This window comes from Nocardia sp. CWNU-33 (assembly GCF_046764895.1).
Classification (GTDB): domain Bacteria; phylum Actinomycetota; class Actinomycetes; order Mycobacteriales; family Mycobacteriaceae; genus Nocardia.
Genome location: NZ_JBKOQN010000012.1, coordinates 1 through 47942, shown reverse-complemented (window position 1 = coordinate 47942; position 47942 = coordinate 1). Strand labels below are relative to the sequence as shown.

Sequence of the window (47942 nt, the reverse complement as noted above, 5' to 3'; positions counted from 1 at the left end):
GATCGCGCGCAGGTGGATTCGGATCTCCCCGCTGTGGCGTGTGGTCGGTGTCACGGCCACGCGCGGCGGCGGGCGGGCTGTCGGATGGGTCATCGTGCGACTTGGGACCTGTGCGCGAAGCAGCACTCGACTCCTTGGGGGCAGGTTCGGTCTTCGTCCACGGCGTCTTGGTCTTACCGCTCGGCTCTTGGTCGGGTGAGTGCACTGGCGGAGACGCGTCGGATGGGTCCTTTCGGATGGGGGCTTCGGCACGCTCGGCGGGCTTGCGTGGCGGGATCGACTCGTCGCCACGTGGCCGCGGCCGCAGGACCGAGTCACCAGGCGGGACAATCGTGCCGTCCGCGTCTGCGTTGGCATCGGGAAGGCGCACCTCATCCTGACGCTGCTCGGGATTGGCAACGGGCTCATGCGGAGCAACAGCGGCAGCATCATCGCCGAACTCGCCGTGATCGCGCCGCGGGCCAGGCAATGATGGCCGTTCAGATTCCGCTCTTGTGCCGGAGCTGCTGTGATTTCCTCCCGGATCAGCTGGACTGCGGTCGGGCGGCCCCACATGTGGCCGTTGGTCGGTCGATGCCGCATGGCTGATGCGATCTGGCCGGGAGGCGGGCAGGAGGGAGCCACTGTCGTGGTTCATTTTTGGCGCGTCTGGCGGAGTGTGGCTGGGGATCGATGTCGGCAGTGGCGGGTGCACAGCTGGTCCGACCACCGCGGGTATGACGGCAGGTTCGCGCGAATGGCTCGGTGATTCCGGTCGGACAGGTCCGAGCGGTGTGACGTCAGCGGCCGCAAGTGGGCGCTGGGGCGGCGACCCTGAGGGGGAGTCGGCCAGTTGAGCGCGATGAGGGGCGTTGTAGGCGGGTGGTTCGGTGGGGTCGTCGGCGACAGTTTTGAGTCCGGGTTGGACATGGGCGTCGTTGGGGTCGCGATGGGACACACGCGGGGCGGGTTCGGGTGTCGTGGTGTCGGGTCGTCGGGCGCCAGGCGGGTGTGGTTCGTCCGGCGTCGAGGTACGGAGGTCGGGTTCGTGGTTCCGTGCACCAGCTCCGTCAGCTTCGCGGCTGTCGATCCGAGGCGGCGGAGGGTGCGGCGGCGAGGGATTTTCCGGGTCGGCGGTGATTCGAGCAGGCCCGTGCGGGTCAGGTGGCGGGCCGCCCCCCTGTCGCGGGGTGGCAAGGGGAGGCGGCGGCGGTGTGTGCGGGTTCCCGGCGTGCAGCGCATACGCGCTACCACCGACGACGCCACCGACGAAGCCGGTGACCAGCCCGGCGAGGAATTCGTCACGTGTCGGGAGGGCGAAGTGGCCGGTGTATGCGGCCTCGACACCCGCGGCGGCCATTGTTCCTGCGACGGCGCCACCGATGCCGCCCGCTCCACCGAGCAGGAATGTGGTCACGATGGTGCCCGGGATCGCTGCGTGGATGCGATTGGCGACGAAGCGGGAGACAGCCGGTCCGACGGCGATGGCCAAACCCGCGCCCCCGGCGCCTCCTGCGGCACCGGCGACGCCGTAGGTGACGATCGGTTGCACATCGAGGTCCTTGCGGTTCCCGTCGTGTATCTGTTTCAGTTCCGCCACCAGCGGGACTGCGGCGCCGAAGACACCGCCGATGACCGTGGCGGTGATCAGCATGCGGGAACGGGTGACAGTGAAGGTCAGTCCGGTCGCGGTGATCTTGTCGAGGAGTCTGACAAGGAAGGCCCGCCAGCCGGCACTTGCGGCGGCCCGGTCCGCGACAGCTTTGGCCGCGCCGACATGCAGCAGCATGGCGTCGGCGGCCAACTGCGCGACCAGAACCACGCCCATGCCCACCCACGTCAGCTGCCCCAACTCGATGGAGTTGGCGCCCTCGTAGGACTGTCGGGCCAGGCTGTCGCAGTAGTCGCCGTGTTCTCGCAGGGTGGCCGCGCACTGCCGGTAGCGCTCGGCGAGGCCGTCGCCGGCTTCTCCGCTGATCGTGGACGGCGTCGAATCAGCTTTCGCCGCATAGGTCTCGGCCAAAGTCCGGCATTGTTCGGAGGTGGCGGACCAGCTGTCACCGACGCGTCGAATCGCCGACGGGTCGCCGTCCGGGCACGGGCCGAGGACGGCCTCGACCAGCGGTTCAGGGAATCCGGACGGCAGCACAGCGATTCCAACCGTCCACCGGGGTCCGACTCATCGAGCACCGGCCGATCCTTGTGCCACCTCCGCAAGCAACCGATGCAGCACCTGCGCAGGCCCCTGCGCCTTCTCTGCACCCAGCTCGACCGTGGCGAAAGCGTCCGCCAGCGCCACAGCAGGGTCGAAGCTGCCTTGGGAAAGCCTTCGTCCGCTCAGCTGCCGACGCCATTGCTTGTAGTCGGCAACCACGCGCCCCAGGTGGTCACCTCGCCGCGTCCCGCTCACTGTCAGGTACTCGGCGATCAACGCGCGCTGCGCGGCCCGGAGAGTGCGAAGACCTGCCGCGATAACGAGCACTCGACCGAATTCGTGAACCACGGTCGAGTACATCGGACGATCCTCCGAACCGGGGCTGCGGTTTCCCGACCTGGTCTCGGCACGGACAGCCGTAGCAAGCAGTGCAGGATTCGCGGCAGCGGCGCGTTCGATGACGATCCACACAGACGATGACGGCCACCTCACCTCGTCCGAGCCTCGATCGCGCGATACGACACCGGACAGCGTGCCGTCGTGACGATCCGCCAGCTCGATACCGGCGAAGGGAACCGGGTACGTCGCCAGCATGTCGTCGAGCGCGGCGGCGATCTCCCTGACCGCGTGTTCACCGATACCCGCAGTTTCGAAACCGGCCAGCTGCAGGCTGTGCCGGTCGGCCATCTCCCCGGCGATACGCATGGTTTCGGCATCGGTCAAGGTATCGCTCGGTATCCGAAGCTCCGCTGATGCCGTACGCCGTTGGGGAGTCTTCGGGCGCGGCGACGATGCCGGCCGTGCGGCACCTGGTTGGGGACCTGGTGCCTGGGGTGCGGAGACTCTGGGACGCACGCTGCTCACCGGTGCGGGCGGCGTGTCTGTCGGCCTCGGCACCGGTGCTCTCGATGTACCTCGCGACCACGGGGAGCCCACCCGGCTGTTCTCGGCGCGATCAGTCGACGTCGGCCCCTGCCCCGCAGGAAGGCTTGCGGGGTTCGATCCGACCGGTGTCGCGCCAGAGATCGGCGGCGCTACCGGGGTGCCCGATGTCCGGATCGGGTCTGGCGGGCGTCCCAGGACGGGGTCGACATCTTGCGATCGGCCCGCGGAGTCGCTCTGGGGGCCCGGCTGTCGGGTCGCAGACTGTTCGGACCCCGTTTCCGGAAGGCTCGTGGCCTGCGCCGTGTCGACATATCGGCCGACGGCCGGATCGGCTGCTCGGGCCGCGTCGTCATGGTGCTGGACGGATGCTGCGGGCCGGCCTCCCAGGGCGTTCCCGGGGAAGGGCTCCGCCGGTTCGGCTAGCGCGGGTCCGGCGACAGCTGGTGCGGGGCCATCGATGGTCGGTGTGGGTACATCGAGGTTCGATCCATCGCCGCTGATCGGGCCCGAACGCCGGATTCGTGCGGCGCCGTCCAGATCTGCGCCTTCGAATGCGTCGGCCGCCTCAGCGACGCCGACGCCCACGGCACGGAGGTTCGCGACCAGTAGCTCCAGGCTGCGCACCGCGCGCTCGGAGTCGGGAAGATAGGTCTCCTCGAAACTCTTCCCGACACTGTCCTGGCCCCAGGGCGCACCCTCGTGCGCGATCGTCGCCTTCAACTCCGTGACGAAGCGAGATGCCTCGTCGGCGAGTTGGTCCAGGTCCGATGCCGACGCACGCAGTGCCCCGAGATCGACGTTCAGTGACTGAGCCACACCGAACTCCCTCATCATCGTCGTCGTGGCTTCAGGCCAGCAAATGTACGCCGCACAACCTAATCGCTCTTCCCTAAATTGGGAATAACGATGCGGAGTGCGCGGTGTAAGGATTGCGTTTCCGCACGCGGGAGCGATCCGACGACCTACAGGCACGACCGCTCGTCGACCGGACGGCAAGCAGGTAACCGGCCCCGCGTCAGCACGGCGTGTTGACGGTACTACCGCAGGCTTTGACGGCATTCTCTCAGCTATCCCAGGCCGGGGTGTAAACGAACCGCAAAGGCGGATGGCGGCGGCGCTAAGGAGTCGTAAGGAACCTCGGCTCGGGGCCTAACGAACGCTTGACTCGGCCTGGCGCGCTCCACGGATGGAGTGCGGATGGAGGTTGTAAAGACATGTCTGTCGTGGTGTTCACGGTGCTCACCGTGGCGATCTTCGCGCTGCTGGGCCTGATCCAGCGGGGGGTGGAAAAACTGTGATCGCGAATCTGATCGGTCTGATCCTGGCCGTCCTCGTCGCGGTCTATATGGTTGCGGCTCTTCTTTTCCCCGAGAGGTTCTAGGTGAACACGACCACAGCGGGGATAGCCTTTCTGGCGGCCCTGATCATCGCGCTCGCGTTAGTGCATGTACCGCTCGGCGACTACATGTTCCGGGCCTACAACAACAACAAGCACACCCGCGCCGAACGCGTCGTCTACAAGGCCATCGGCGTCCAGCCGGAGGTCGAACAAACCTGGGGTGTGTACGCGCGCAGTGTGCTGGCGTTCTCCGCAGTCAGTGTGCTGTTCCTGTTCTTCTTCCAGCTGATCCAGGGCAAGCTGCCGCTACACCTGAACGATCCCGGCACGGAGATGACGCCGGCGCTGGCCTGGAACACTGCCATCAGCTTCGTGACGAACACGAACTGGCAGAACTACTCCGGCGAGTCGACCCAGGGACACCTGGTGCAGATGGCCGGTCTCGCAGTCCAGAACTTCGTCTCGGCCGCCGTCGGTATGGCCGTGGCGGTCGCGCTGGTCCGTGGGTTCGCGCGCAGGCACACCGGCGATCTCGGCAACTTCTGGGTGGACTTGGTGAGGGGTACCATCCGCATCCTGCTGCCGATCGCCTTCGTCTTCGCGATCGTGCTGGTCGCGGGTGGCGTAATCCAGAACTTCCACCTGCACGATCAGGTCGCGCACACACTCAACGGCACCGAGCAGACCATCACCGGCGGCCCGGTGGCCAGCCAAGAGGTCATCAAGGAGCTCGGCACCAACGGTGGCGGCTTCTACAACGCCAACTCTTCGCACCCGTTCGAGAACCCGACCACCTGGACGAACTGGGTGGAGATCTTCCTGATCCTGATCATCAGCTTCTCGCTGCCGCGCACCTTCGGCCGGATGGTGGGCAGCAAGAAGCAGGGCTACGCCATCGTGGCAGTGATGGGCACCATCGCGCTGATCAGCACGGTGCTGCAGAACGTCTTTCAGCTGGCACACCACGGCACCGTGCCGACCGCGGTCGGCGCAGCGCTGGAGGGCGTCGAAACCCGTTTCGGCGTGGCCGATTCCGCGACCTTCGCGTCCGCGACGACGCTGACCTCCACCGGAGCCGTCGACTCGTTCCACGACTCCTACACCAGCTTCGGCGGCATGATGACCATGTTCAACATGCAGCTGGGTGAGGTCGCGCCCGGTGGTACCGGCTCCGGTCTCTACGGCATGCTCATCCTCGCGGTCATCACCGTCTTCGTCGCGGGCCTGATGGTCGGTCGCACACCGGAGTACCTCGGCAAGAAGATCACGCCGCGCGAAATCAAGCTCGCCGCTTCGTATTTCCTGATCAGCCCGCTGATCGTGCTGGTAGGGACCGCGGTGGCGATGGCAATGCCCGGTCAGCGAGCCAGTATGGCCAACACCGGGCCACACGGGCTTTCAGAGGTGCTGTACGCATTCACCTCGGCGGCCAACAACAACGGTTCGGCGTTCGCCGGTCTGAGCGGCAACACCGAGTGGTACAACACCGCACTCGGCCTCGCGATGGTGTTCGGCCGGTTCCTGCCGATCATCTTCGTCCTCGCGCTCGCCGGTTCGCTGGCCAGGCAGGGCACCACCCCCGAGTCGATCGGCACACTCCCGACACACCGGCCGCAGTTCGTCGGCATGGTCGTCGGCGTGACCGTGATCCTGGTCGCGCTGACCTTCCTGCCCGCACTCGCACTCGGGCCGCTCGCTGAAGGAATCCACTGAAATGACCAGTCCCACTACTGAATCGACCGGCTCCACGGCCGTATCCGAGCACCCGAAGAAGCAGGTCGAGTCCAAGGGCGGTCGCGTCGCGCGTGGCGCGCTCGACCCGAAGATGCTGCTGACGTCCCTGCCGGACGCGGCACGCAAGCTCGACCCACGCACGATGTGGAAAAACCCGGTGATGTTCATCGTCGAGATCGGCGCCGTCTGGTCGACCGTTCTCGCGATCGCCGACCCTACTTTCTTCGCCTGGGCGATCGTGGTGTGGCTGTGGCTCACCGTAATCTTCGCCAACCTCGCCGAGGCCGTCGCTGAGGGGCGTGGCAAGGCGCAGGCCGACACGCTGCGCAAAGCGAAGACCGACACCATTGCTCGACGCCTTGTCGACTGGTCGCCCAGCGGCCGCGTGGTCGAGGAGAAAGTCGGCGCACCCGAGCTGCAGCGCGGCGACTACGTAGTCGTCGAGGCGGGCCAGATCATCCCCGGCGACGGTGACGTCGTGGAAGGCATTGCGTCGGTGGACGAGTCGGCCATCACCGGTGAATCCGCCCCGGTCATCCGGGAATCCGGCGGCGACCGCTCGGCGGTGACCGGTGGCACCACGGTGCTGTCGGACCGGATCGTCGTGAAGATCACCCAGGAGCCCGGCGCGAGCTTCATCGACAAGATGATCGCCCTCGTCGAGGGTGCCAGCCGGCAGAAGACACCGAACGAAATCGCGCTGAACATCCTGCTTGCCTCGCTCACGATCATCTTCGTGTTCGCGGTGGTCACCCTGCAGCCGCTGGCGATCTTCGCCAAGGCGAACAACCCGGGCGTGCCGGATACCTCGGCACTGGACGTGCACGGCATCACCGGAATCGTCATGGTCTCGCTGCTGGTCTGCCTCATCCCGACCACCATCGGCGCACTGCTGTCGGCCATCGGCATCGCGGGCATGGACCGGCTGGTCCAGCGCAATGTGCTGGCCATGTCGGGCCGCGCGGTAGAGGCCGCGGGCGACGTCAACACGCTGCTGCTGGACAAGACCGGCACCATCACCCTCGGCAACCGGCAGGCCTCGGAGTTCGTTCCGGTGCCCGGCATTCCGGACGACGAATTGGCCGATGCCGCCCAGCTTTCCAGCCTCGCCGACGAGACCCCTGAGGGTCGTTCCATCGTCGTGTACGCCAAGCAGGCGTTCAACAAACGCGAGCGCACCCCCGGTGAGCTGACCGGCGCGACCTGGGTGGAGTTCACCGCGCAGACCCGCATGTCGGGCGTGAACCTGTCCGATGGGCACCAGCTACGCAAGGGCGCGGCCAGCGCCGTCGTCGAATGGGTTCGCGCACAAGGCGGGGAGGTACCCCACGAGATCGGCGTGATCGTCGACGGCGTCTCCGCCTCCGGTGGCACGCCGCTGGTTGTCGGTGCGGCCACGGACGGCAAGGCCCGCCTGCTGGGCGTCATCCATCTCAAGGACGTCGTCAAGCAGGGCATGCGCGAGCGGTTCGACGAGATGCGCAGGATGGGCATTCGGACCGTCATGATCACCGGTGACAACCCGTTGACCGCCAAGGCGATTGCCGACGAAGCGGGTGTGGACGACTTCCTCGCGGAGGCCACGCCGGAGGACAAGCTGGCGCTGATCAAGAAGGAACAGGACGGCGGCAGGCTGGTCGCGATGACCGGTGACGGCACCAACGATGCGCCGGCACTGGCGCAGGCCGACGTGGGCGTCGCCATGAACACCGGCACATCGGCGGCCAAAGAGGCCGGAAATATGGTCGATCTGGATTCGGATCCGACCAAGCTCATCGAGATCGTGGAGATCGGCAAGCAGCTGCTCATCACCCGTGGTGCGCTGACCACGTTTTCGATCGCCAACGACATCGCCAAGTACTTCGCGATCCTGCCCGCGCTGTTCGTCGTGCTGTTCCCCGGCCTCGACGCCCTGAACATCATGCGGCTGGCCAGCCCGCAGTCGGCGATCCTGTCGGCGGTCATCTTCAACGCGCTTGTCATCATCGCGTTGATCCCGTTGGCGCTGCGCGGCGTGAACTACACGCCGACCAACGCGTCGAAACTGCTGAGCCGCAACCTGACCATCTACGGCCTCGGCGGCATCGTCGCACCGTTCGCCGGCATCAAGCTCATCGACCTCGTCGTCCAACTCCTCCCCGGGATGTCCTGATATGCGTATGTCAACTTGGATCCGGCAGCACGTGGCCGCGTTGCGTGCGCTGCTCGTGCTCACCGCGATCACCGGAATCGTTTATCCGCTGGCGGTTTTCGCGGTAGCTCAGCTGCCCGGCCTGCACGACAAGGCCGAGGGCTCGCTGATCACCATCGAAGGAAAGACGGTGGGCTCCAGCCTGATCGGGCAGTCGTTCACCGATAAGGACGGCAACGCGCTGGTGCAGTACTTCCAGAGCCGTCCCTCGGCGGCAGGCGAGGGCTACGACCCGACCTCCACGGCGGCCTCCAACCTCGGCCCCGAGAGCATCGTTGACACCCTGGACGCCGACCCGGCGAACGTGAAGCTGAGCTTGCTGTCCACGGTGTGCTCGCGCAGCAAGGAAGTCGGCGGCCGTGAGGGGGTCGACGGCAGCCGTCCGTTCTGCACCAAAGACGGTGTCGGAGCGGTGCTCTCGGTGATCGGTCCGCGCGACGCCGATGGTGAGGTCTCGCACCCGGTGCAGGTCGTGAGCGTCAACGAGGCCTGCCCGACCACCCCGTTCCTGTCCACCTACAAGGGTGTCGCAGTCGAATGCGCCAAGCCGGGCGAGGACTACTCGGTCGGCCGGACCGTACCGATCTTCGGTTATGCCGCCACCGACACTCCGGTCCCCACCGACGCGATCACGGCCAGTGGCAGTGGGCTTGACCCGCACATCTCCCCGCACTACGCGGCCATCCAGGTTGCACGAATCGCCGCTGCCCGCAATATCTCCGCAGATCAGGTGCGGGAGGTCGTCGAAGCGAACACCGACGGCCGCACCCTCGGCTTCCTCGGCGAACCGCGCGTCAACGTGGTCGAACTGAACCTCGCCCTCGACAGCCGCTACCCCTTCCGCGGCTGACGACGCATACCGAAGGCCACCTCCCGTGCTGGACGGCAGGTGGCCTTCGGCACGAGCGCTTACTGCTCGCGACCGTGCAGGAGTGCGCGCAGCACCCGCTCGGCGCCGTCGGGGTCCGGCGGCGCACCGGCGATCGTCGGCAGATAATGGAACGACTCGGCGATTCGTACACTCGCATAGGCGAGTTCGTCGAGCGTGAGCGTTGTCGTAATGCGCTGCTCCTCTAGGTCGCGGGCGAGATAGTCCGCGACAGCACGCACGAGCCGCGGCTGAAACCCGTTGCTCGCCAAAGTGAGCAGCTTCATCGCGCGCTCGTTCTCTTCCAGCGCAAACTTGCGGGCTCCCGGCTGCGCCAGGATCGACCTGAGGTAGGCGGCAAGCAGCGCGGGCACCCGTGACCCGGGCAGATCCCGCAGGCGCTCCCATTCGTCGCGCAGCGTGGCGTCGGTCAGCGACCAGATGATCTCCACCAGCAGTTCGTCGCGGCTGCCGACCCAGCGATAGAGCGTGACCCGGTTGACCGCGAGCTCGGTCGCGAGCTGGCCGACATCGAGCCGCTCCCCGCGCAAGAACTTTCGTTTCGCCAGCCGGAAAGCGTCCAGTGGCTCCGGCCGCCGCCGCACCGTGTCCGACAGTGCCCGTTGCAGTGGCGTGGAATTCGTCATGTTCGAAGATTACGCCAAATGCAACAAGCGCGCATCATGTTGCATCAACAATTTCTGGAGGGGCTATGCTGCACAAGTGCGACAAAATCGCCCCAGAGCCGCTCTTGACGTCGATATTTCCATGCGGCTTGATTGCAACATGTACTGAATTCTGATCAAGGATGAAACAGATGACAGATATGTTACACACCGTCGACACCCGGTACGGCCCGGTGCTCGGACAGGCGCGCGGCCGGGTGCATGCGTTCCTCGGAATCCCCTACGCCACCGCCCCGGTGGGAAAACATCGTTTCCTGCCACCGAGCCCACCGCCGTCGTGGCGCGAACCACGGGATGCGACCCGACCGGGACCGACTGCCGCGCGAGCGCCGTACGTGCCCGCCTACGACGGTCTGGTTCCCGAACTGCTGATCCCCGGCGATGAGTTGCTCAACCTCAGTATCTGGACACCGGCGACCGACGGTGCGCTTCCTGTTCTCGTCTGGATCCACGGCGGTGCGTTCACCAACGGGTCCAACGCCCTACCGACCTATGACGGCACGGCATTCGCCGCGGGCGGCGTGGTCGTCGTCGCCGTCAACTATCGTCTCGGCGCCGAGGGGTGGCTCCATTTCGGCGGCGAGACAGTCAACCTCGGCATTCTCGATGTGGTGACGGCCCTCGAGTGGGTGCGCGACAATATCGCGGCCTTCGGCGGCGACCCGGCCAGGGTGACCATCGCCGGCCAATCCGCGGGCGCGATGCTAGCTACGACCCTGCCTGCCGTGCCGCGCGCCCGCGGCCTGTTCCACGGCTTGATCGCGCACTCCGGCGCCGGGGCTAACACGATCAGCCCCGGCGAGGCACGCCTGCTGATCGACAACGTCGCCACACACATCGGCATCGAGCCGACGCTCGATGCCTTCGAGCAGCTCTCGATCGATGAGCTGTCGGTGCACGTCCGTGAGGTGTTGCACGAGGTGCAGACCGCGGCGGACCCGGCGAAATGGGGCAGGCTGGCCCTGACGATCCTGCCATTCGCCCCGGTGGTCGACGGCTCGATTGTCACCGCGGAGCCGCTTGCCGCGATCGCGGAAGGCGCCGCGTCGGATATCGCGATCCTGTCCGGCAGCAACGCCGAGGATGCGCGCTTGATCCTGGTCTCTTCGGGCGCGATCGACCAGATCGACGAGGCCACCCTCGCCGCAGCCGGCACCGCCTATGGGCTGGATATCGGCGCTGCCCTGCCCGAATATCGCAGATCCCGCCCGGACGCGTCCCCGGGAGACCTGCTGTGTGCGGTCGTCACGGACTGGTTCTTCCGCATCCCGGCAATCCGGCTCGCCGAAGCGCAGGCGGCAGCAGGCGGACCGGCATGGGCATTCCGATTCGACTGGCGCTCACCACGTCTCGGCGGCAGGCTCGGCGCGGCACACGCGGTGGATCTGCCCTTCGTCTTCAAAACACACGCCATCACCGAGAGCCACACCCTGGTCGGCGCCCACGCCCCCGATCGAGTCGCCGACAACCTGCACGGCGCCTATCGCGCGTTCGCCATCGAGGCAGACCCCGGCTGGGCGCCCTACGACCCGCTGCGCCGAACCACCGGCCTGATCGCGGACACCGTGACGATCGCCGAAGACCCGGATGCCGAGGAACGACTGCTGTGGGACGGTGTGCGATGACCGCCCTCGTGCACTACGACGACAGCACCGACAAGATCGCCAGGATCGTCCTCGACCGTCCCGACGCGCGCAACGCGCAGAACACCGAACTCTTGTACGCCCTCAACGACGCCTTCGACCGCGCGGCGCGCGACGACGACATCCACGTGATCGTGCTCGCGGCCAACGGTCCGCACTTCTCGTCCGGTCACGATCTGCGCGAACACGATTGGCGCGACAACATGCGCCGCCGCGAGCCGGTCGGCACCTGGGCCGGCTTCGACAGCCCCGGCGCCGAAGGGCTCATGGGTCGTGAGGAGGAGATCTACACGGGCTTCAGCGAGCGCTGGCGCAACATTCCGAAGCCGACCATCGCGGAGGTGCACGGAAAGGTGATAGCGGGCGGTCTCATGCTGGTGTGGCCGTGTGATCTGATCGTCGCCGCCGAGGATGCCGAGTTCGTCGACAATGTCGTCGCGATGGGCGCCAACGCGGTGGAGTTCTTCAACCACCCATGGGAGTTCGGGATACGCAAGGCCAAGGAATTGTTGTTCACCGCAGGGACATTGAGCGCGGTCGATGCCGAACGGATCGGGATGGTCAATCGGGTGGTTCCGCGGGCGGAGCTCACCGAGCACACCATGGCGCTGGCCGCGACGATCGCCGCCATGCCGCTGTTCGCGCTGAAGCTCGCCAAGCGGTCGGTCAATGCCGCACAGGACGCCCAGGGACGACTGACCGCCCAGCAGACGGCATTCGCCCTGCACCAGCTCGCGCACAGTCACAACGTCCAGGTCCACGGCGAGATCGTGGACCCGGACTTTCTCTCGAGGTTCGTTCGTCGTGGCTGAACTCGTGGGCCCGAGACCGCTCGGGCAGATTCTCACCGAGCTGGCCGCCGCCGATCCGGATGCCCCCGCGATCACCATGGGCGGCGAAACCTGGACAAGACAAGACCTCGAGTCCACCGCGAATCGCCGGGCCAGGTACTACGCCGAGCTCGGCGTCGGCCACGGCGACTATGTCACCGTCGCGCTCACCAACGGCCCCTACTTCTACGCGACCGTCTTCGGTATCTGGAAGCTCGGCGCCACACCGCAACTCATCTCGCCACAGCTGCCCGCACCCGAACGTGCCGCCGTCATCGCGCTCGCGCGGCCACGGTTGGTCGTCGGCGCGCCGGAGCCGGGCCTGTCCACGCTGTCGGGCGAGCACGACGGCGGCGTCGCGATCTCCGACGCGCCGTTCGACAGCTACCCGATCGCACCGGCGTGGAAGGCGCCGACCTCCGGCGGCAGCACCGGCCGCCCCAAGTTGATCGTGTCCGGCCAGAACGGGTTGCTCGATATCGCGCCGCTGAACGCGATCCTGCGCCAGCGTCCGGACGATGTCCAACTGGTCACTGGGCCGCTATATCACAACGCCCCCTTCAACACGTCGTTCTTCGGGCTCATGGCAGGCCAACACCTCGTCGTGCTCCCGAAATTCGAGACCCGTGCCGCACTCGATGCCATTGCTGCTCATCGCGTCAGCTGGCTCACGGTGGTGCCGACCATGATGTCGCGCATGCTCACCGAGCTGCGCACCCACCCGACGGCTTACGACCTCGGTTCCCTCCGCGCGCTCTGGCACATGGCAGCGCTCTGCCCATCCTGGCTCAAACAGGCGTGGATCGATCTGATCGGTCCCGATCGGATCTTCGAAATGTACGGCGGGACGGAGAATCAGATGATGACGCTGATCGACGGCCACGAGTGGCTCGCCCATCCCGGTTCCGTCGGGCGGGCGGCCTTCGGTGAGTTCCGCGTCCTGAATTCCGAGGGCCGTCCGTGCGCCCCCGGCGAGGTCGGCGAAATCTTCATGCGGCCGCCCGAAGGCAACGGTCCGAGCTACCACTACATCGGCGCCGAACCACGGACCCATCCGGACTGGCCGGGGTGGGATTCACTCGGCGACCTCGGGCACGTGGACGAGGCGGGGTACCTCTACCTCAGCGACCGCCGCACCGATCTGATCATCAGCGGCGGCGCCAATGTATTCCCTGCCGAGGTGGAAGCCGTCGTCACCGAGTACCCCGGCGTCCGGGGATGCGCGGTCCTCGGTTTGCCCGACAACGACCTCGGCGCGCGCGTACACGCCGTGGTCGAAACCGATGAGCCACTGATCGAGGCCGATATCCGGGCCTATGTCGAGGCGCGGCTCACCCGCTACAAGTGCCCGCGCAGCTACCGCTTCAGTAACGCACCGTTGCGTGACGACGCCGGAAAGCTGCGCCGAAATGAGCTCCGCGACATCGAAATACAGCTGACAACGAGTAGCGCCAACCCCCAAGGAATGAGCTGAACCTGGGTTTGGACGGAAAGTGCCCGGCGGCTGACCCACTCCAAGATCGACCGCGGGCCGCCTTCGTCCGCACTGGCGGACGAAGGCGGCCTTCCACTTTCCGGCCCGAACCAGGCGTCAGCGGGCCGGGGCTAGTTCGCCGGGACCGGCTCGGACGGCGCCACGTCGGCGGGTAGGACCGAGAGCACCGCATCGACGTAGCGGTAGAACGCCGCGGTGCGGTTGCTCGAGTTCTCGATCCAGTCGAGATCGAGCTTGCCATCACGGAAGAACTGACGCCGTTGGCCGGTGGACAGTTCCAGCTGCACGCCCTTACCCCGGCGATTGCGATTGGCGATGTTCTGCGGGGAGTCACCGTTGATGTTGTCCGGTGTCTCATCGGCCACCGTGAATCCAGCACGCTCCAGTGCTGAACGCACCTTCTTCATCAGCGCAGTGTCGCGGCCACCGATATGGGTGATGGGAGAAGAGTCGTGCATACCGTGCCAGGACACTGTGTAGGAGCTCTGCTCGACCACGCGCACACCGATGGGTTCGTCGAATCGCGTGGCGGTGATGTGCAGGTCGTCGCTGTTGTCCTTCGGCTGGATCCCTTCGAAGGTGTAGCTGGTGCATTCGCCCTTCTCTGCGGCGTATCGAGCCAGCTCCGAGGTGCCCGCCTCGATCAAACCGCCGTGGATGGCGATGTGTGCTACCGGTGGGCCGCCACCGGCCGGACCGATCGCGGTCCTGAGGTAGTCGATGCCTTCTCGCTTGTGTGCCGCGAGCTCCGCGTAGTTGTGGTACCTATCGTCCGCAGACGCCGGTCCCGCACCTGCCAACAGGGCGACGGCGGCGACGAGAACGATCATGACTCTGTTCACAAGAGCAGGCTAGCCACCTTCGGTGACCCGTCAAATATGAATTCCAGGCACTGGAAGACGAAGGATCATCGACGATGAGGTGCAGGCGCGGGTCAGGCGTCGATGACGACCTTCCCCGTCACCTCCGGAACCACGAAGGTGAGCAGGTGTTCGGCTTCGGCGCGGACAGCCTGCTCGTCTGCGGGCGAGAGCAGGTGCCACGGGGTGATGCGCACCGTGGCATCCTCGAGCGCCCAGCGGCCATGGACGAAACCGTCGACGAGGTACATCGGGACACCCCCGGATGCCTCCTTGACGATCCGGCCGCGGTCTTCGTCGCTGATTATGCGGCGGCGGTCCTTGTGCCCGAGCAGTGAGTTGTCGAAGGCGGGCAGAAAGCGCACCGGGACAGGCAGATGCGGGTCGGCCAGCGGCGCTTCGGGCAGGTCGAACAGCTCTCTGCCCTGTTCGTCACGGAAGACGCGCAGGTTCGCGCGCATGCCGTCGACCACTCCGGCCAGCCGGGTGATGCCCGCCCAGACCTGGATATCCGCGACGCTCGCCGGACCGAAGCCCGCAAGGTAGCGCAGGATGAGGGTCTCCCGCTGTGGTTGCGCGGACATCGGCGCGCCCATCCATTCCTCCGCGAGGCCGATGGTGACAGAGCGGTTGCGCCATCTGCCCCATGCGCCGGTGTCCGGGCCGTGCACCAGTGGAACCATGAGCTCGACCGCCTCGGCGAGCCTGCGGGTGTGCCGGCCCGGAAAGCGTTCGGCGAGAAGCAGTCCCAGCTCGCTGCGGGTCAATGTCCGGCCGGTAAGCAGCTCTCGGCCCGCGGCGGCGAGCGCATGGTGGTCGAGGCCGTCGATCTCGTCGCGGAAGTACGCCGCCTGCAACGCCGCGCTGACGACGGGTTGCACCGTCGGCCGCAGCCAACGGAAATCCTCGGCGGCGGCCAGGTGCACGGTGCGCCGAATCATGCCCGAGCGCACCAGCTTCCGCTCTCTCAGCAGTTTCTCGAGCTCATCGTGCCGGAACTCCGCCAGCCGGGCCCACAGCCCGACGTATGGCCAGTTCGGTTCCTGCCCTTGCACGGCGACCAGGTGTTGCACGAGCTCGAGCGGCGCCATCGACACCCGCTGCACCAACAGCTGGCGCATCAACAGGGTTCGATTGAGCTCACGCAGCGACAGTTCGGTCATCCCGCCATCCTGACCGATGCCACCGACACCTCGGCACCCCACAGCTGGACTGCCGATATACGCATACATATACTGAGTACATGTTCGACCCCATCACCCTGACCCTTGGCGCGGCGATCGCCGGAGTCGGCTGGGCGGTAGGTCGATACAGCCGACGCGGCAAACCGGCCGTCGTGCCCGCCCCCTGCGGCTGTGGGCACGACCTCGCCATGCACGACCCGCAAGAGGGCATCTGTCACGCGGAGAGCTCCCGCAAGAGCAGCTCCGGTTTGCGCGAATGGGTTCGCTGCGGCTGCCGCCGGTATACGGGGCCGACGCCCATCGAGGACTACTTCACCCGGACGATCCTGCCGCCTACGGAGTAGACCCGAGGCGTCGTTCCATCGACATCTGCCGAGCCTGGAACACGCGACCGAACAACAAGCATTGCGCCTGCGGATTGCCCGGCGGCGGAAATCAGCGGGTGACCACCTGCCAACCGTCGGGCACCCGCGCCGAGATCACCTGCGTGCCCTCCGCCTCCAGATCGATGGTCACCGAACCCAGGCGCAGATCGGTCAGTGAGATCCGGCCCCACTCCGGCGGCAATTGTGGGCGCAGGGTGACGGTGCGGCCGGGCACATTCGGGTCGAGCCCGAGGAAGGAACGCACCAGCAACAATGGCGCCGCACTCGCCCATGCCTGCGGTGAACACGAGGTCGGGTACGGCACCGGCACCGCGAACTGATCACGCGGAAATCCGCAGAACAGCTCGGGCAGTCGACCACCGAAAGCTGCTGCGGCATCGAGCAATCCGCCCGCGATACGGGTTGCCAACTCCACCGCACCGGGGACCTGCCGGTAGCGCAGCAGCCCGGCGACGGCGATCGCGGTGTCGTGCGGCCACACCGATCCGCAGTGATAGCTCATCGGGTTGTAGGCGCCCATCGACGAAGAAAGCGTGCGCAACCCGAAACCGGTGTCCATATCCGGGCCGGACAACCGCCGCACCAACTCGGCGGCATGCTCGTCGGTGGCGATTCCGGCCCAGAGACAATGTGCCACATTGCTTGTCAGTGCATCGACCTGGCGCTTGCCGCCGTCCAGCGCTACTGCGTACCAGCCTCTGTCGGACAGCCAGAATTGCTCGGCGAACTTGCCGCGCAGTTCGGCGGCCCGCTCGCGCAGCCGAGTCGCGATGCGTGGCTCGCCGAATACATCGGCGAGTTCGGCCCGAGCAAGCAGGGCGGCGTGCGCATAACCCTGCACCTCGCACAGCGCGATCGGGGCCGCGGCAAGATGCCCTGCGGCGTCATTGATTCCGTCGAAGCTATCCTTCCAGCCCTGGTTGATCAGACCTCGATCGCTGGCTCTGCGGTACTCGACGAAACCGTCGCCGTCCTGATCGCCGTACTCGGTCAACCAGCCGATCGCGGCGTCGGCGGCGGGCAACAAGGCCCTTATCGCATCGGGATCCGCGCCCCACCGATGACATTCGGCGAGCAACATCACGAAAAGCGGTGTGGCGTCGGCAGTTCCATAGTAAATGTTGCCGCCGAGTGCCTGTCCGCTCGCCGGGCCACGGCGCATCTCGTGCATGATCCGCCCCGGCTCCTCCTCGGTAAGCGGATCGACCTTCTTGCCCTGCAATTCGGCCAGCTGTTGCAGTGTGCCGAGCGCCAGGTCGACCTCCAGCGGCAGTGCCATCCATGCGGTCAACAGGCTGTCGCGACCGAACAGCGTCATGAACCAGGGAGCGCCTGCGGCGACGAACGGCCTGCCCTCGCCGGTTTCGTCGTGAATCTGCAAGGCGCCGAGATCACTTTCCGAGCGCCGCAACACCTGAGTGAGCAGCAAGTCGGTGGCGGCGATCTTCGTTGCGGTATCGCGCCACGCCTCGATCTTGCGGCTCGGTGCGCTGAGCCCATGGTGCTCACCCGGTGCCAGTGGAGCCTGGACGCGCTGGTTTCCCACGGTCGGCTGGGCGATGATCTCGGTCTGCCAGCTCTCCCCCGGCGGCACCACGATCCGCCAGACCAAGGTGCCGGGCAATACCGTGGGTTCGACGGTCGCCGTGACCGACAGCCCGCGCGCCCGATCGACGTGATCGTGCAACAACAGCTCGCCCTCGGCCACCGCTATGTCGGCTCTCCCGTGCCCGGCCCTGCCCTCTTTGACCGCGAACAGATCGAGGAAATCGGCGTCGACATGCAGTTCCAACGTGACCGCCGTCGGCTCGCGACCCATATTCTCCAGCGTCAGTATCTCGTGCATCCCGTCGGCTATGAGCCGCTCGCGCACCACGAGCAGTGTGCTGTCGGCCAGCCCCGCCTGCGGCGGTCTTCGCAGCACGAACCGTGCCGCGAACGCTTCCGGGCTCAGCACCGAAAGCGGTTCGGCGGGCTTGCCGTCCACTAGCAGCTCCCAGCGCGAAATGACGCGCGCGTCCCGGAAGAACAGACCGTGCGGCCGGCCCGGCTCGACATCGCCGAGCCGGTTCGACAGACAGAACGTCGCGCCCTCGACCAGCGTCACCGAACTGTCGCAGCCGCCGAGGCCGGTGGGCTCGCCGGAGTTCAACGGTCGTGGGCTCTGCGGTTCCGGGCTCGGCTCAGCGCCGATCTCTGCTGTCATGCCAGTTCGCTCGCCGCAACCCGGACCGGAACGGTCTCATCGACCCAGCGGGCAGCTCGGGCCTTGCGTCCTTGCCGCAGTAGCCGGTGATAGACCTGTTCGTAGCCGTGCCCGAGCGTGTCGGCGCCGAAGTTCGCCTCGACATGTGCCCGGCAGGCGGCCGGATCCAGCTCGCTGACCTGAGCGATCGCCGCGGGCAGCTCGGCCGGATCGTCGCAGATCCGTCCGGTCACGCCGTCGACGATCACCTCGTCGACCGCACCGCCGCGCAGCGCGACCACCGGGGTGCCGCAGACCATCGATTCGATCATCACCATGCCGAACGGTTCCTCCCAGCGGATGGGGAACAACAGACAACGCGCACCGGAGAGTAGCTTGCGTTTGGCCGCCGCGTCGGCGAGTCCGAAAACATGATCGTGCTCGGTCAGCAGCGGTCGCACCACCTTCTCGAAGTACGCCTTCTCCGGCGGTTCACTGCACTTGCCGGCGAGCACTAGCGGAATACCGGCCGCGTGTGCGGCCTCCACCGCGAGGTGGGGTGCTTTGCACTCGTTGAACCGACCGAGAAACAATGCATAGTTTCCCTTGTCCGTGCGGAACGGCCATTGGTCCACGTGCAGCGCGTTGTGTACGCGCCCAACCCAATTCAAGTCCGGCGCCAGTGCGCGCTGACGGTCACTGATCGCCACCAGCGCGACCTCGTTGCCGAGTTCGCGGTAGTACCGATAGGAATCGTCCTCGACCGGGCCGTGCACCGTCACCACTGTCGGCAGTCCGAGCTTTTGGTAGGCGGGCACGTTGAGGGGGCCCGCGAAGGTGTGGTCGTGCACCAAGTCGATGCCAGAGGTAGCGGCGATGTGCTCGATGGCCCTTCGCGACTTGAGCGCATGGACTACTTCCGGAAACGGCTCGCCGAGCCGCTCGGGCAGCGCCCGGTCCCACACCGGGACGAACTTCGCCTTGGTGCCCGGTTCACCTGCGCCGATCAGTGTCACATCGTGGCCGCGGGCGACCAGCGCATCGACCAGATCCGCGACGACTGCCTCGACACCGCCGTACGCCTTGGGCGGCACGTCGAAATACGGGGGGACAACCATCGCGATGCGGAATCGTTCGCCGACATGATCGATCGACAACAGATCCGAAGACGCAATCGGCGCCGAACTGGGCGTGGATAACCGTTGACTCATGACCATCCTTCCAAGCAACCGTTGGCACTCGCATCCACCCAGCACTCGGAGCGCTGGGCGCCGAACGTGGTGGCCGCCGCGGCGGAGGTGGAGACAATGCCTGCACCGCCGTCCATCAGGGCTTGGTTGGCCTGTTCGCGCCTGAGGCGCGAACAGGGGGGCCGACAGAGACGTACCTCATGATCAACTATTCAAACCAGGCAGTCGGTCCCAATTTTGGGCCCGACCGAGCAAGCGCTCGGCCGGGTTACCAGCCTCAGGGCAACTCGGGCTGCATCCGCAGCGGCACGCCGATCCGATTCCACAGGTTGATCATCGCGGTGATCGCTACCAGACCGGCGCGCGCGCCCGTCTCGAAGTGCTTCTCGACATCCGCCCAGATCTCATCGCTCACGCCGTGCTCACCGAGCTTGGTGACCGCCTCGGCATAGGCTAGCGCCGCACGCTCCTGCTCGGTGTACAACGCCGATTCGCGCCAGGCGTCGAGCTGGAAGATCCGCTTCTCGGTTTCGCCTGCCAGGCGGGCATCGGTGGTGTGCATATCGATGCAGTACACACAGCCGTTGATCTGCGAGCCGCGGATCTTCACCAGCTCGCGGATCGTCGGATCCAACGGGCCTCGGCGGATCGCCGATTCTGCGGCAAACCAGGCGTGATAGATCTCGGGGGCAACCTCGGCCAAATTCATTCGTGCCACGGTGTTCGTCCTCTCTCAGGTACATACTGCTGCACCTGGGAGACGACACAGCCGCCGCTGCTGTGACATCCGGGGACCTTGCCGTCACACATCCGGCTGGCATCGAGGCGGATCCGGCAGGTCACCGCAGGCCACATTGCCGTGCGCGTTCAGCACATTCCGCCCCGCCTCGTCGGTCAGATAGCGCCGGAAAGCGGCGGCCAGTGAGTCGCCGGGCAATTCCCCATAGCTGTAGACGAATTCGATCCCCCAGAACGGGTACGTGCGGTTTATCGCACTGTCACGGGACGCGGTGATGCCATTGACCGCCACGGTCGGCACTCCCGCTCTCGTCGCCTCGGAGAACTCGCTGTAGCCGATAGCGCCCGGCAGGTCTGCGACGGCTTGCAACATGTCCTTGGTGACCTGGACGTCGCAATGGGCGGCACTCGGCGGCGGGATGTCCTCCAGCGCCTTGCAGCTCACGTGCGATCGGATGACCTGTGGCTGGGTGAGCAGTCGCCGTTCGAAGGTATTCCTGGTCCCGGAACCGGGGATGCGATTGACGAGGACGATCGGCAGATCCGGTCCACCGACGTCGCGCCAGTTGATGATCCGATCCTGGTAGATGTCCTCGATCTGTGCGGCCGTCAGGCTGCGGACACCCACGCCCGGGTGCACGACCATAGTGAACAACGACAGACCGAGTGCCCGCTTGAGCAATGCCGCATACCCCTCGCCCTTCGGCCCGTCGGTGATCGCCAGCAGTTCGTGGTTGTCCTTGCCCTCCTCGATGAGCCGGTCGAGGCCGCGTTCGGTGCCCTCGAAGGCGAAGGTGAATTCGGCTCCGGTGCAACGCTTCCGGTACTGCGCCGCAGCATCCTGGATGACGGGGGCGAACGCGGAAGACCCGACCAGCGTGAGTTTGCCCGCGGCACAGTCCAGCGGTGTCGGATCCGGCTCGACCGCGGCGACGACGAGCTGAACGACAATCACCAGCACCAGAAAAGCGGTGAGCGCCAGCATCACTCGGGACGCACCCGTGCGACTCTGGGTCTCCGTGACCGTCCCGCCTTTGATACCGCCTTGCAGCACCGGAGCGCGGTATTCCCCCGTCCCGTCGGAGCGCTGCAGGATGGCCAGGATCTTGTAGTGATCGCCGCGGTTCAACGACACCTTGGGCAGGTCGATGACGCCGATGTGCCCGATCGTGTCCTCCCGCACCGCGATTCCCGAGTCGCGGTCCAAACTGTCGGCCAGGCCGGGTTCGCTCAGCTCGGTCACCGCCATGCCGATGACCCGACGCTGCGGAAAGTGCAGGTGCAGGCCGACTCGGCCGGCATCGGGTGCCTGATAGTCGCGGCTGTCGATGGTCGTGGCACCGCTGTTCTCGATGCGGACCAAGACGACAGACAGATCTTTCAGCTCCGGACTCGAGCCGTCCAGATCCGGGCGAAGCTGCGGCAGCACTCCGGGGAAGACCGATTCGATCTCACCGGTGACAGGCGTATCCATCTGCACGCGGTAGCCGAGCTGCCTGCGCCCCACGAAGACGAACTCCCACAGGAAAGCGCCAGCCGACAACAGGATTGCGATAATCGCCAGCACGATCTCGACCGGAAAGTCGCCCACCAGAAAATCCACTCCCCAAGAGATCGTCGTACCAACCATTTTCGGGTGCAATCGGCGATCAGCCCTTGGACGGCACCATTATTCGACAATAGTTAACCCGGCGGCCACCCACGATGCATGGTCAGGGTGCCGCGATCGAGCCGATCTACCGCGCCGGGATCGCGCTGCGGGAAGCGGCGCAAACGCAGCCAGGGGTCACGCCGACTTGGTCCAGGCCAGCAGGTCGGCCAACGGCCACGTATTGATAACTCGCTCCGCCGCAACGCCATTCGCGACCGCTCGCTCGCAGCCGTAGCCCTGCCAGTCCAATTGGCCCGGCGCGTGTGCATCGGTGTCGATGGAAAACTCACAACCCATCTCGACCGCGAGCCGGATCAGCCGGGACGGCGGGTCGCGGCGCTCGGGGCGGCTGTTGATCTCGACGGCGGTGCCGTAGTGACGGCAGGCCTCGAACACGACTTCCGCGTCGAACCTCGACTCGGGACGGGTGCCGCGGGCCCCCTCGACGAGTCGGCCTGTGCAGTGCCCGAGCACGTCGACATTGGGGTTGGCCACGGCATAGACCATCCGCTTGGTCATCGTCTCGCTGTCGGCGCGCAGATGCGAATGCACGCTGGCGACAACGATATCGAGCTCGGCGAGCAGATCGGCGTCCTGGTCGAGGGCGCCGTCGTCGAGGATGTCCACCTCGATGCCGGTGAGGATACGAAACGGTGCCAGCTGCTCGTTCAATTCCGCGATGACATCCAGCTGGCGACGTAACCGGCTCACCGAGAGTCCGTTGGCGACGGTCAGCCGCGGCGAATGGTCGGTGAGCGCACAGTATTCGTGGCCGAGGGCCGCCGCGACGCCCATCATCTCTGCGATCGGGCTGCCACCGTCGGACCAGTCGGAATGGGTGTGCAGATCGCCGCGCAACCGGGCCCGCAGCGGCTTGCCCGGCACACCGATGGGCTGCGCAGCCGCACGCAGATCGAGCAGATACTGCGGTATCGCACCGGAACACGCCTGCTCGATCACGGCTGCGGTCTTCGGTCCGATACCGGCGATGTCACGCCAGCTGTGTGCTGCCCGATGCGCGGACACTTCATCGGAAGGCAGCTCCGCCACAATGTCGGCGGCGCGCCGGTAGGCCTTCACTCGATGTGTCTCCGACCGCGAACGTTCCAGCCAGAAGCCGATCTCGCGCAGCGCCTCCACCGGACCCGGCACACCACTCGGGTCCGATTCAGCGATCGGATAATGGTCTGCCACAGCGGTCAGTGAATCCTGCTGTACTTCATGAAGGCCACCCCGTCCTCGAACACCCGGCTGGTGATCATTCGGAACCTGGCCGCGTCGGGCAGCCGCGGACCGGAACCGAACAGCGACCGGCCCCGGCCCAGCACGATCGGATACAGCTTGAGGAAGATCTGGTCGATCTCCGGCAGCAGCACCTGGGCGAGCTCACCACCGCCGCACAGCCAGATCCCGAGCCCGTCCTCGCGCTTGAGCTCACGCACCTTCGCCAGCGGGTCGGCGGAGATCAGCTCCACCGCGGGATCGGGACTCTCCGGCAACGTCGTCGACACCACGAACTGCCGCAGATGCGCATACGGGGTCGAGGTCCCGGTCCTGACACCGAAGTCGTGGGTCTTGCGTCCCATCAGCACCGTATCGAAGTAGTGGTTGTGCTTGTCGATGCCAAGGGCCTCCCGCACCTTCGTCGGCAGCGTCTCCGGGTACTGCGCGGTGATCGCCGGACCGTGATCACCTCCCACCGGGAAGAAATCGACCGAGCCGTCCTCGGTGGCGATGAATCCATCGATGGTCGATGCGACGTAGTAGGTGAGCTTGCGCATGAATCAGCACTCCTCGACAGGGTGTGACGATGCATGGGGTACAGGCTTGCGCATATGTCCTTCCTCCACGGTCGGCGTGACTCCCGAACCGCCTAGAAGAACGGTAGCTCGCTAGTGTGTCCGGGGGCGAGGCTTCGGCTGGCAGCGTGGGCAGGAATAGGACGAGCGGTTCATGAAACGCTCACGACGGATCGCCGCGCCGCAGCGGCGGCAAGGTTCGTCCTCGCGGCCATAAACGGCCAGCGAGCGCTCGAAGTAGCCCGATTGACCGTTCACGTTCACATACAACGCGTCGAACGAGGTGCCGCCCGCGGCGAGCGCCTCGCCCATCACGACGCCGACCTCGGCGAGCAGGGTGCGCAGGGCGGGTCTGGTCAGTCCGGAGGCCGGCCGGTTGCCGTGTATTTTGGCTCGCCACAGGGACTCGTCGGCATAGATGTTGCCGATACCGGAAACCACGGACTGGTCGAGCAGCAGCCGTTTGATCTCGCTGTCTTTGGTGCGCAGCGTGGACACCACGGACTCGGAGTCGAAGAGCGGGTCCAGCGGGTCGCGAGCGATGTGCGCAACGGGCTCGGGTAGCAGTGTGCCCTCGACTGTGACCAGCGGTGCGAGGGCCCAGCCGCCGAAGGTGCGTTGATCGACGAAGCGCAACTGGGTGCCGTCGTCGAGGGTGGCCAGGATGTGGGCGTGTTTCTCCACCGGAGTATCGGCGGGCTGCACCAGCATCTGCCCGCTCATCCCCAGGTGCACGACCAATGCGGTGTCGGGATCGTCGAAGGTGAGCCACAGGTACTTGCCGCGGCGCTCCGCCGCGGCCACGCGCAGCCCGGTCATCCTGGCAGCCAGATCGGCGGCGCCCTCGGGGTGCCTGCGCACCGAACGGGGGTGGGTCACCGTCACCGATTCGACGATATGGCCGACCACATGCTCGGCGAGTCCACGCCGGACAACCTCGACCTCGGGGAGTTCGGGCACGTCAGGCTTCGGCGGTCAGTGCCTGGTAGGCGGCGCCCGCAGCCTTCTGCTCCGCTTCCTTCTTGGATCGGCCGATGCCGGAACCGTACGGGCGGCCGCCGATCACCGTGGTCGCGGTGAATTCCTTGTCGTGGTCGGGGCCCGTCGAAGTGATCTCGTAGCTGGGTACACCGAGGCCGCGTTCGGCGGTGAGCTCCTGCAGGCTGGTCTTCCAGTCGAGGCCCGCCCCCATTCGGGGACCGCGCTCGAGCAGGTCGGCGAACAGCCGCAGCACTACCTCACGCGCCACATCGATGCCGTGCTCGAGATGCACCGCTCCGAGCAGCGACTCCATGCCGTCGGCGAGAATGCTCGGCTTGTCCCGACCGCCGGTGAGCTCTTCGCCCTTACCCAGCAGCAAGTGCACGCCGAGGCCGCCTTCGCCCAGTCCGCGCGCCACCTCGGCGAGTGCGTGCATGTTCACCACGCTCGCCCGCAGCTTTGCCAGTTCGCCCTCGGACTTGTCCGGGTGCTCGTGGTACAGCCGCTCGGTGATGCTCAGGCCGAGGACCGAGTCGCCGAGGAATTCCAAGCGCTCATTGGTCGGCAGCCCACCGTTTTCATAGGCGTAGGACCGGTGGGTCAGCGCGAGGCGCAACAAATCCGGCTGCACGCCGACGCCGAGCGCGGCGAGCAGCCGGTCATGATCACCGGAGGGGCCCGGTTCGTCCTTACTGACGGTCACGTCGATACGACAGGTCGAACGATCAGACAGCAGCGGTGACCTGGCGGCCCTTGTACGTGCCGCAGGAGGGGCACGCGATGTGCGGCAGCGTCTTCTCGCCGCAGGCACGGTTCGGGCACGTGATCAGGGTCGGCGCGGTGGCCTTCCACTGACTGCGCCGCGACCTGGTGTTGGAACGGGACATCCGGCGCTTGGGAACGGCCACGACTACTTCTCCTCTTGTCTTATTGCTTGCCAGTTCACAGATCGGTTTTGCTGATCCGGGTCTTAATGATCGGGGTCGGCGGCACCCGAATCGGGGCTGCCACTGCCGGGCGACTCGGTGGCGAACTTCGCCAACCCGGCCCAGCGAGGGTCAAGTATCTCATGCCCATGGTCGGAACCCGCAATCGCCATCCGTACACCGCATTCCGGGCACAGTCCCGCGCAGTCCGGAGAGCACAACGGCTGCAACGGAAGCTCGAGACCGATGGCGTCGATGATCACCGGTTCCAGGTCGATAGTGTCGTCGATCAGACGGTGGATCTCGTCGTCCTCGGTGGTCTGCTCGGTCGCGCTGTCCGGGTAGGCGAACAGCTCGGTCAGGTTGAGCTCCACCTCACCGGTGAACGGTTCCAGGCAGCGCGTGCACTCCCCCGCCGTCGACGCCGCCACCGTTCCGGTGACCAGCACACCCTCGGACACCGCTTGCAGTTGCAGGTCGAGTTCGACATCGGAACGCGCAGGTATGGCGATCAGGTCCAGCCCGATTCGATCCTTCGTGGTGATGATGCGATGGAACTCCTGCATCGTTCCCGGGCGACGGCCCAGGCTGCGAGTGTCCAGCACAAAGAACGCGTCCGGATTGCGGCGCGCAGCCGCATGGGGACGCGAGGCAGAACCGGAACCGGCGGACATCACGAAACTCACTCACGTTCGAAGGAAATGGGCAACCACACCACAATACGCGAGGGGTCACCCGAAGCCCAAAACGCCACCGCCGTCCCAGCCGGTAGGCGGCTAGCGGCGATATTCCCCTGCATAGTCCGGCGCACCCGCGCCGGAGCGCAGCTGGTGGCGACCACGACCGACGATACGCAGGGTGCTGTCGAGGGCCTCCTCGAATTCGGCGAGCTTGCTGTCGACGTAGTGGTCACACTCGTCGCGCATGCGGTCGACCTCGGCGTGCGCCGCGTCGATCACGCGCGCCGACTCGGCGTGCGCGGCCCGCACCACCTCGGTCTGTGCGACGAGGCGATCCCGCTCGGCCTGCCCCTCCGCGACCGAGCGGTCATAGGAGGCCTGGCCCGCCTCGGCCATGCGCTCGGATTCCGTGCGGGCCCGGCCGGTGACGGCCTCGAATTCGGCATTGCCGTCGGCGACGACGCGGTCGGCCTCGGCCTGAGCGGTGTTCACCAGATGATCGGCGTGCGTGCTCGCCTCGGCCACCATGCGATCGGCATGCGCCTTGGCGTCGGCGAGGATCCGATCGGCCTCCTCGCGCGCGGATTCGACGGTCGCACTGGCCTGCTCATCGGCGCTTGTCACCGTCGTCTCGGCGGCCGAGCGGGCATCCGAGACGATCTTGTCGCGATGGTCGAGCACGTCCTGGGCGTCGTCGAGTTCGCCGGGCAACGCGTCACGCACGTCGTCGAGCAGCTCGAGCACATCACCGCGCGGCACAATGCAGCTGCGAGTCGGCGGGATTCCGCGTGCCTCCTCGACGATGGCGACCAGCTCGTCGAGTGCTTCGAATACGCGATACATGCTCACTACCCCACTCTCCTGCGGACTACGGCGAACTTTCTCACCGAGGCCCAGTGTGCCCCTCGTCACCGTAAGTGCCGAGTCACCCTCCGGTGTGTCGTGCCAGTGTCTCGCACGCCACAAAATCAAGTGGAGGATCCACCTCCACTTGGTGTTACATTTATCCAGAAGGTCGGAACAAGATCTTCATAAGCTAATCCCAGGCCCCCACCGGGACAGTGGGACAGGAGGACGCCGAAGGGTGGACAACCAGAAGCCGATGATTGACAAGTTCCAATTGTTCAGTACATACTGAACAAGCAGTAAACAAGGAACTTGCTCGAGACGTCGGCGGGAAGGAAAGCGATGACCATCGCTGTTGTCCCCACCAAAGGCTCTGTTCGATCGGAAAGACAATGACTGTTCTGGAAATCCCGCGACCGACGGCCGCCAGCATCTACACCCCCTGGGCTGGCCCGTACCCGGTGCTGCGGTCGGCAGCGTCGGCTGCCCCCCGGTTCGAACAGCTCATGCAGTACCTGCGCGGCGACCGTCCCTTCGCCCAGCTGATCCGTTTCGCACTGGTCGGCGGATCGAGCAATATCGCCTACGTCCTGCTGTTCTTCGCGATGCACGGCATCGGTCCCCTGATCGCCAACGTGGTCGGGTCGATCGTCAGCACCATCATCGCCAACGAGCTGCACCGCCAGCTCACCTTCCACGCGTCCGGCCGGGTCGGCTGGTTCACCGCACAGTGGGAAGGTGGCGGCCTGGCGCTGATCGGCCTCGGCATCACCACGGCGGGGCTGGCCGCCCTCGATGTCTGGACACCCGGCATCGGCGGAGTCGCAGAAGCCGCCGCAATCCTCGGAATCACGGCGGTCGTCGGCGGAATGCGCTTCCTGGCCCTGCGTGGCCTGGTGTTCTGAGACCTTCGATATCAGCCCGAACACATCCGCCCCGGCGCCAAGATTTCTGGCGCCGGGGCGGATTTGCGTTTCGGGGTAACTGTCTAGCTGCGCTGCTCGGCGAGGCGATCCAGGAGACGCTTGTGGACCGAAGGCGGAAGCATGTCGGTGACATCACCGCCGAAGGCCGCCACCTCCTTGACCAAGGAGCTGGACAGGAAGCTGAACGACGGGTTGGTGGCGATGAAGAAGGTGTCGACTCCGGAGAGCTTCTTGTTCATCTGTGCCATCTGCAGCTCGTAGCCGAAGTCACCCGCGTCGCGCAGGCCCTTGACGATCGCGGTGATGCCCTGCTCCCGCGCGAAATCGACAAGCAGGCCGTACCACGACTCCACCCGAATGTTGGGCAGGTGGGCGGTGGCCTCGCGCAGCATCTCCATCCGTTCCTCGACGCTGAACATGCCCTTCTTGCTCTTGTTGATCATGACGGTCACCACGACCTCGTCGAACTGGGCCGAGGCCCGGTTGAAGACGTCGATGTGTCCATTGGTCACCGGGTCGAACGAGCCCGGGCACAACGCTCCTGCCATAGCTCAAACGCTAGCAGGCGGGCCGCCGACGAATTCCGCGAGCTCGATCCTGGTCTCGCCGTACTTGCGCGCCTTCGCCGGGAAGTACCCTGTGGGCCAATCGATCTCGGGCGAGCGGATGGAGCGTTCCACCACGACGAGCGCGCCGGGCGCGAGCCAGCCGCGCTCGGCGAGGGCACGGACATCATCGGTCACCGCGGCGGTGTCCACGTCATACGGCGGATCGGACAGCGCGAGGTCGTAGTCACCGGCGCCGGCGTGCGCCAAGACGGCCGTGACCGCGCCGACGCGCAGTTCCGCGCCGGGCAAGCCGAGATCGGCAATATTGCCGCGCACGATCGCAGCAGCCTTGCGGTCGGACTCGATCAGCAGCGCGTGCCGGGCGCCACGCGACAGCGCCTCGAGGCCGAGCGCGCCCGAACCCGCGTAGAGATCGAGCACGCGCACGCCGTCGAAGTCCATCCGCGCCTCCAGCGCGCTGAACAGCGCCTCACGCACCCGGTCGGAGGTAGGCCTCGTGCCTGCGGGCGGCACCCGTAGCCGCCGCCCGCCCGCTGTTCCCGCAACGATCCGTGTCATTCGCCCGCGGACTCGCGCACGACCAACTCGACCAGCAGATCGCCGCCCTCGACCTGCTGCACCCGGCCGATCGCGACCCGCCCGACCGTGCCCGCACGCGGCGCGGTGATCGCGGCCTCCATCTTCATCGCCTCGATGGTGCCGATGGTGTCACCCGCGCCGATCGAATCACCTTCCGACACAGCCAGAGTCACCACACCCGCGAACGGAGCGGCGATATGGCCCGAATTGGTCTTGTCCGCCTTCTCCGCGGCCGGGATCTCGCTGGCGATGGACCTGTCACGGACCGCGACAGGACGCAACTGACCGTTGAGGATGCACATCACCGTGCGCATACCGCGCTCGTCGGGCTCGGAGATGGCCTCCAGACCGATGAGTAGGGTCACGCCCTTCTCCAACTGCACCCGATGCTCGTCGCCGCGGCGCAGGCCGTAGAAGAACTGGTTGGCCGACAGGCCGGAGGTGTCGCCGTACTGCTCGCGGTGCGCGAGGAATTCGGCCGTGGGGCCGGGGAACAACAGCCGGTTCAGCGTGTCCCTGCGCTCCTCCGACGAACCGGCGAGCCCGGCCTCGTCCTCGGCTGTCAGCGGGGTCTCCGGTTTCGCAGGTCCCCGACCTGCCAGCGCCCTGCTGCGGAAAGGCTCCGGCCAGCCGCCTGCCGGGGTGCCCAGTTCCCCACGCAGGAAGCCGATGACCGAATCGGGAATGTCGTAGCGGCCTGGGTCGGTCGCGAAGTCGTCGATGTCGACGTCGGTGCCGACGAGGGCGAGGGCAAGGTCGCCGACCACCTTCGACGAAGGAGTCACCTTGACCAGACGACCGAGCAGCCGATCTGCCGCCGCATACTTCGCTTCGACCTCTTCGAACCGGTCACCTAGCCCGAGCGCGATGGCCTGCTGACGCAGGTTCGACAACTGACCGCCGGGGATCTCGTGGGTGTAGACGCGACCGGTCGGGGCGGGGAGCCCGGACTCGAAGGGCGCGTACACCTTTCGCAGTGCCTCCCAGAACGGCTCCAGATCGCAGACATTCTGCAGGTTCAGACCGGTGTCGTACTCACTGTGCGCGGCGGCGGCGACGATCGCCGACAGCGCGGGCTGGCTGGTGGTGCCCGCCATGGCGGCGCTGGCGCCGTCGACCGCGTCGGCGCCCGCCTGCCAGGCGGCGAGATAGGTGGCCAACTGCCCGCCGGGGGTGTCATGGGTGTGCACGTGCACCGGCAGATCGAAGTTACGGCGCAGCGCGGTCACCAGGGTGGCGGCAGCGGGGGCGCGCAGTAGACCTGCCATGTCCTTGATGGCGAGGACATGTGCGCCCGCGTCCACGATCTGCTCGGCGAGTTTGAGGTAATAGTCGAGGGTGTAGATGGTCTCGTCCGGGTTGGACAGGTCACCGGTGTAGCTCATCGCGACTTCCGCGATGGCGGTACCGGTTTCGCGCACCGCATCGATGGCGGGGCGCATCTGGTCGACATTGTTGAGCGCGTCGAAGATGCGGAAGATATCGATGCCGGTCGCGGTGGCCTCGGACACGAATGCGCGAGTCACTCGCTCGGGGTAGGGCGTGTAGCCGACGGTGTTGCGGCCACGCAGCAGCATTTGCAGGCAGATATTGGGCACGGCCTCGCGCAGTGCGGCCAGCCGCTCCCATGGATCCTCGTACAGGAAGCGGAGCGCCACATCATAAGTAGCGCCGCCCCAGGCCTCGATGGAGAGCAACTCGGGTGTCATCCGCGCGACATGTCCCGCGACGGCGAGCAGGCCATTGGTCCGAACCCGAGTGGCCAGCAACGACTGGTGCGCGTCGCGGAAGGTGGTGTCGGTGACACCGACGGCCTTCTGTTCGCGCAGCGCCCGCGCGAAACCCTCGGGGCCGAGGCTCAGCAGCCGCTGCCGGGAACCCGGAGGCGGCGGCGCCGTCATATCGAGCGCGGGCAGCTTGTCATGCGGATACACCGTCGTCGGTCGCTCGCCGTGCGGCTTGTTCACGGTGACATCGGCCAGATAGGTGAGGATCTTGGTGCCGCGGTCGGCCGACCCGCGCAGCGTGAGCAGCTGCGGGCGTTCCTCGATGAACGAGGTGGTGACCCGGCCCGCACGGAAATCGGGATCGTCGAGCACCGCCTGCAGGAACGGAATGTTGGTTGCCACGCCACGGATTCGGAACTCCGCCACCGCACGGCGAGCCCGCGCGATCGCGGTCTCGAAATCGCGGCCTCGACAGGTGAGCTTCACCAGCATGGAGTCGAAGTAGGCGCCGACCTCTGCGCCCAGGTTCGCGCCGCCGTCCAGGCGAATTCCTGCGCCACCGGGGGTGCGGTAGGCGGTGATGCGGCCGGTGTCCGGACGGAAACCGTTGGCCGGGTCCTCGGTGGTGATACGGCACTGCAGTGCTGCGCCGCGGATCTGCACGGTCTCCTGACTCAGACCGAGCTGCTCGAGGGTCTCCCCCGCCGCGATACGCAGCTGCGACTGCACCAGGTCCACATCGGTGATCTCCTCGGTCACCGTGTGTTCGACCTGAATACGCGGGTTCATTTCGATGAAGACGTGATGGCCGCGCTCGTCGAGCAAGAACTCGACGGTGCCCGCGCAGCTGTAGCCGATCTGCCGAGCGAAGGCGACCGCGTCGGCGCAGATCTTTTCGCGCAGTACGGGATCCAGGTTCGGCGCGGGCGCGAGCTCGATCACCTTCTGGTGCCGCCGCTGCAGCGAACAGTCCCGCTCGAACAAGTGCATCACGTTGCCGTGCTGGTCGGCGAGGATCTGCACCTCGATGTGACGCGGGTTCACCACGGCCTGCTCGAGGAACACCGTCGGATCACCGAAGGCCGACTCGGCCTCCCGCGATGCCGCCTCGATCGACTCACGCAGGTACTCGGGGGCGGCGACGCGGCGCATGCCGCGACCACCGCCACCGGCGACGGCCTTCACGAAGATCGGGTAGTCCAGCTGCTCGGAGGCCGCGACCAGCGCCTCGACGTCCGCCGACGGCTCACTGGAGCGCAGCACCGGCAGCCCGGCCGCCTTCGCCGCCGCGATGGCGCGCGCCTTGTTGCCCGCCAGCTCGAGCACCTCCGCCGAAGGACCGATGAAGGTGATGCCCTCGCGCGCACAGGCAGCGGCCAGGTCGGGGTTCTCGGACAGGAAGCCGTAGCCGGGATAGATCGCGTCGGCGCCCGCCGACTTGGCGGCCTCGATAATGGCGTCGATGGAGAGATACGCCCGGACCGGGTGGCCCTCTTCACCGATCTGGTAAGACTCGGCCGCCTTCAACCGGTGGACCGAATTGCGGTCCTCGTACGGGAAAACCGCGACGGTTCCGATGCCGAGCTCATAGGCCGCGCGGAAGGCCCGGATCGCGATTTCGCCACGGTTGGCGACCAAGACTTTCGAGAACATTGACCTAAGGTACCCGGCCCCGAAGATGCTTTTGACACGGAAGGCCCCTTCGCAGGAATCTTCCCAACGCCACCTAGCAACCCTGCGAAGTTGCGGTAATGCTGCGTTCATTTTGCAGCCCGGCCGCAAAGCCCGACAACCGTCCACCAGTCCGCACACCGAAAGCCACCGCCGGCCTGCTCAGGTCGACGTGAGAGAAATGGTGGCTCACACCGCCTCAGACAGCCGCCATTTCACTACCCTCGATACCGAAAGTGTGTGGAACGCAACCACAACCAGCCCGCACGCCGGAAGCCATGTGCCTGCCTGCCCAGGCTGCGGAAGAGAAAGCCAGGTACGGCACACGACGCACCCAGCACTGCCTGGAACACCGCTGGAAGCTGACCTCGCTTCCCCAACCCGGGGCACGCCACCCACGCTCCACCTACCGGCCGGCGGCGCTGCACTCAGGGAAGTGAGCTCGGTTTTCGAACCTCAGAGCACGCTGTCCAGTTCCGGGTGCCCTTCAAGGGTTCACCCGGGCAGTGCTGGGCACGTCGAGTGGGAGTACCCGACTTTCTCTTCCGCAACTCCAGCAGGCAGGCACACGGCTTCCGGCGTGAAGACCGGCGGTGGTGGCGTTCACAAACCCTTCGAACCCCAGAGCACGCTGCCCAGTTTCGGCTGCTCCCGCGACTTTGTCGGGCGGTGCTGGTCACGTCGGGTGGATTACCCGGCTTCCTCTTCTGCAACTCAGGCAGGCAGCGCACGGCTTCCGGCGTGAAGTCTGGCGGAGGGGACGTTCTCGAATCCACCAACACCCGCCGTCCCACCTGCCGCCGCCCGATCTCGATGGCAGCCGCACCCCTGTCGGGAGCCGCACCCTGTGTCGAACCGGGCTCCAGGATGGTGGGTGTCCGGCTGTCACACGGGGCGGGGCGGGTGAGAGTAGAGAAATGATGGCTACCGAGGGGCTTGGAGCCGCCTTCGCTGCGCGATCGCTGACGGGTCGCAGTCAAGTGAGGTGCGGTTCATCGGTGACCGCTGCCCTATGCTGGTTGGTGCAGCTGGTTCGCTGGTACGCAGACGAGATGGAGCCCCGACGTCGCGTGCCGGAGTCGAAGCTCGTGGACCCGAATGTCGGGTGCGCGGGTGAAGAGGGAACCCGGTGAGAATCCGGGACTGTCCCGCAGCGGTATGCAGGAACGACCGCCGTCACAGGCACTGAGTTCAACGGGCGATCTGCCCCTCGACTTGGGAAGCGACGGCCAGTAGGTGAGCCCCGGCGCAGGCCGGGGTCGGCCAGAAGGCCCGTGCCCGCAAGTCCGAAGACCTGCCAGCCGTGCCGGATACGCCGTATCCGGCGGCCACCGCCTCGTGGATTGGGCGCGCGGACCACCAGTGCGACGTGTCGGGCTCTCCTGTCGGTTTCTCCGGCATGTCACTTGGTTTCCGTGTGCTCGTAGGGCGTCTGGCTCTCAACTCAGCACTGGAGAAACATCGTGACTGTTTCACATCACACACCGTTCACCGCAACGGTTCTCGGCCTGCCGCGGGTGGGGCCGCACCGTGAGCTCAAGCGCGCCACCGAGTCCTATTGGGCCGGGCGCATCGACGCCGAGCAGCTGCACACCGTCGCCCGCGACCTGCGGCGCACCCAACTCACCGAACTACAGGCCGCCGGGCTCGACTCGATTCCCGTCGGGACGTTCTCTTACTACGACCAGGTGCTCGACACCGCCGCGCTGCTCGGCGCCCTGCCGCCGCGGGTGGCAGGCATCGCCGATCCGCTGGATCGCTATTTCGCCGCCGCACGCGGCACCGACACGGTCGAGCCGCTGGAGATGACCAAGTGGTTCGACACCAACTACCACTACCTGGTGCCGGAAATCGGTGCGGACACCGCATTCGCGCTGCATCCCGAGCAGCTGCTCGAGCAACTGCACGAGGCCCTCGCCCTGGGGACGCAAGCACGGCCGGTCGTCGTCGGCCCGATCACCTTCCTGAAGCTGGCCAAGACGGCCGGCGGCGCGGCGCTGGATCGCCTCGGCGAGCTCGTTCCGCTCTACCGTGAGCTGCTGCGGCTGCTGGCCGCGGCGGGAGCCGAGTGGGTGCAACTCGACGAGCCCATCACGGTCACCGATCTGACCGCCGACGAAATCGAACTGGTACGCACCACTTACGCGGAGCTATCGGCGGCACAGGACCGTCCGGCGATCCTGGTGGCCACCTACTTCGGTAAGCCGGGCGCCGCGCTCGCCGCACTGGCAGGCACCGAGATCGAGGGCATCGCACTCGATTTCACGGTACCGACCGATCTCTCGGAGGTGGTCGCGGTACCGGCACTGGCGGACAAGCTGCTGGTCGCCGGTGTGGTCGACGGCCGCAATGTCTGGCGAACCGACCTTGATCGGGCGCTGGCCACCCTCGGCACCCTGCTGGGATCCGCGGCGACGGTAGCAGTGTCGAGCTCCTGCTCGCTGCTGCATGTGCCCTACACCCTCGACACCGAAACCGGCTTGGACGAGCAGCTGCGGTCCTGGCTGGCCTTCGGTGCGGAAAAGGTCGCCGAGGTGCGGGTGCTCGCCACCGCGCTGAACGAGGGCCCGCAGGCCATCGCCGCCGAGCTGGACACGGTCCGTACGGCACTGGAGACACGTCGAGCCGATCCCCGGCTCGCCAATCCGCAGGTGCGTGCCAGGCTGACCGCGCTCGGCCCGGACGCCGTCCGGCGCGCGGCCGCCGAGCAACGTCGGGTACTGCAAGCCGAACGGTTGCAGTTGCCGTCGCTGCCGACCACCACGATCGGCTCCTACCCGCAGACCTCCGCGATCCGGCTGGCCCGGGCGGCGCTGCGCACCGGCGAGATCGATCAGGCGGAGTATGTCCGCAGGATGCAGGCGGAGATCGCGGATGTCATTGCGCTGCAAGAGAAGCTGGGGTTGGACGTGCTCGTGCACGGCGAGCCCGAGCGCAACGACATGGTGCAGTACTTCGCCGAACAGTTGGACGGATTCGCCGCCACCGAGGCGGGATGGGTGCAGTCCTACGGCACCCGCTGCGTGCGGCCGCCGATCCTCTACGGCGATGTGGCACGCCGCGCTCCGATGACCGTCGACTGGATCACCTACGCCCAATCACTCACCGACAAGCCGCTCAAGGGCATGCTCACCGGCCCGGTGACGATCCTGGCCTGGTCTTTCGTGCGCGACGACCAACCGCTTGCCGACTCGGCACGTCAAGTGGCGCTGGCGATCCGGGACGAGACGGTGGACCTGCAGTCCGCAGATATCCGCATCGTCCAGGTCGACGAACCCGCGCTGCGGGAGCTGCTGCCGCTGCGGGCCGTCGATCAGCCGGCCTACCTCGACTGGTCGGTGCAGGCTTTCCGGCTGGCGACCTCGGGCGTCTCGGATTCGACCCAGATCCACACCCATCTCTGCTATTCGGAGTTCGGTGAAGTCATCGATGCGATCGCCGGCCTCGACGCCGACGTGACGTCGATCGAGGCGGCCCGTTCCCACATGGAGGTGCTCGACGATCTCAACGCCGCGGGCTTCGACCTCGGTGTCGGCCCCGGCGTCTACGACATCCACTCGCCGCGGGTACCGAGCGTCGACGAGATCACCGCCGCCCTGCGTGCGGCATTGAAAGCTGTTCCAGCCGAACGACTCTGGGTCAATCCGGACTGCGGATTGAAGACCAGGGGACCGGTCGAGGTCGAAGCGTCGCTGCGCAATATGGTCGCCGCCGCGGCCGCCGTCCGCTGATCTATACGGCGTATCTGATGCGTTCGCAATAATGCGTTCGCACTGAATTCCTTACTCCCTCCGGAACTCCGGAGGGAGTAAGGACCAGAAGAAGAAATAGCCGTACCGAATTACCCATGGCCTCAGCCCGATTCGGGCCCCGGCCATTGCCGCCGCCGACGCGCCGCGTAGCGCTCACACAGTTCTCCAGCTCGCAGTACCGGCCGCAACCGCGACTTTGCGCCGATCCCACGCCGCCACGCGGTATGGCATCCCGGGCAACGCTCCATGTGCAACCCCTCCTCGCACGATCGAAACACCTCGAATCCCCTTTGCCGTCTTCGACGCGCGCGCACCCGATCGGGTTCCCCCTCTTCGCGACAGGTTTCGGATTGCCGCGACCGGACGGCCACCGACCCCTCCTCGACACGTCTGCGAAACCTGTTCGTAACTGCGATTTCCCGGCAGAAACCTCTAGACATCTATCGGACCGTCGATTAATGTGACGTTATATAGCGGCACGATAGACAGTGAGTCGCTAGCCGGGGATTCCCGGGCGATCCAGAGATCGTGAAGGACGCAAACGATGACCAGGACCAACCCACAGCGACGGGCCACAAAAACCCTGCTCCGCCTGCTGATCGTGAGCGCAACGGTGGTGACCCCTGCGGTGCTGATGCCCGCGCAGGTTCTAGCCCAGCCCGGCCCGGCCGTTTCGACGGTGCGGACCGAATCCCCCAGCCACCACGGACGTGACAAATCGGGACGCGATTCGCACCGTCACCGCAGGCGCGACGAGGAGAACAAACGTCGCCAGAACTGCGGAACGCAATTCATTCCCGGCCCGCTCTTCTGCGGCATTTTCACTAACTGACCAGCGAAACGCCAGTTAGCACCCAGACCTCACCAGCTTGATTACAGCTCGAAATCGAATGGAGAAATCCAATGACCACCAATATCAACACTCGCCGCCTGCTGACCTGCGCCGCCATCGTAGGCGCGATCACCACCGCAGGTGCAGGTATGGCATCCGCAGTGCCCGGTGACCATTCCGGTGGCGGGTCGGGCCGCGCCGGTTCCTACAGCTCCGGCGATTCGACCGGCGCGCATCACATCGACCCCATGGGTTACCACCACGTCGAAAACAATCCGCTGCGGGAGATCGAGCAAGAGGATGCCCGCACCGAATACCACCAGCGCCAGAACCAGAACCAGACCGCCAACAACGCCCGCACCTACCAGGTTCAGGGTTCGGAAAACGGTGGCTGGAAGGTCTGCAAGCCCCAGGCGCGGTATTGCAATTAAGCCGATGCCATTGACCGCCGTCACGGAGTCGAACTCCGGCGGCGGTCAATGCCGCGGCCTCGACTATCGATATCTCCACACCCCCCAGCGAACGTGCCGCTACTCAGCGGCACATTGTATGGCGCATGAACTACCCGGATAGCCCGAACGACGTCGGCTGATGGGACAGACGACGAAAGAGAGAAGCCGATGTTCACAAAGAGCGGACATGAGAAGGCCAAGACACTAGCCGTGCTCGCCATCACCGCAGTGACGGCAGGCGGCATCGGTGTCGGCGCGGGAACCGCCGCGGCCGAGCCCGCCGTGCCGTGCCGGTGGGCGGGCGACACCTACCCCCAGGGCATGTCCGTGAATGCAGGAGGCTGGAGCTTCACCTGCCGATCGGATAACTTCGGCAGCCCCAATTGGGTTCGCGGGCATGCGGTCAACGGGCACAGCACCGTCCACAACCCCGGCGCGTACACGAACCCCGCCGGTCTGTTCAGCCCGGGCGCACGCCAGCCGGGCACCTCGTACAACGACTATTGCGTCGGCAGTCAGCTGATCGAAGGCGCCGAGGACGTGTACCAGGTCGTGGCAGACCGAAACGGCTTCGTGTACTGGAAGGCCGCTGAGTCGATCAACATGTGGACCTTCGATGGCGGCACCGGCCCACAGCGGTCGACGCGGTCCGCGAGCCTCTGCTATGACGGCAACCTGACCTAGACCCCAGAGCCGCGTTCAGGGACGTGCCGGGGACCTCGCGGGCCGCTGCTCGGATTCGAGCCGGATCCGCTCGCTGAGGTCACCCGGCACGTGCCACATGATGTCCGCGCGGGTGGCCGCCATCAGTTTGCGACGGATGGCCACGACTTGGGCATCGACTGTTCGAATGGAACTACCGCGACGCGCGGCGATCGCGCTGTTGGCCCAGCCCGCAGCCGCGAGAACCGCGACGTCGCGTTCCGCGGGCGAGAGCTCCTGCCAGCGTGAGGCAGGCGCACGCGCCGCGGGGACATCGGTGGGCAGTTCTTCGATGGTGAACCTGCCGAGCATGAACCGTTGCAACTCATCGTGTTCCGGCCGCATACGCGCGCCACGGCGGGCGGCCGCTGTGTAATCCGCCGTACCGAGAATCGAGGTCGCCACCGCGACCGCGTGTTCGGTCCCACGAGCCACCAGCGTCACCCGCTCGGAGGCAATGCCCATCGATCGATGCAAGGTGGCGATACCGCCTTGGAGATAGGCGATTTCGGTTGCCGCCGCTCGCAGCTCGGCGCGACTGCCGTCCCGCGCGCCGATCCTGGCGGACAAAATGTAGGTCAGCGCCATCATGCTGAAGTGGATGATCCAGCCGGCAGTCCATCGATCACCCGAGATCAGCAGACGTTCCAGTGCCCCGCGGCCGATTTCCAGCGCAGCGCGCGGATCACCGTGCCGCGAAACCGCGGTCAACCACGCCACCTCCCCCCAGGAGATGGCCCATTGGGAATCGCTGGCGATAGCCCGATCGAGATGCTCCCGCGCAGCGCTGAGCGCTAGCTCGGCCTCACCCAGGTTTGCACAGGACAGCGCGGCGAACAGTTCGCTGCGCTGCACCCCGCCCGCATCGTCGACCTCGGCGAACTTCCTACTCGCCCGGGTCAGTACATCGATGGCCCGCGGGTCGAGGTGCATGAGTAGCAGCTCTATGCCCCAGGTGAACTCCACCGGGGCAGGCAAGCCGATATCGTCGAGCGCGGTCTCGCGCCAGTTCTGTTGCAGCGCAGGATCGGATAGGCATTCGACGGCGCACTCGTCCAGCAGTTGCGCGGTATAGGCATGTCGCCCCTGCCAGATTGCCACCCATCCGACCAGCGCGGTCGCGGTGATCCGCAACTGGGTCGGCGGCGGATCGACCTGCCTGATGGCTTCGAGGGCTTGTTCGGTGATGCCCCCGATGGCGCGGTTGGCACCGGTGATGAACGGAATGCGCAGCGACATGAGAATGGCGGCGGTCTCCAGTCCAATGACGGCCTCTGTGGGTTCGACCAGACTGGTTTCGATGCCGAGCAGGATGTTGCACCACGCGGTACGCGCCCAGTCGAGCCAGTCCTTTTCGTGCGGGCCGTACCACGTGGCCTGGCCCGCGGCGACTTTGTCCCGGTAGTAGCGCCGATGACGGGCAAGCAGCCGTGCTTCGTCCATGCCGTCACCGCGTTGGGACAGTCGGTCCCGCACGAATACCCCGACGCTTTCCAGGAGGTAGTACCGGACCATGGTCGGCTCGATGCGGACCGAGACCAACGACCGCTCCGCCAGGCGTTCGAGCAACGGCTCGATCTCTTCCGCCGGTAATGACTTGTCGGCGCAGACCGCGATGATGGCCTCGGATTCCGCTCCGCTGCCGAGCAGTTCGGCACCGTCACTGTCGCACCCTGTCACGAACACCGACATTCGGTCGAGCAAGAGTTGTTCACCCGCGGTGCACAGGCCGTAGGACCAGGCGATCACATCCCGCACACTGCGGTGCCGTTCCTCGGTCCCGAGCCGGGCGGCGTTGGACCAATGCATGCGCCGGTCGTCGGTATCGCCGGTGAGTTCACGCAGCACAATGATGGGCGGCCGATGCAGCAGGCGAGCCGCCGCCAGCCGGATGAACAGCGGATTGTTGTCCACGTGCCAGCAGATCTGCCTGGCGACGGCAAGTTCTTCCGGATTGTCGGAGATCGGCCGGCCGGTCAGCTCCGCACGCCGCCGGAACAGCTCGAGTGCATGACCGGACGACATCGGGGGGACTGTAACGATGTGCTCGTCGATCCACCCCACTGGTTCCCGGCTGGTCGCGATGATGGTCAGGCTCGGCACCGCTTCCAGCAGACCGACGATCAACGGGCCGACCCCCGCGAGCACATGCTCGCAGTTGTCCAGCACCAATATCGTCCGATGGCTGCCCGCGATGTGACCACCGGTGAATGTCTCCACCAGACCGTCCCAGGCCGACCTTGCGGCAATATCCGCCGTCACGACCGACTGCACCACTTCTTCGGCCACGACGCCCGCATCGGCGCCCGCCGCCAGCCGGGACAGCCGCGTCCAATAGACCGTATGGTTGGGCGTCGGCCGAAATCGCCGCAGCGCTTCGGTCGCCAACGTGGTCTTACCGATTCCACCTGGTCCGGCCAGGGTGATGAGTCGCGCGGTTGCGGAAGCCAGCAGAGTGCCGATCCGCTGCAACTCGGTGTGCCTGCCGACGAACTCATGCGCCGCGGCGGGAACTTCATCGCCGGGTCTCACTGCAGACATCCTTGCTCACCTATCGATTTCGAGGCCACATGTAGCAGTAGCCTATCGATAACGAGCAACTCTACTGGTGCGACGTGGCCTGCGTTCGGATTCGTGCCGAACGCGCTCTGCGAGTTCCTCGGGAATATAGCGAGCGATCTCGTTGCGCGAGGCGATCATCAGCTTCTGCCTGATGGTGGCAACCTGGGCGTCGACTGTCCGGACCGAGCTGTGGCGACGGACGGCGATCGCGCTGTTGGGCCAGCCGGCCGCGGCGAACACCGCCACATCGCGTTCTGCCTGGGATAACTCGCTCCACAACGAGGGTGTTCGCGCCGGCAGCGGCACCGGCAGCGGCCGCGAAACCTCAACGGCACTTCGGATCTCCTGACCGACCGAGTCGATCCACGATTTGTCCGCTGGACTGTGCCACCCGACATGCCCGGCGGCGACCTTGTCACAGAAGTAACGGCGGTGCCGCGCGGACAGCAGTTCCGCTGCCGCGCGATCGCGGTGATGTAGCCGGTCACGCGCGAAGACTTGCACGCTTTCCACCAGATACCAGCTCATCGCGGCGGGGGTGAGGTGCACCGATAGCAGTGAACGTTCCGTCAGACGTTCGAGCAGATGCTCGATCTGGCCCGCGGGGAGGATATCGTCCGCGCACACCGCGATCACGGCATCGAGTTCGATACCCCGGTGCGGTGATTCGCCGTCATCGGTCTCATGGCCCGCCGCGAAGACCGATAGCCGCTCGAGCAGCAATTGTTCCCGCACGCCACACAGCGCGAAGGACCAGGCGAGGACGTCGTACACCCCGCGGTGGCGTGCTTCTGCGCCCGCCCGCGCGCCGTGCGTCCACCGCAGTCGCTTGTCGTCGGCACCGCCGCTGAGTTCGCGCAGCACCATCGCGGGCGGCTGATGGCGCAGCCGCGCCGCGGCCAACCGGATGAACAGCGGATTGTGATCGACGCGGCGGCAGATCCGCGCGGCGACGCCGAGCTGTGGGGAATCATCCGGAATCACCCACCCGACGAGTTCGGCCCGTTGTCTGAACAATTCGAGTGACTGCACCGGCGACAGCGGCGGCACGGTGACGATGTACTCGTCGACCCAGCCGATCGGTTCCCTGCTGGTGGCCAGGATCGTCAGCCTCGGCGCCGCGGCGAGCAGGTCCGCGATCAGCGGACCCACCGCGCCGAGCAGATGTTCACAGTTGTCCAGCACCAAGACCGCTCGGTCCGCGGAGTAGTTGCTGCCACCGCCGAAGGTGCATACCGCCGACTGCACGACATCCTGCGCCGTGGCTCGGCAATCGCCTTCCAATTCGGCGAGGCCGGCCCAGTACACCAGGTGACTCTTGGCGCGGTGCACGCGGCGCACGAACTCGCCCACCAACCGCGTCTTACCGATGCCACCAGGTCCTACCAGCGTGATCAGCCGTGCCCCCCCGGCCATCAAGCCACCTAGTCGGTCCAATTCCACTTGGCGGCCGACGAATTCGCTGGTGGGTGCCTGTACCAGGGACATAGGACGAAAGTTAGCCGAATCAACGCGAACGCGCTGGAAATTTCAGGTTACCGGGGTGCTACGCCGACCGACATATCGCTGGATGAGCAGGCTGCTGGTAGTGCATCTGCACGACGGCACTGTCGAAGGTCATCACATCGACCAGCTGCAGATCCGCCATCGCAGCAGGCGCCGGGAACAGTGGCACGCCGCCACCCAGGACGAGCGGGTGGACGAACAGCCGGTACTCATCGATCAATTCGTGCCGCATGAAGGCCGAAGCCGTCTCGGCACCGCCGAACAGAACCATGTTGCAGTCCTGCTGCTCTCGCAGTGCGCAGATCTCGTCGACCATGCCGTCGCGCACGACTCGCGTGTTCCAGCCCGCGCTGCGCAGGCTGCGCGAGATGACGAGCTTCGGCGTCTGTTTCCAGCAGCGCGCGAAGTCGACATAGAACTCGGATATCGCCGGATCTCCGTCGGCCGTCGGCCAGAACGATGCCATGATCTCGTACGTCTTGCGTCCGTAGATGAACAGATCGGCCGCGCGAAGCTCATCGAGAAACGATTCGCACAACTCCTCGTCCACCATCGGCCAGTGGATCTCCTGATCCGGCCCCTCCGCAAAGCCGTCGAGCGACATCTGCATCCACAGTGTCACGCTTCCCATACCCAACCCATCTGCTGCCCTCGTGCCGAAGTCAGATTGTGGTGGGGAATGAGGGCAGCGCGCATCGGTAGATTAACTCACGACATACCTAAGTAGGTCGTGAGTGATCACACGACCTGGCGCGCTGGATGGCCACCAACCTGCTCGGTCGGCCCATCAGGGCGTGGCACAGAACCTCGAGGGCGATGAGGGTTCGGGGTGTTTCGCGTAGCCGAATAGCATTCCGGCCCAGCGATTCTCGCTCCGCGGACGGCTCCGATGCCGTCGCTGCCTGCCAGCAAACATACCGCTGTTTAACGGCACGTTACGGGTCAGTATCTTCAGGCGTGGGAATAGTGGACATCGAAGGGGCATTTTCGACCGGTCAGGCCCGCGACAGCGCGTCGGAGATTTCGGCGTCCTGGTCGAGATGCCGTGCTACAAACAGAGTCACGAGCTCCGAGGTCGCCTCGCCGGACATGCTCTTGGTCGCGGCAAGGCGTTCAGCGAGCTCGGCCCGGTCGGCCGAATCCTTTTCGGACTGCTGGAACTTCGCAAAGGTCGTGCGACGGAACAGGTCGACGAAACGTCGGGCGATACGGTCGGTATCGGCCCGCAGCTTCTCGAGTTCGTCGAGCACCTCGGCGGCGGGAACACCAGCCGCGCCGAGCTTTTCGACGATCCGAACCAGTCTACGGTCGGCCAACCGGTAGTTTTCGGCGTCCACGGGCTCATAGAGGCCCGCTGTGACCACGCGGGCGAGCCCGTTGGGCACCTCGCGGTAGCGCTCGGCGAGCTCCGTCGCGGCTATGGTTTCACCCGCCTCCGGAAGCTCCTCGGCAACCTCCGCCTTCGCCGCGTCGGGTTCGATGACGCCGAGGATGTCACCCAGGTCGTCACCACGGTCCCAGGCATCGAGCAATTCCCTGATGCCGTTGAGTTTGATCCCGCGATCCAGCAGTCGGCTGATCGTCCGGACACGATTGAGATGCTCCGGTCCATAGAACCCGGTTCGCCCTTTGACCTGGGGCGGGGGCAGGACACCACGCTCGTGGTAGACCCGCAGACTCCGCACGGTCGTGCCGGCCTCGCGCGCCAGCTCGTCGATCGTGTATTCAACAGCGGCAGCCATGGTTCAAGGAAACCACACCGAGTCCGCATCGACGGCCGCCACACGGGCCGTTGTGGCCGCTTACATAGCCGCCAGCGACGAATCAGCAAACGCTAGTTCGGTCACAGTCTTCCCGTCCATGGAAAACGACGCCTGTGCAACATTTCCACCTGCGCATATCCTTCCGGAATGGACGACTCTGCGGGCTCTAGGGTCAGTGTCGAGGACCGTGAACGCGCGCTCTTGGAACTGTCACACCATCTCGGTTCGGGCAGGCTGGACCTTGCCGAGTTCGACGAACGCAGCGCAGCGGTGACTGCGGCCACCACCAAAACTCAGCTCGCCGAACTGTTCGCCGACCTCCCCGGTAGCCTGCCGTCCGCCGCGCCGCTCCCGGAGCCGAACCCGATGCGCACGCTCGTCGTGACCGTCGCAGCGATCGCCGTCCTCGCCCTGGCCGCCGCCCTCGTCACCGGCACCTGGTGGCCGCTGCTCGTGACGTTCGGTGCGCCCGCGGCGCTGGCGCTCGCCGTCCGAACAGGCGCGTTGCGGCCCTAGAAGCGGGTCTGCGGCCGGACGTGGTTGGCCAGATCGACGAGCCGGTACCGATGCAGGCGGTGCGGTGCGATACGCGCCAATGCGCGCAGGCTCGTTTCCAGTCCGCCCTGCAGTCCCAGTTCGGTAACCGGGAAGCCGAGAATTATCGAATGAGGCCCGGCCGGTTGCCCGCCTGCACGTAGCCACTCCAGTGCCGCCCCCACGACGATCACCTGTAGCTGCAGGGCCCGCGGCTCATCCGGCGCCGCATCCAGGCGGGTTGCCGCCTCGGTGAGGTCGGCCTCGGTGATGTCGGCGACCGGCCGCGACACCAGCAGCAGACAACCGGTCATGCGCGCGACACTGTGATAGCGCGAGGCCTCCGGTACCTGATCGAGGACCGCAACGGCTTCGAGGAGCGCATCGTCGGCCGCAAGCCGACGAGCCAGGCCGAATGCCGCACTGACCAATCCGTGGTTGGTCTTCCAGACCGTCGCGTAATAGTCCGACGCGAGCCGGTGCCAGCGCTTGGCCTCGGCGGGTGTATCCAGGTGCTGCAGTGCGAGTTCCGCGGTGGCGGCAAGGGCGAGGGCGGGTGCGAGCTCACCGGGCAGCATGCTGTGCACAAGGTCGAAGTACTCGAAGGCACGCGCATGCTGGCCATCCAGCAGCGCGGCGGCCGCGGAGTACCAGTCGAGGCGCCAGTCGGCGTCGTAGCGCGGGCGCAGGTCGGCGAGCCGATCGCTGGCCAGCCGCACATCGCCGAGGTCGAGGTGGGCGCGGATCGCGGTCAGTGTGCCCTCGAGCTCGAACGACTCCGGTTCCGGGATCGTCCCGGACACGATGCGGTCGGCCGCACGGCGCAGCGCGTCCAGCGCCTGTCTCGGATCGCCGTGCAACAGCGTGGACAGCAGCTCGGCACTCGGGTCATCGTTGTCCATCAGCGGAACAGGCAGCGCAGCAACGACACTCGGCGCATCGAGGGCAGGCAGGCGGTGCCTGCCGTCGGTCATACCGTCGGTCTGGCCGATGAGCGTTTCGATGCCGAAATCGCCACGCATGGAGCCGAATTCGATCGAGGCCTGCGGATGTTCGAGGCCGGTCTCCGCCGCGAGCACCATCCGCAGCACGCCGGCGAGCTGGCTGTACATCGAATAGGCAGAAGGAAAACGACGCTGCGGATCCAGGTCGGTGGCGCGTTGCAACACCCGGTACAGAGCCGGGTTTCGGCGCAGCAGCGGCTGATCCTCCGGGGCCGGCAGGCCGGGCAGGTAATGACCTTCTTTGTCCTTGGGCAGTTCGAGTATCAGCGCGGCCAGCGTTCGCCCGACGGTGTAGATGTCGGAGGCGACGGTGGGGCCGGTGTCGGTGATCTCGGGCGCTTGGTATCCGGGAGTTCCGTAGATGCTCCCGTAGGACTCCATTGCGGCAACCGCGCCGAGGTCGATCAGTTTGACCTCGTCCTCGCTGACCATGATGTTGTCCGGTTTGAGGTCGTTGTAGGCCAGCCCGAACGAGTGCAGATAGTCGAGCGCGGGCAGGATCTCCATCATGAAGGCGATGGCATCCGGCACCGAAATGCGTTCCGGGGCACGCAGATCGAGCATCTTCTTCAGTGATCGGCCACCGACGTATTCCATGACGATGTAGCCGTCGGCGACGTCACGCGTCGACCGGTGCTTGACGAAGTTGTGGATCTTGACAATGCCGGGATAGGCCACCTCGGACAGGAATTGACGTTCGGCAAGGGCGACGACATGCGCCTCGAAGTCGAGCGGGTTCTGCAGACCCTTCAGCACCACCCATCGATCGCTCACATTGCGGTCGATGGCGAGGTAGATCCAGCCGAGTCCACCGTGTGCGAGGCTGCCCTGCACTTCGTACTGGCCCGCCACCATCTCCCCCGGCTGCAGCGCCGGTCGGAAGTTGAAGGGCGAGCCGCAGCGGTCGCATTCGCCCACCACGGCGCCCGGTCCGGCCTCGGTGGATCGGCCGACCGGCTGTTGACACTTCCAGCAGAACCTTTTGTGCTCGGGCACTTCCGGACGCTCGAGCACTGAGGTCCGTGGATCGAGCGGGCTCACTTGCGGCATCGCGACCAGCCCGTCGCCGAGCCGTCGGACGCTCGGCCGTGATCGGGCGCTGCGGCCCGAAGCGGGCTCGTCGAGCGCGGCCAGCAAGGCGCGCTCGGAATCGGTCGTGCGCTCGGCACCGGTCGTGCGGAGCGAAGTCGACCCTGCCGAAACGGTGCCAGGGGCAGTGGCATTCGAGGTCGCGCCGGGCACCGGGCGGTTAGAAGGCTTCGACCAGGGGTGCGGCAAACGTGCAGGCACCTCGGTTTTGGAGGGTCGCCGAGATGCCCATGGGTGCGGCATCCGTCGTGGCACTTCAGTGCCACGCATACGCCGATTCGCCCATGGGTGCGGTATCGGACGGTCGGAGGCGTTGGGGTGCTCCGGCATGCGAACCTCTCAAACCCACCGTGTAAACGGGGTTTCATTCTGGTCCGCCACCTGTCGACGCGTGCAAGCATTGCTCTCAGCATTGGGAATAAGTCCGCCCCGGGCGTGTCGCCCGGGGCGGATACTGGCTCACTCTTCGTCGTCTGGCTTTTCGAGAACTACCACGGCGTCATTGGCCGAACGGGTGGCAGGCCGCTCCGCGAGCACCGGGAACTGACCGGTGTAACCCTCCCGGATCGCTGCGATGCGCAACACCTGCTTGCGGGCGAGGAACCAGCCGCCGACCATCGCGGGCACCACGATGACAGCCATGGCGATCACCGCGCCACGCTGCAACTCGTCATCACTGAACGCCATCAGCACGACCACCGTCACGAGGAACACCAGCGTCGCGTAGCTCGTGTAGGGCGCGCCCATCAGCCGGAACTTGGGCCGCTCCACCTTGCCCTCATTCGCCCAGCGGTACAGCTTGAGCTGGCAGACGATGATCGCCGTCCATGCCACGATCGTTCCGAGCGCCGACATGTTCAGGACGATCTCGAACGCCTTCTCGGGCACCACCGCGTTGAGGCCGACACCGAACAGTGCGATCGCACCGGTGGCCAGGATGCCGACATAGGGCACACCGCCGCTGGACATCCGCGAAGCGATAGCAGGCGCACTGCCGTTCATCGACATCGACCGCAGGATCCGGCCGGTCGAGTACAAACCGG

38 protein-coding genes, 1 pseudogene and 1 riboswitch are annotated in these 47942 nt (G+C 66.1%); of the genes and pseudogenes, 14 read left to right on the top strand and 25 right to left on the bottom strand.

Going from position 1 to position 47942, the window contains the following annotated elements; all coding sequences use genetic code 11:
* Both ACLMAL_RS18390 and ACLMAL_RS18385 read right to left on the bottom strand, forming a co-directional pair.
* A pseudogene (locus tag ACLMAL_RS18390) lies at positions 1–2128 on the bottom strand (hypothetical protein); the annotation flags it as partial.
* A gap of 30 nt (positions 2129–2158) precedes the next feature.
* Entirely contained in the window at positions 2159–3835 is a 1677-nt protein-coding gene (locus tag ACLMAL_RS18385) for a hypothetical protein (RefSeq protein WP_412000185.1), read from the bottom strand.
* A gap of 478 nt (positions 3836–4313) precedes the next feature.
* On the opposite strand from ACLMAL_RS18385, the gene ACLMAL_RS18380 reads away from it, so the two are divergent.
* The 4 genes from ACLMAL_RS18380 (at position 4314) to ACLMAL_RS18365 (ending at position 9133) form a co-directional block, all read left to right on the top strand.
* Positions 4314–4400: a potassium-transporting ATPase subunit F gene (locus tag ACLMAL_RS18380; protein WP_328413265.1), complete on the top strand. Its 87-nt coding sequence runs from the start codon at positions 4314–4316 to the stop codon at positions 4398–4400.
* Positions 4401–6071: a potassium-transporting ATPase subunit KdpA gene (kdpA, locus tag ACLMAL_RS18375; protein ID WP_412000184.1), complete on the top strand. Its 1671-nt coding sequence runs from the start codon at positions 4401–4403 to the stop codon at positions 6069–6071. It begins immediately after the preceding gene.
* A 112-nt stretch (positions 6072–6183) separates the two neighbouring features.
* Positions 6184–8244: a potassium-transporting ATPase subunit KdpB gene (kdpB, locus tag ACLMAL_RS18370; RefSeq protein WP_412000307.1), complete on the top strand. Its 2061-nt coding sequence runs from the start codon at positions 6184–6186 to the stop codon at positions 8242–8244.
* A 1-nt stretch (position 8245) separates the two neighbouring features.
* The gene (locus tag ACLMAL_RS18365) at positions 8246–9133 is read left to right on the top strand and encodes a potassium-transporting ATPase subunit C (protein WP_412000183.1); all 888 of its coding nucleotides are present in this window, start codon (positions 8246–8248) and stop codon (positions 9131–9133) included.
* 59 nt (positions 9134–9192) lie between these two features.
* Here ACLMAL_RS18365 and ACLMAL_RS18360 read toward each other — a convergent pair whose 3' ends face one another.
* The gene (locus ACLMAL_RS18360; protein ID WP_412000182.1) at positions 9193–9798 is read right to left on the bottom strand and encodes a QsdR family transcriptional regulator; all 606 of its coding nucleotides are present in this window, start codon (positions 9796–9798) and stop codon (positions 9193–9195) included.
* 170 nt (positions 9799–9968) lie between these two features.
* Between ACLMAL_RS18360 and ACLMAL_RS18355 the strand changes: the two genes are divergently transcribed.
* The 3 genes from ACLMAL_RS18355 to ACLMAL_RS18345 are packed head-to-tail and all read left to right on the top strand — an operon-like array spanning position 9969 to position 13784.
* Entirely contained in the window at positions 9969–11462 is a 1494-nt protein-coding gene (locus ACLMAL_RS18355) for a carboxylesterase/lipase family protein (RefSeq protein ID WP_412000180.1), read from the top strand.
* On the top strand, positions 11459–12292 hold the full coding sequence (locus ACLMAL_RS18350; RefSeq protein ID WP_412000179.1) for an enoyl-CoA hydratase: 834 nt from the start codon (positions 11459–11461) through the stop codon (positions 12290–12292). The genes ACLMAL_RS18355 and ACLMAL_RS18350 overlap by 4 nt, the downstream gene beginning before the upstream one ends.
* A complete protein-coding gene (locus tag ACLMAL_RS18345) occupies positions 12285–13784 on the top strand; it encodes an AMP-binding protein (RefSeq protein ID WP_412000178.1) in 1500 nt (499 codons plus the stop codon). The genes ACLMAL_RS18350 and ACLMAL_RS18345 overlap by 8 nt, the downstream gene beginning before the upstream one ends.
* A 131-nt stretch (positions 13785–13915) precedes the next feature.
* Here the strand turns inward: ACLMAL_RS18345 and ACLMAL_RS18340 are convergent, their stop codons facing one another.
* Entirely contained in the window at positions 13916–14647 is a 732-nt protein-coding gene (locus tag ACLMAL_RS18340; RefSeq protein WP_412000177.1) for a poly-gamma-glutamate hydrolase family protein, read from the bottom strand.
* Between the two features lie 92 nt (positions 14648–14739).
* Entirely contained in the window at positions 14740–15828 is a 1089-nt protein-coding gene (locus ACLMAL_RS18335; RefSeq protein ID WP_412000176.1) for a winged helix DNA-binding domain-containing protein, read from the bottom strand.
* Positions 15829–15908: 80 nt separating this feature from the next.
* Between ACLMAL_RS18335 and ACLMAL_RS18330 the strand changes: the two genes are divergently transcribed.
* On the top strand, positions 15909–16193 hold the full coding sequence (locus tag ACLMAL_RS18330) for a hypothetical protein (protein WP_412000175.1): 285 nt from the start codon (positions 15909–15911) through the stop codon (positions 16191–16193).
* A gap of 91 nt (positions 16194–16284) precedes the next feature.
* Here the strand turns inward: ACLMAL_RS18330 and ACLMAL_RS18325 are convergent, their stop codons facing one another.
* The 11 genes from ACLMAL_RS18325 to ACLMAL_RS18275 form a co-directional block, all read right to left on the bottom strand.
* Positions 16285–18441, bottom strand: a complete 2157-nt coding sequence (locus ACLMAL_RS18325; RefSeq protein WP_412000174.1) for a glycogen debranching N-terminal domain-containing protein — start codon at positions 18439–18441, stop codon at positions 16285–16287.
* Entirely contained in the window at positions 18438–19538 is a 1101-nt protein-coding gene (locus tag ACLMAL_RS18320) for a glycosyltransferase family 4 protein (RefSeq protein WP_412000306.1), read from the bottom strand. The genes ACLMAL_RS18325 and ACLMAL_RS18320 overlap by 4 nt, the downstream gene beginning before the upstream one ends.
* A gap of 349 nt (positions 19539–19887) precedes the next feature.
* The gene (locus tag ACLMAL_RS18315) at positions 19888–20319 is read right to left on the bottom strand and encodes a carboxymuconolactone decarboxylase family protein (protein ID WP_328413271.1); all 432 of its coding nucleotides are present in this window, start codon (positions 20317–20319) and stop codon (positions 19888–19890) included.
* A 93-nt stretch (positions 20320–20412) separates the two neighbouring features.
* Positions 20413–21939, bottom strand: coding sequence for a PstS family phosphate ABC transporter substrate-binding protein (locus ACLMAL_RS18310; RefSeq protein WP_412000173.1), 1527 nt, complete (start codon positions 21937–21939; stop codon positions 20413–20415).
* Between the two features lie 195 nt (positions 21940–22134).
* Positions 22135–23193 carry a PHP domain-containing protein gene (locus ACLMAL_RS18305; RefSeq protein WP_412000172.1) on the bottom strand — a complete coding sequence of 353 codons (1059 nt, stop codon included), beginning with the start codon at positions 23191–23193 and terminating at the stop codon, positions 22135–22137.
* Positions 23194–23198: 5 nt separating this feature from the next.
* A complete protein-coding gene (locus ACLMAL_RS18300; RefSeq protein WP_328404094.1) occupies positions 23199–23780 on the bottom strand; it encodes a dihydrofolate reductase family protein in 582 nt (193 codons plus the stop codon).
* A gap of 111 nt (positions 23781–23891) precedes the next feature.
* The gene (gene mutM / locus ACLMAL_RS18295) at positions 23892–24758 is read right to left on the bottom strand and encodes a bifunctional DNA-formamidopyrimidine glycosylase/DNA-(apurinic or apyrimidinic site) lyase (protein WP_412000171.1); all 867 of its coding nucleotides are present in this window, start codon (positions 24756–24758) and stop codon (positions 23892–23894) included.
* Between the two features lies 1 nt (position 24759).
* Positions 24760–25482 (bottom strand): ribonuclease III, encoded by a 723-nt coding sequence (gene rnc, locus ACLMAL_RS18290; RefSeq protein ID WP_328404098.1) that lies wholly within the window; start codon positions 25480–25482, stop codon positions 24760–24762.
* Positions 25483–25504: 22 nt separating this feature from the next.
* On the bottom strand, positions 25505–25687 hold the full coding sequence (gene rpmF / locus ACLMAL_RS18285; RefSeq protein ID WP_014987105.1) for a 50S ribosomal protein L32: 183 nt from the start codon (positions 25685–25687) through the stop codon (positions 25505–25507).
* A 62-nt stretch (positions 25688–25749) separates the two neighbouring features.
* A complete protein-coding gene (locus ACLMAL_RS18280) occupies positions 25750–26379 on the bottom strand; it encodes a YceD family protein (protein WP_412000170.1) in 630 nt (209 codons plus the stop codon).
* 102 nt (positions 26380–26481) lie between these two features.
* Complete coding sequence (locus tag ACLMAL_RS18275; protein WP_412000305.1) at positions 26482–27228, bottom strand: DivIVA domain-containing protein; 747 nt, start codon at positions 27226–27228, stop codon at positions 26482–26484.
* A 395-nt stretch (positions 27229–27623) separates the two neighbouring features.
* On the opposite strand from ACLMAL_RS18275, the gene ACLMAL_RS18270 reads away from it, so the two are divergent.
* A complete protein-coding gene (locus ACLMAL_RS18270) occupies positions 27624–28136 on the top strand; it encodes a GtrA family protein (RefSeq protein ID WP_412000169.1) in 513 nt (170 codons plus the stop codon).
* Between the two features lie 83 nt (positions 28137–28219).
* On the opposite strand, the gene coaD is transcribed toward ACLMAL_RS18270, so the two are convergent.
* From coaD to ACLMAL_RS18255, 3 genes are read right to left on the bottom strand one after another with little or no spacing between them, the layout of a single operon-like run.
* Positions 28220–28705, bottom strand: coding sequence for a pantetheine-phosphate adenylyltransferase (gene coaD, locus ACLMAL_RS18265; RefSeq protein ID WP_412000168.1), 486 nt, complete (start codon positions 28703–28705; stop codon positions 28220–28222).
* A 3-nt stretch (positions 28706–28708) separates the two neighbouring features.
* Entirely contained in the window at positions 28709–29284 is a 576-nt protein-coding gene (rsmD, locus tag ACLMAL_RS18260) for a 16S rRNA (guanine(966)-N(2))-methyltransferase RsmD (RefSeq protein WP_412000167.1), read from the bottom strand.
* On the bottom strand, positions 29281–32685 hold the full coding sequence (locus tag ACLMAL_RS18255; RefSeq protein WP_412000166.1) for a pyruvate carboxylase: 3405 nt from the start codon (positions 32683–32685) through the stop codon (positions 29281–29283). The genes rsmD and ACLMAL_RS18255 overlap by 4 nt, the downstream gene beginning before the upstream one ends.
* A gap of 1104 nt (positions 32686–33789) precedes the next feature.
* Positions 33790–34020: riboswitch (cobalamin riboswitch) on the top strand.
* A 146-nt stretch (positions 34021–34166) separates the two neighbouring features.
* Between ACLMAL_RS18255 and metE the strand changes: the two genes are divergently transcribed.
* From metE to ACLMAL_RS18235, 4 genes are all read left to right on the top strand, one after another.
* Positions 34167–36434 carry a 5-methyltetrahydropteroyltriglutamate--homocysteine S-methyltransferase gene (gene metE / locus ACLMAL_RS18250; RefSeq protein WP_412000165.1) on the top strand — a complete coding sequence of 756 codons (2268 nt, stop codon included), beginning with the start codon at positions 34167–34169 and terminating at the stop codon, positions 36432–36434.
* Positions 36435–36999: 565 nt separating this feature from the next.
* Positions 37000–37287 (top strand): hypothetical protein, encoded by a 288-nt coding sequence (locus tag ACLMAL_RS18245; RefSeq protein ID WP_412000164.1) that lies wholly within the window; start codon positions 37000–37002, stop codon positions 37285–37287.
* A 71-nt stretch (positions 37288–37358) separates the two neighbouring features.
* Positions 37359–37718: a hypothetical protein gene (locus ACLMAL_RS18240; RefSeq protein ID WP_412000163.1), complete on the top strand. Its 360-nt coding sequence runs from the start codon at positions 37359–37361 to the stop codon at positions 37716–37718.
* A 189-nt stretch (positions 37719–37907) separates the two neighbouring features.
* The gene (locus ACLMAL_RS18235; protein WP_412000162.1) at positions 37908–38423 is read left to right on the top strand and encodes a hypothetical protein; all 516 of its coding nucleotides are present in this window, start codon (positions 37908–37910) and stop codon (positions 38421–38423) included.
* Positions 38424–38438: 15 nt separating this feature from the next.
* On the opposite strand, the gene ACLMAL_RS18230 is transcribed toward ACLMAL_RS18235, so the two are convergent.
* From ACLMAL_RS18230 to ACLMAL_RS18215, 4 genes are all read right to left on the bottom strand, one after another.
* Complete coding sequence (locus ACLMAL_RS18230) at positions 38439–40982, bottom strand: ATP-binding protein (protein WP_412000161.1); 2544 nt, start codon at positions 40980–40982, stop codon at positions 38439–38441.
* Positions 40983–41024: 42 nt separating this feature from the next.
* Positions 41025–42491, bottom strand: coding sequence for a helix-turn-helix transcriptional regulator (locus ACLMAL_RS18225; protein WP_412000160.1), 1467 nt, complete (start codon positions 42489–42491; stop codon positions 41025–41027).
* Between the two features lie 58 nt (positions 42492–42549).
* Positions 42550–43140: a dihydrofolate reductase family protein gene (locus ACLMAL_RS18220; RefSeq protein ID WP_412000159.1), complete on the bottom strand. Its 591-nt coding sequence runs from the start codon at positions 43138–43140 to the stop codon at positions 42550–42552.
* 364 nt (positions 43141–43504) lie between these two features.
* Positions 43505–44251: a MerR family transcriptional regulator gene (locus ACLMAL_RS18215; protein WP_412000158.1), complete on the bottom strand. Its 747-nt coding sequence runs from the start codon at positions 44249–44251 to the stop codon at positions 43505–43507.
* A 168-nt stretch (positions 44252–44419) separates the two neighbouring features.
* On the opposite strand from ACLMAL_RS18215, the gene ACLMAL_RS18210 reads away from it, so the two are divergent.
* Positions 44420–44788 (top strand): DUF1707 domain-containing protein, encoded by a 369-nt coding sequence (locus tag ACLMAL_RS18210; RefSeq protein WP_412000157.1) that lies wholly within the window; start codon positions 44420–44422, stop codon positions 44786–44788.
* Here ACLMAL_RS18210 and ACLMAL_RS18205 read toward each other — a convergent pair.
* Together ACLMAL_RS18205 and ACLMAL_RS18200 are read right to left on the bottom strand one after the other, a co-directional pair.
* Positions 44785–47088: a tetratricopeptide repeat protein gene (locus tag ACLMAL_RS18205; RefSeq protein ID WP_412000156.1), complete on the bottom strand. Its 2304-nt coding sequence runs from the start codon at positions 47086–47088 to the stop codon at positions 44785–44787. The genes ACLMAL_RS18210 and ACLMAL_RS18205 overlap by 4 nt on opposite strands.
* 270 nt (positions 47089–47358) lie before the next feature.
* Positions 47359–47942 (bottom strand): amino acid permease (locus ACLMAL_RS18200; protein WP_412000155.1); only part of this gene is annotated, 584 nt, incomplete at its 5' end.

What these genes read in the sequence shown, in the direction of transcription:
- kdpB (WP_412000307.1), top strand. Translation starts at nt 6,184, where the DNA reads ATGCTGCTGACGTCCCTGCCGGACGCGGCACGCAAGCTCGACCCACGC.
- ACLMAL_RS18365 (WP_412000183.1), top strand. Translation starts at nt 8,246, where the DNA reads ATGCGTATGTCAACTTGGATCCGGCAGCACGTGGCCGCGTTGCGTGCG.
- ACLMAL_RS18360 (WP_412000182.1), bottom strand. Translation starts at nt 9,798, where the DNA reads ATGACGAATTCCACGCCACTGCAACGGGCACTGTCGGACACGGTGCGG.
- ACLMAL_RS18355 (WP_412000180.1), top strand. Translation starts at nt 9,969, where the DNA reads ATGACAGATATGTTACACACCGTCGACACCCGGTACGGCCCGGTGCTC.
- ACLMAL_RS18350 (WP_412000179.1), top strand. Translation starts at nt 11,459, where the DNA reads ATGACCGCCCTCGTGCACTACGACGACAGCACCGACAAGATCGCCAGG.
- ACLMAL_RS18335 (WP_412000176.1), bottom strand. Translation starts at nt 15,828, where the DNA reads ATGACCGAACTGTCGCTGCGTGAGCTCAATCGAACCCTGTTGATGCGC.
- ACLMAL_RS18330 (WP_412000175.1), top strand. Translation starts at nt 15,909, where the DNA reads ATGTTCGACCCCATCACCCTGACCCTTGGCGCGGCGATCGCCGGAGTC.
- ACLMAL_RS18325 (WP_412000174.1), bottom strand. Translation starts at nt 18,441, where the DNA reads ATGACAGCAGAGATCGGCGCTGAGCCGAGCCCGGAACCGCAGAGCCCA.
- ACLMAL_RS18320 (WP_412000306.1), bottom strand. Translation starts at nt 19,538, where the DNA reads ATGGTTGTCCCCCCGTATTTCGACGTGCCGCCCAAGGCGTACGGCGGT.
- ACLMAL_RS18315 (WP_328413271.1), bottom strand. Translation starts at nt 20,319, where the DNA reads ATGAATTTGGCCGAGGTTGCCCCCGAGATCTATCACGCCTGGTTTGCC.
- ACLMAL_RS18300 (WP_328404094.1), bottom strand. Translation starts at nt 23,780, where the DNA reads ATGCGCAAGCTCACCTACTACGTCGCATCGACCATCGATGGATTCATC.
- ACLMAL_RS18280 (WP_412000170.1), bottom strand. Translation starts at nt 26,379, where the DNA reads ATGTCCGCCGGTTCCGGTTCTGCCTCGCGTCCCCATGCGGCTGCGCGC.
- ACLMAL_RS18275 (WP_412000305.1), bottom strand. Translation starts at nt 27,228, where the DNA reads ATGTATCGCGTATTCGAAGCACTCGACGAGCTGGTCGCCATCGTCGAG.
- ACLMAL_RS18270 (WP_412000169.1), top strand. Translation starts at nt 27,624, where the DNA reads ATGACTGTTCTGGAAATCCCGCGACCGACGGCCGCCAGCATCTACACC.
- coaD (WP_412000168.1), bottom strand. Translation starts at nt 28,705, where the DNA reads ATGGCAGGAGCGTTGTGCCCGGGCTCGTTCGACCCGGTGACCAATGGA.
- rsmD (WP_412000167.1), bottom strand. Translation starts at nt 29,284, where the DNA reads ATGACACGGATCGTTGCGGGAACAGCGGGCGGGCGGCGGCTACGGGTG.
- ACLMAL_RS18255 (WP_412000166.1), bottom strand. Translation starts at nt 32,685, where the DNA reads ATGTTCTCGAAAGTCTTGGTCGCCAACCGTGGCGAAATCGCGATCCGG.
- ACLMAL_RS18245 (WP_412000164.1), top strand. Translation starts at nt 37,000, where the DNA reads ATGACCAGGACCAACCCACAGCGACGGGCCACAAAAACCCTGCTCCGC.
- ACLMAL_RS18240 (WP_412000163.1), top strand. Translation starts at nt 37,359, where the DNA reads ATGACCACCAATATCAACACTCGCCGCCTGCTGACCTGCGCCGCCATC.
- ACLMAL_RS18235 (WP_412000162.1), top strand. Translation starts at nt 37,908, where the DNA reads ATGTTCACAAAGAGCGGACATGAGAAGGCCAAGACACTAGCCGTGCTC.
- ACLMAL_RS18230 (WP_412000161.1), bottom strand. Translation starts at nt 40,982, where the DNA reads ATGTCTGCAGTGAGACCCGGCGATGAAGTTCCCGCCGCGGCGCATGAG.
- ACLMAL_RS18225 (WP_412000160.1), bottom strand. Translation starts at nt 42,491, where the DNA reads ATGTCCCTGGTACAGGCACCCACCAGCGAATTCGTCGGCCGCCAAGTG.
- ACLMAL_RS18220 (WP_412000159.1), bottom strand. Translation starts at nt 43,140, where the DNA reads ATGGGAAGCGTGACACTGTGGATGCAGATGTCGCTCGACGGCTTTGCG.
- ACLMAL_RS18215 (WP_412000158.1), bottom strand. Translation starts at nt 44,251, where the DNA reads ATGGCTGCCGCTGTTGAATACACGATCGACGAGCTGGCGCGCGAGGCC.
- ACLMAL_RS18210 (WP_412000157.1), top strand. Translation starts at nt 44,420, where the DNA reads ATGGACGACTCTGCGGGCTCTAGGGTCAGTGTCGAGGACCGTGAACGC.